This is a genomic window from Streptomyces erythrochromogenes, from assembly GCF_040684695.1.
Taxonomy (GTDB): Bacteria; Actinomycetota; Actinomycetes; order Streptomycetales; family Streptomycetaceae; genus Streptomyces; species Streptomyces erythrochromogenes_C.
The window spans coordinates 1-46,946 of sequence record NZ_JBFBGM010000041.1 but is presented as its reverse complement, the minus strand read 5'-3'; the positions used below and the strand labels follow the sequence as shown (position 1 = coordinate 46,946).

Sequence of the window (46,946 nt, the reverse complement as noted above, 5' to 3'; positions counted from 1 at the left end):
GCCCCCGCCGGGGGGCCGGGGGCGGTGGCCCGGGTTCGGCGGGTGGCTGGGGCGGTGCCTTCCTAACGCGGGCGGGCGCGGCCCGCCCCCCCGGGGGCCCCCCCGGCCCGGACTCACTGATCAGTGATCGGTGATCAGGAGAGGTCGAACCGGTCGAGGTTCATGACCTTGTCCCACGCGGCGACGAAGTCCTTCGCGAACTTCTCCTTCGCGTCGTCGCTCGCGTAGACCTCCGCGAGCGCCCGCAGCTCCGAGTTGGAGCCGAAGACCAGGTCGGCACGGGTGCCCGTCCACTTGACCTCGCCGGTGGCGGTGTCACGGCCCTCGAAGGTGTTCGCGTCCTGCGACGTCGCCGTCCACGCCGTCCCCAGGTCGAGGAGGTTGACGAAGAAGTCGTTGGTCAGCGAACCGGGGGTCGTGGTCAGCACGCCGTGCCGCGACTGCTGGTGGTTGGCACCCAGCACGCGCAGTCCGCCGACGAGGACCGTCAGCTCGGGCGCGCTCAGGTTCAGCAGGTTGGCCCGGTCCAGCAGCAGGTACTCGGCCGGGAGCCGGTTGCCCTTGCCGAGGTAGTTGCGGAAACCGTCGGCGGCGGGCTCCAGCGCGGCGAACGACTCCACGTCGGTCTGCTCCTGCGAGGCGTCCACACGGCCCGGCGTGAAGGGCACCGCGAGGTCGAACCCGGCGTCCTTGGCGCCCTGTTCGACCGCGGCGGCGCCCGCCAGCACGATCAGGTCGGCCAGCGAGATCCGCTTGCCGCCGTCCTGGGCGGTGTTGAAGGCCTCCTGGATGCCCGTCAGGACGCGCAGCACACCCGCCAGCCGGTCCGGCTCGTTGACCTCCCAGCCGCTCTGCGGCTGCAGGCGGACGCGGGCACCGTTGGCACCGCCGCGCTTGTCGCTGCCGCGGAAGGAGGAGGCCGACGCCCACGCGGCGGACACCAGCTGCGACACCGACAGTTCGGAGGCGAGGACCTGCTCCTTGAGGGCGGCGACATCGGCGGCGTCGACGAGCTCGTGGTCCAGCGCGGGCAGCGGGTCCTGCCACAGCAGCTCCTCGGACGGCACCTCGGGGCCGAGGTAGCGCACGACGGGGCCCATGTCGCGGTGGGTCAGCTTGTACCAGGCGCGCGCGAAGGCGTCCGCGAACGCGGCCGGGTCCTGGAGGAACCGGCGCGAGATCTGCTCGTAGGCCGGGTCGAAGCGCAGCGACAGGTCGGTCGTCAGCATCGTCGGGGCGTGCGTCTTCGACGGGTCGTGGGCGTCGGGCACGGTGCCCGCGCCGCCGCCGTCCTTGGGCCGCCACTGGTGGGCGCCGGCCGGGCTCTTGAACTGCTCCCACTCGTAGCCGAAGAGGATCTCGAAGAAGCTGTTGTCCCAGGTGATCGGGGTGTTGGTCCAGATCCCCTCCAGACCGCTGGTGATCGCGTCCCCGCCCTTGCCGGTGCCGAAGGAGCTGGCCCAGCCCAGGCCCTGCGCCTCGATCGGGGCGGCCTCGGGGTCGGCTCCGACGCTCTCGGCCGGGCCCGCGCCGTGGGTCTTGCCGAAGGTGTGGCCGCCGGCGATCAGGGCCACCGTCTCCTCGTCGTTCATCGCCATCCGGCGGAACGTCTCGCGGATGTCGCGGGCCGCGGCGATCGGGTCCGGGTTGCCGTTCGGGCCCTCAGGGTTGACGTAGATCAGACCCATCTGCACGGCGCCGAGCGGGTTCTCCAGCTCGCGGTCGCCCGTGTAGCGCCGGTCGTCGAGCCAGGTGGTCTCGGGACCCCAGTACACGTCCTCGTCCGGCTCCCAGACGTCGGCGCGGCCGCCGCCGAAGCCGAAGGTCTCGAAGCCCATCTGCTCCAGCGCCACGTTGCCGGTGAGGATCATGAGGTCGGCCCACGAAAGGCTCTGGCCGTACTTCTTCTTGACCGGCCACAGCAGGCGCCGGGCCTTGTCGAGGTTGCCGTTGTCCGGCCAGCTGTTGAGGGGCGCGAAACGCTGCTGGCCGGCTCCGGCGCCGCCGCGGCCGTCACTGATGCGGTAGGTGCCCGCGCTGTGCCAGGCCATCCGGATCATGAACGGGCCGTAGTGGCCGAAGTCGGCGGGCCACCAGTCCTGCGAGGTCGTCAGGACCTCCGCGATGTCCTGCTTCACCGCGGGCAGGTCCAGGCTCAGGAACGCCGCGGCGTAGTCGAACTCCTCGCCCAGCGGGTTCGCCACCGCCGGGTTCTTGGCCAGGATCTTCAGGTTCAGGCGTTCGGGCCACCACTGGCGGTTTCCACCGCCCTGGGTGGGGTGCGCGGCGCGCCCGTGCGCGACGGGACAGCCGCCCCCGCCCTGCGCCTTGTCGTCCGTGACGATTGCATCGTGGTTCTCGGACATGGGAATCCTTCCGTACCAGGGGGATCGCGGTGCTCAGGACCGAATGCGGTCGAACAGGCGGGACACGGGGACCCTGCGCACGGGACCGGGCCTCGTCGGTCGACTCGACGCCGAGCGGTCACCGTCCCGTACTCCCGCCGCTCGGGAGTCTTCCTGCCTCTTGGTTATCAACGGAACCGATCCTACGATGGACACAGTCCAAGTCAAGATGAGTACCAAGCCCATATCCGATCGGATGACACGAGCCGGTCGGGGAACCGTCGGCGCGCGCCGACCCTGATGGGGGGAGCCGAGATGAGTGACCTGCTGGAACGGCTGCGGGGGCGCGGCTGGCGGCTCACGTCCCAGCGGCGGGTCGTCGCCGAGGTCCTCGACGGCGACCACGTGCACCTGACGGCCGACGAGGTGCACGCCCGCGCCGCCCGGCGGCTGCCGGAGATCTCCCGGGCCACCGTCTACAACGCCCTGGGCGAGCTCGTCGCCCTCGGCGAGGTCGCCGAGGTCAGCACCGACGGCCGGGCCAAGCGCTACGACCCCAACGCGCACCACCCGCACCAGCACCTGGTGTGCTCCGGCTGCGGGCTCATCCGCGACGTCCACCCGGACGGCGACCCGCTGGCGGTGCTGCCGGCGGCGGAGCGCTTCGGATTCCGGGTCTCCGACGTCGAGATCACCTACCGGGGCCTGTGTCCGGCCTGCGCCCGGGCCGGAGCGCCCGCCCCCCTCGATTGATGTCCGCGCACCCGGGTAGGTGCCGTGCAGAACCGGCCGGTCGCGTCGAGCGGGGGCCGGCAGGACGATGGCACTGCACGAACCTGCGTACGTGGGAAGAGGTGGCTCCTATGGCCCCGCCGGCGGACGGTGACAGATTCGCCGTGGACGTGCGGTCCGAGGGCGACGTGCTGGTCTTCACGCTCACCGGAGAGCTCGACCACGACACGGCGGAACCCCTGCGCGCCGCCCTCACCGCGGCCGTCGACGACGGCGCGCGCAGGCTGCTCGTGGACTTCTCCGGGGTCCGGTTCTGCGACTCCACGGGGCTGAACGTGCTGCTGCACAGCCGGCTCTCGCTCCGGGAGGAGGGCGGCAGCATCGAGCTGGCGGGGCTGCGCCCGCCCGTCGCCCGCATGTTCCGCATCACCGGTGCGGACGGGATCTTCGCCGTACACCCCGACGTGGCGCACGCGCTGGCCGAGCCGCGCCGCGCGTGAGGGAGGAGCGCGCCATGCAGCCACGGTCCCCCGGCCGGCGGCGGAGCCTCCTGCTGACGGGCATGACGGACGTCGTCACCCGCTGCCGTGACTTCACCCGCGACGCCCTCGTCGACTGGAAGTGGATGCCGGGCGCCCGCGACGACTCCGAGGACGTCCTGCTGCTGGTGTCCGAGGTCGTCGCCAACGCCTGCCTGCACGCGGGCGGGCCCCGCACCCTGCTGCTGGAGTGCACCGACGAGCTGCTGCGCGTCGAGGTCACCGACGGCAACCCCGTCGCGCCCGCCCCCCGGACCCGCCCGGATCCGGCCCGGCCCGGTGGGTACGGGCTGCTCATTGTGGAGCGGATCGCCCGTCGCTGGGGCACCGTGCCCCTCGTGGACGGCAAGTGCGTGTGGGCGGAAATCGACTCGCCGCTGCGGTCCCCGGACGCCCGGGGACCGCAGCCCGTCGCGTGGTGACCGGCTGCCCTCAGGCCGCGCCGTCGCCCTCCTGCGCCGCCGTTGCCCCGACGGCGCCCTCGCCATGACCCCCGCCCGGCTCCTCCGGGGGGTCTTCCAGCATCCCGGCGCGCAGCCTGGCCATGATCCGGCTCAGCAGCCGGGACACGTGCATCTGCGAGATGCCGAGGCGCTCGCCGATCTGCGACTGGGTGAGTTCCTCGCCGAACCGCAGCTGCAGGACCAGCCGGTCGCGCTCGCCGAGGGCGCCCAGGAGGGGCTTGAGCGTCTCCAGGTCCTCGATGCGCTCGTACGCCTCCTCCTCCGAGCCCAGTGAACGCGGCAGGGCGCCGCCGTCGGACTCCTGGCCGACGGAGGTGCTGAGGGACTCGGCGACGTAGCAGTTGGCGGCCTGGCGGCCCTCCGCCAGGGTGTCGTCACTGACGCCGAGGTGCTCCGCGAGTTCGTGGTCGGTCGGCCGGCGGCCCAGGTCCTGCTCCATCGCGTCGCAGCACTTCGCCATGTCCAGGCGCAGCTCCTGCAGGCGCCGCGGGACCTTCACGGACCAGCTGGTGTCCCGGAAGAAGCGCTTCATCTCGCCCGTGATGGTCGGGACCGCGAAGGTGGCGAACTCGACCCCGCGCCCGACGTCGTACCGGTTGATGGCCTTGATCAGGCCGATCGTGCCGACCTGGACGATGTCCTCGAAGGGTTCGCTGCGGTTGCGGAAGCGCCGGGCCGCGTACTTCACCAGGCTCAGGTTCAGCTCCACCAGCGTGTTGCGGACGTAGGAGTACTCCGGGGTGCCCTCGGGCAGGGAGCGCAGACGGTGGAAGAGCGCGACGGAGAGGCTCCGGGCGTCGTCCGTGCTGACGGCGAGGGGGTGCTCGGGAATCTCGATGGGGTCCGGCGCGGACGCCGTAGGAGCGGGGGCCGCGGTGGCGCGGGGCAGGGGGGTCATGAGTGTCCTCCGACGGGTCGGGGTGCTGCGCCGGGCGCAGCGGGGCCGTCGTGGGTTTCCCGTCGGTTCTTATACCCGATCGCGGCGCCCTGACCCTTCCGGCCCCTCCGGCCCCTCCGGCGGCGGGGACGAGTGGGCGGGGGCGCTGCGGGTAGGCGCCGCACGGGGAGGGGCGCGGCGCCGCGCACGAACCCAGGGAGACGGCATGTCCGACGACACCGGCGAGCGTGACGGAGAACGGCGTGAGCGCGCACGTGAGGGAGGACGGGCCGAGAGCGAGAAGGAGCGCGCGGACCGGCAGTGGCAGGAGCTCATCCAGGAGATACGCGTCGCCCAGACGGGCGTGCAGATCCTCTTCGGTTTCCTCCTGATCGTCGTCTTCACCCCGCTCTTCCACGAGCTGCCCCGGACCGACAGGACGATCTACATCGTCACCATCGTCCTCGGCGCCCTGGCCACGGGGGCGCTCATCGGCCCCGTGGCCTTCCACCGCGTCGTCTCGGGCCGCCGGATCAAGCCCGAGGCCGTCGCCTGGGCCTCCCGCCTGACCTTCGTCGGTCTCGTCCTGCTGCTGGCCACGTGCACGTCGGCGCTCTTCCTCGTCCTGCGGGTGGCCACCCACGACGCCGTCGTGCCGTGGCTGGTGGCCGGAGTGATGGCCTGGTACCTCCTGTGCTGGTTCGGCCTGCCCCTGTGGGCACGGGTCCGCTACACGGTCGAGAAGTGACGGGCGCGGTCCCGAGCGGCCCGCCGACCATCGCTAACCGGCCACACCCGAAGCTTCAACGAGAAAAACCTTGACCGCGCACTAGGCTGGTGGGTTGTTCGGCGACAGACCGGAACAAACAGGGTGAATCAGGTCTCCGCCGATGAACCGGACCAATTGCCGGAACGACACGCGAGGGCCGATGCCAGCCACACCCGAACGCACTGAACTCGCTCTCCTCGACGACCGCGGCCCGTTCGGGGCCACGGACGGAGGTACGGGACCGCACGAGGAACCCGGCAAGTCCGCACGCTTCCGCGCCGGCCCCGCCGCCCCGCCCCGCACCCTCGTCGACATCTTCGAATCATCCGTACGGGCGTACCCCGACGAACCCGCCCTCGACGACGGCGCCACCCGGCTCAGCTACCGGGCCCTGGCCGCCCGGGTCGACCGCGCCCGCCGCGCGCTGGCCGCCGCCGGAGTCGGGGCCGGGGACCGGGTCGGCGTACGCGTCCCGTCCGGCACCAACGAGCTGTACGTGGCGATCCTCGCGGTCCTCGCCGCCGGCGCCGCCTACGTGCCCGTCGACGCCGAGGACCCCGACGAACGGGCCGACCTGGTCTTCGGCGAGGCCGGCGTACGGGCGGTCGTGGGCGCCGGGCGCCGCATCGACATCATCGGGACCGCCCACACCAGCGGCCTCGCCGGCCCCACCGGTCCCGTCACGACCGGCGACCGCTCCGCGCGCCCCGGCCCCGAGCACGACGCCTGGATCATCTTCACCTCCGGCTCCACCGGCAGACCCAAGGGCGTGGCCGTCACCCACCGCAGCGCCGCCGCCTTCGTCGACGCCGAAGCCGCGCTCTTCCTCGCCGAGGAACCGATCGGCCCCGGCGACCGGGTCATGGCCGGACTCTCCGTCGCCTTCGACGCCTCCTGCGAGGAGATGTGGCTGGCCTGGCGCTACGGCGCCTGCCTCGTACCCGTCCCGCGCAGCCAGGTCCGCAGCGGCGCCGACCTCGGCCCCTGGCTGGTGGAACAGGAGATCACCGTGGTCTCCACCGTGCCGACCCTGGCCGCCCTCTGGGAGCCCGAGGCCCTCGGCGAGGTCCGGCTCCTCATCTTCGGCGGCGAGGCCTGCCCGCCCGAACTGGCCCAGCGCCTGGTCACCGAGGGCCGCGAGGTCTGGAACACCTACGGCCCCACCGAGGCCACCGTCGTCGCCTGCGCCGCGCTCCTGACCGGCGCGGAACCCATCCGCATCGGCCTCCCGCTCAACGGCTGGGAACTCGCCGTCGTCGACGGGTCCGGAGACCCGGTGCCCCTGGGCGGCAGCGGCGAACTCGTCATCGGCGGCGTCGGCCTGGCCCGCTACCTCGACCCCGACAAGGACGCCGAGAAGTACGCCCCCCTCCCGTCCCTGGGCTGGCAGCGCGCCTACCGCAGCGGCGACCTCGTCCGCGCGGAACCGGAAGGACTCGTCTTCCTCGGCCGCGCCGACGAGCAGATCAAACTCGGCGGCCGCCGCATCGAACTCGGCGAGGTCGACGCCGCCCTCCAGGCCCTGCCGCACGTGGCCGGCGCCGCGGCCGCCGTCCGCACCGCCCGCAGCGGCAACCAGCTGCTCGTCGGCTACCTCGTCACCCAGGACGGCTGGGACCGGGCGGCGGCCGTCGAACGGCTGCGCGCCGAGCTGCCCGCGGCCCTCGTACCCCTCCTCGCGCCCGTCACCGAACTGCCCACCCGAACCTCCGGAAAGGTGGACCGCGACGCGCTGCCGTGGCCGCTGCCCGACCTGGAGAGCGCCGGCCCCGCCGAAGAGCTCCACGGCACCGAGGCCTGGCTCGCCGAGCAGTGGCGCGAGACGCTCGGAGCGGCCGTCACCGGCGCCGGCGACGACTTCTTCGCGATCGGTGGCAACAGCCTCGCAGCCGCCCAGCTCACCACCCGGCTGCGCACCCGCTACCCGAGCGCGGCCGTGCTCGACATCTACCAGCAGCCCACCCTGCGCAAGCTGGCCCGCCGCCTGGAGAAGACCGTGGCCGACGAGAGCGCGGTCCGCTCCGTCGCACCGGTGCCGCTGCGCTCCCAGGTCCTCCAGTCGCTCCTGCTGATCCCGCTGCTCACCGTGCTCGGCCTGCGCTGGACGGTCGCACTGCTGGCGCTGGGCAACGCACTGCGGTGGTTCGGGCCCTACCCCTGGGCGCCGACCGCCTCCTGGTGGCTCGTCGCCGCCGGCGCCGTCCTGCTCTTCAGCCCCCCGGGCCGCCTCGCCGTCGCCGCCGGCGGCGCACGCCTGCTGCTGCGCGGCGTGAAGGCCGGACGGCACCCGCGGGGCGGCAGCGTGCACCTCAGGCTCTGGACCGCCGAACGACTGGCCGAATACGCGGGTGCGACCTCCCTGACCGGCTCCTGGCTCGAACGCTACGCCCGCGCCCTCGGAGCCAAGGTCGGCCCCGAGGTCGACCTGCACGCACTGCCCCCCGTCACCGGCATGCTCAAGCTCGGCCGCGGCTGCGCCGTCGAGTCCGAGGTCGACCTCTCCGGGCACTGGCTGGACGGGGACCAGCTCGAGATCGGCCCCGTCCGGGTCGGCGCGGGAGCGGTGGTCGGCACCCGCAGCATGCTCTTCCCCGGCGCCCGCATCGGCAAGCGCGCCGAGGTCGCCCCCGGCTCGGCCGTCGTCGGGACCGTCCCGACCGGCCAGCGCTGGGCCGGCGCGCCCGCCGTCAAGCTCGGCAAGGCCAAACGCAACTGGCCCGCCGAGCGTCCGCCGCGTGCCGTCCACTGGCGGGCCATGTACGGGACCACCGGCTTCTGCCTCACGGCGCTGCCCGTCCTGGCCGCCGTGCCCGCCCTGCTCGTGCTCGGCCGGTTCGTCCCCGCCGGCGCCGGGCTCGCCGAGGCCCTGCGCGGAGCCCTGGTGGCCGTGGTGCCCGCAGCCCTCGCCTTCGGCCTCGCCTACGCGCTCCTCCTGCTGGTCGGCGTACGCCTGCTCAGCCTCGGCCTGCGCGTCGGCAACCACCCCACGCACAGCCGCATCGGCTGGCAGGCCTGGACGGTCACCCAGCTGATGGACCTGGCCAGGGAGACCCTCTTCCCGCTCTACGCCGGGCTGATCACCCCGGTCTGGCTGCGCCTGCTCGGCATGAAGATCGGCCGCGGCGCCGAGGTGTCCACCGTGCTGGCGCTGCCCAGCCTCACCACCGTGGGCGAAGGCGCCTTCCTCGCCGACGACACCCTCACCGCCCCCTTCGAGCTGGGCGGCGGCTGGGTGCGGATCGGGCACTCCGCGATCGGCCGCCGGGCCTTCCTCGGCAACTCCGGCATGGCCGCTCCCGGCCGCACCGTGCCCGACGACGGCCTGGTCGGCGTCCTGTCCGCCGCCCCGAAGAAGGCCAAGAAGGGCAGCTCGTACCTGGGCCTGCCCCCGGTCAAGCTGCCCCGGTCCGCGGCCGCCGCCGACCGGAGCCGGACCTACGACCCGCCCGCGCACCTGCTGTGGGCGCGCGGCCTCGTCGAGCTGTGCCGCCTCGTCCCCGTGTTCTGCTCGGCGGCCCTGGCCGTGCTGACCGCGGCCGCCCTGTGCGCCCTGACCGCGAGCGGCCCGGGCCTCTGGGGCGCCGCGCTGCTGTCCGGGGCCGTCCTGCTGGCCGCCGGAGCGGCCGCCTGCTGCCTGGCGGTCACCGCGAAGTGGCTCCTGGTGGGCCGTCACCGGCCCGGCGAGCACCCGTTGTGGAGCGGCTTCGTCTGGCGCAACGAACTCGCCGACACCTTCGTCGAGGTCCTGGCCGTGCCCTGGCCGGCCGGACCGGTGCCCGGGACCCCGCTGATGTCCTTGTGGCTGCGCGGGCTCGGCGCCCGCATCGGCCGCGGCGTGTGGTGCGAGAGCTACTGGCTGCCCGAGACCGACCTGGTCACACTGGGCGACGGCGTCAGCGTGAACCGCGGCTGTGTGTTGCAGACACACCTCTTCCACGACCGGATCTTGAGGACGGATACTGTGATCCTCCGTGAGGGCGCCACCCTGGGCCCGGGCGGAATCGTCCTGCCCGGCAGCACGGTCGGGGCGCGCAGCACCCTGGGCCCCGCCTCCCTCGTGATGGCCGGGGAGTCCGTCCCCGCCGACACCCGCTGGCTGGGCAACCCGATCGAGGCGTGGCGGTCCTGAGGGGCGGTGGCGCCGGCCGGTAGGGAAGGGGCAGCAGGCACGGCAGGGCACACCAGCACGTCGTACGAGCACGGCGCAGGGAGCGGAAGCGGCAGTGAGCGGCCAGACCTCAGCGGTATCGGATCCGTACTTTCCGGCCAACGGCGACTCCCGTTACCGCGTGCACCGGTACGAGATCACCCTGGACTACCGTCCCGGCCCCAACCGGCTGGCCGGAACCGGCCGCCTCAGCGCCATCGCCGGACGGGCACCGCTGACCGAGTTCCACCTGAACCTGGCCGATTTCAAGATAGGCCGCGTCCTGGTCAACGGGCGGGCCCCGCAATACACCCACCGCGGCGGCAGGCTGCGCATCCGGCCGGCCAAGCCGCTGCCCGCCGGAGCCGCCTTCACCGTCGACGTGCACTGGTCGGGCAACCCCAAGCCGGTGCGCAGCCCCTGGGGCGGCCTCGGCTGGGAGGAACTGACCGACGGCGCGCTCGTGGCCAGCCAGCCGGTCGGCGCCCCCTCCTGGTATCCGTGCAACGACCGCCCCGCCGACAAGGCCTCGTACCAGATCTCCGTCAACACGCCGTCCGCCTACACCGTCGTGGCCGGCGGCCGGCTGCTCACCCGTACCACCAGGGCCAGCACCACCACCTGGGTGTACGAGCAGCCCGCGCCGACCTCCAGCTACCTGGTCGGCCTGTCCATCGGCATGTACCAGACGGTGCTCCTGGGCGACCCCGGGCTCGGCGGCGTCACCCAGAGCGCCCACGTGCCCGCCCACCTGCTGTCGCGCTTCGCCCGGGACTTCGCCCGGCAGCCCGCCATGATGCAGCTGTTCGAGGAGCTCTTCGGCCCCTACCCCTTCGGCGAGTACGCGGTGGTCGTCGCCGACGAGGAACTGGACGTTCCGGTGGAGGCCCAGGGGCTCTCCCTCTTCGGGGCCAACCACGTCGACGGCGTCCGCGGGTCGGAGCGCCTCATCGCCCACGAGCTCTCCCACCAGTGGTTCGGCAACAGCGTGACCATCGCCGACTGGCGCCACATCTGGCTCAACGAGGGCTTCGCGAAGTACGCCGAGTGGCTGTGGTCGGAGCGCTCCGGCGGCCGTACCGCGCACGAGCAGGCGGTGGCCGCGCACCGGGCGCTGACCTCGCGGCCGCAGGACCTGCGCCTGGTCGACCCCGGCCGGAAACTGATGTTCGACGACCGTCTCTACCAGCGCGGCGGCCTCGCCGTGCACGCGGTCCGGCGCGCCCTGGGGGAGGAGGCCTTCTTCCGGATGCTGCGCGACTGGACCACCGTGCACCGCCACGGCGTCGTGAGCACCGCCGCCTTCACCGCCCACGCCGCCCGCTACGCGGCCGATCCGCTGGACGACCTGTACTCGGCCTGGCTGTACGAGGCGTCCCTGCCGCCCCTGCCCGTGTAGTTTCCGGACGGGTTGCGGCCGCACCGGTCCACCGCTGCTCGACGATCACGCAGGTCAGGGCCGTGTCCGAGGCGGCCGGAAGTGGGTGGGGAGAGGCAGGGCGGCCCTTGCCCGGGGCCTATGCGGCTGCCAGCATTCCAGCGCGCGCCCCGCGGGGGCCCGGGGCAGGAGCAGATCCCGGCGCCTCCCGCCGCACGGTTCCGTTCCGTGACCAACGAGCCAGGAGTGCATCCCGTGATCCGATCGAAACTGCGTACGCTGCTGCTCGCCGGCGGTGGTGCGGCCGTCATGCTGGCCACCGCCCTCGTCCCCGCCACCGCGTCCGCCTCACCCGCTCCCGGGGCCCGGGACGCGGCGGGCGCGGCCGCCGGCTTCTGGGCCTGTACCGTCCCGCCGGGCTACACCTTCACCTCCACCCAGCAGACCCTCAACTGCGGGGACAGCGGCTTCCGGACCTACTACTTCGTCCAGCCTCCCGCCGACGGGCTGTGGGCCTGCACCGTGGGCGACGGGTTCACCTACTCCTCCACCCAGCAGACCCTCGACTGCTCGACCGGCGGGGGATTCCGCACCAAGTACCTCCTGCGCACCCCGAAGACCGGCCTGTGGGCGTGCACGGTTCCCTCGGGCTTCACCTACACGAGCACCCAGCAGACCCTCGACTGCTCGACCAGCGGCGGCTTCCGCACCAAGTACCTCCTGCGGGCCTTCTGAGCCGCGGCCCGGGCGCCTGCCACGGAGCGGCGGTCGCGCTCCGTCAGGCGCCCGGGCACGGGGGTTCAGGAGGGCGTCGGGGCGGGAGCGGGCGTCGTGGCCGCGGTGGAGCCTCCTCCGTCCACACAGGTCAGGGACACGATCACCAAGGACTCGATGCCCTGCGCGGGCTCCGGGGACGGGACGGCCGTCAGGGCGGTCCAGTTGCCCTTCGTCAGGGTCAGCGTTCCGTTGCCGAGGTCGGGACCGGCCTGCCAGCCGTGCTCGGAACGGGCCCGCCCGACGGCCGCCCTGAGGGCGGAGTCCACCGTCGCGGGCGCGTGCCGGCCCGTCAGCCGTTCGGTGCACCGGCCCAGGACCTCCGAGGGCTGCCTGGCGACCGTGATGCCCTCGGCCGCCAGTACGGAGGTCAGCTCCGACACCACCGCGTCCGCGGGAAGCGGAGGGCCCGAGAAGCGCGGGGGCAGCGGGCCGAGGTCCTGAAAGGGGGCCCCGCAGGCCGTGGCCGTCGCCGTCATCACGGCCGCCACGGCCAGGGACGCCAGGGCTCCGCGCCCTCGTCGCCGTCGCACGATGGTGTCCGTCTTTTCGGTTCGCCGCATGGCCGGCCAGTCTGCCATCCCGCCGATCTTGAGGAAGCACCGGTCATCACAGGCGCGTCGGCAAGATCCGGGAGGGACACCCCTAGCTCTGTTTGGTCCAGCGCTGGGACGCCTCACCGCCGCACGCCCTGGTCACGAGGCCGCTGCTCATGCCGAGGTCGAGGCAGCCGCCGCCGAGGTCGCTGCGCAGGCTGCCGCCCGGCCCCGTGCGCCACACCCGGCCGATGTCCTGGGCGCAGTCGCCGACGAAGACGGCCTGGCCGAGCCCGTTGGAGTACAGGCAGCTGCCGCTCTGCTGGTTGACCAGCTTGAAGCTCCCGTCCGACCGGCTCCGCACGGTCCAGCGGGCGGTCCCGTCCCCGCAGTCGCCGGAGTCCGAGGCCCCGAAGACCTGGGTGATGCACGTGCCGTTGTTGCCGTTGCGGTAGCGGTGGGTCCCGGTGTCGGGGAGCGGGGCCGGCTGCGCGGGGGCCGTGGTGGGCGCCGCGGAGGTGCCCCCGGCGGACGGACGGGATCCGCCGCCGCTGCCGCCCGCGTTCGCCGGGCCCGCGGAGCCGCCCGAGCCGGGCAGGCCGCCCCCGCCGGCCGCCGCACCCGGGCCGGCTCCGGTGCCGCTTCCCGTGCCGCCGGCCGCCGTGACCGGGGGTCCACCCGTCGCGCCCTGTGCCTGCCCCGGGTCCCCGGCCGACGGCTGCGGGGCCGCAACGGACGGGCTGCCGCCCGCCGCCACCGCGTCCGCCGGGGCCGTCACGGGAGCCGACGGGGTGTTCTGCGCCCCGGCCCGCGGTGCGGACACGTGCGGTACGTACTGGAGGGCCAGCGTCGTACCGCCCGAGACGACGACGACGGGCAGGACGGCGAGGAGGACGCGGGTACGGCGCCGACGCCCGGGCCGCTCGGGTCCGTCCGGGCGGGACCCGGCCGCGGGGGCGGCGCCGGACCCGGGAGCCGCGGGCTCCGCCGCCCGCGCCGGTCGCGGCTTCTCGCCGGCGAGCGGGAGCGTGGGTACGTCGAGGTCCTGCACGTCCGCGGCGAAGGCGGCCCGCTCGGTGAGGCGCCCGTCGATCACCGGCGGCCACAGCGGCTGCGTGAACGGCCCCTGCCGGGACGCGCGTGCGAGGAGCTCCGCCGCCGTGGGGCGGTCGTCCGGATCCTTGGCGAGGCAGGCCCCGACGAGCTCGGCGAGCTCCGGTTCCCGTTCCCGCAGCGGCTCCAGATCGGGCTCTTCGTGGACGATGCGGTACAGCACGCCGTGCCCCGACTCGTCCCCGAAGGGCGGCCGGCCGCACGCCGCGTACGCGAGGACCGAACCCAGTGCGAACACGTCCGTGGCACCGCTCAGCCGCCGTTTCCCGGAGGCCTGCTCGGGTGCCATGTAGGCGGGCGTGCCCACGACCATGCCGGTCAGGGTCAGCCGGCTCTGCTCGGCGGCCCGGGCGACACCGAAGTCGATGAGCGTCAGCCCGTCCAGGGTCAGCATGACGTTCGAGGGCTTGAGGTCGCGGTGCACCATGTCCAGCGCGTGTACCGAAGCCAGGCTCGCCGCCGCCTCCCGCAGCAGCAGCCACAGCGCGTCCGCGGGCAGCGGTCCGCCGTGCAGCGTGAGGGCTTCCCGCAGGGTGATCCCGGGGACGTACGCGGTGGCGAACCACGGCGGCCGCGCCGTGCGGTCCCCGGCGAGCAGCGGCGCGGTGGCGCCGGCGGGCAGCCGGGCGAGGTTGTCCAGCTCGTGCCCGAAGCGGCGCAGGAAGTCCTCGTCCTCGCCGACGACGGAGGCCAGCAGCTGCTTGACGGCGACGTACCGGCCCTCCCGGACGCCCAGGTACACCCGCCCCATGCCGCCGGCCCCGAGCCGGCCCGCGAGCGGGATCGGCCCGATCCGGCGCGGATCGTCCGCCTCCAGCGGCTCGGCCCCGCTCCCCGTCAGCTCCGGCACGTCGCCCGCCCCGCTCGAATCGGAAACTCCTTCCGGGAACCTATCCCGATGATCCGTGCGGGGCAACGAGCCTGGTGGAAGGCCGAGTTGATGCCCGAGCGGCGGCCGGCGGACGTGCCGGGCCCGGTCCGCGCGGGGGCGTACGGGCGCCGTGTCGCGATCGTGAGAACCGTTACATTCGCCCCTCAATTGCCCCTTTTGGGGCAATCATGGTTCGCGGTATCTGTCGTCTATGTGCCGCGTGAGCGGCCCGCGCCGCCCTGTGACGGTCGGCGCCACTGGGAGTGACATGGGACGCGTGCGCAGCTGGACGGGCAACCGGCGAACGGCCCTGCCGATGGTGGCGGGCGGAGCCGTCGTCCTCGGGCTGGGCGGCCTCTACGTCACCGGACTCGCGGCCGGCGGCGACGTCGACCAGGGCACGCGCGTGCACGGTGTGGACATCGGCGGCATGACCGCCGCCCAGGCCCGCCGGACGCTGGACCGGGAGCTCGGCCCCACCGCCGCCGCGCCCGTCGCCATGAAGATCGGCGACCGCGTCGAGAAGGCCGATCCCGCCGCCCTGGGACTCTCCCTCGACACCGCCGCGACCGTCGACCGCGCCGTACGCAAGGGCTACGACCCCGTCACCGTCATCGGCGGCCTCTTCGCCTCCGGCCGGCGCGACCTCGAACCCGTGATCCGCGCGGACGAGCAGAAGGGCCGCGCCGCGGTCGGCCGCATCGCCGACACCACCGCCCGCGCACCCCGCGACGGCGCCATCGCCTTCGAGAAGGGCGCGGCGAAGGCCGTCACCCCCCTGACCGGCGTCACCCTCGTACAGGACCGGGCCCTCGACACCCTGCGCGAGGCCTACCTGCGGACGGACGCCGCCCCCGTCGTGCTGCCGGTGGAGCGCACCGAGCCGGCCGTCGGGCCCGAGGAGACCGGACGTGCCCTGAAGCAGTTCGCCCAGCCCGCCATGTCCGGCCCCGTCGCGCTCACCGTCGCCGGGCAGCGCATGTCGATCACCCCCGCCGTGCTCGGCGAGCACCTCAAGATGCGGGCCGACGCCCAGGGCCGCCTCGTCCCCGCCCTCGACTCCAAGGGGCTGCTCGCCGAACCGGCCGTGGCCCGCCCCATCGAGGAGGTCAGCCGTCCGCCGCTCGACGCCGAACCCCGCGTGGGCCCCGACGGCACCGTGGTCATGGCCCAGCAGAGCCGCGCCGGCCGGAAGGTCACCGAGGAGGCGCTCGGCAAGGCCGTGCTGCCGCTCCTGACCCGTACGGGCGCCGCCCGCAGCGGCGAGGTCGCCACCGTGGCCGTCCAGCCGGAGCTCAGCAGCGAGGAGGCGCGACGGATCGGCATCAAGGAGAAGCTCTCCTCCTTCACCGTGGAGTTCCCGGCCGCCCCGTACCGCAGCACGAACATAGGCCGCGCCGTGGAGCTCATCAACGGCTCGCTCGTCCAGCCGGGCAAGGAGTGGAGCTTCAACCGCACGGTCGGTGAGCGCACCAAGGAGAACGGCTTCGTCGACGGCATCATGATCAATGACGGCCAGTACGTGAAGTCGCCGGGCGGCGGCGTCTCCGCGGTCGCCACGACCATGTACAACGCCGTCTTCTTCGCGGGCCTCAAGCCCGTCGAGCACGGCGCCCACTCCTTCTACATCGAGCGCTACCCCGAGGGCCGCGAGGCCACCGTCGCGTGGGGCACCCTCGACCTGCGCTGGATCAACGACTCCGGGCACGCCGTCTACGTACAGGCGGAGTCCACCGACACCTCGCTGACCATCACCCTCCTCGGCACCAAGAAGTACGACGAGATACGCGCGACCAAGGGGCCGCGCACCAACATCACGCAGCCCGAGAAGCGCACCGGGAACGGACCGACCTGCGAGGTCCAGACCCCGCTCGAAGGCTTCGACGTGACGGTCGGCCGGGTCTTCGTCCAGGGCGGCAAGGAAGTCCGCAACGAGGAGTTCCAGACCCACTACACCCCGCGCGACGAGGTCGTCTGCACCCCGGAGGCGCCCGCCGGAGCCAAGACCCCGGCCCCGACGACGCCCGCGTCCCCCACAGCCCCGGCGGCCCCCGAGGCCCCCGCCGGCGCGCGGACGGCCGAAGCCGCGCCCGCCCCCGCCGGCACCTCCGCCGGGCACCTCAGCGCCGCCGCCGCGCCCCGTGCGTCCTGAGCGACGGCACGGGACGAGGTGTGACACTCCCGGCGCGCTTCGTGCATGCCGGGAGCCATGGCGGCCCGGAAGTGCTACAACTGGGTGCGTGACCATTCCTCGTCGCCACCCGTGCCGGGCACGTCGGTGCGGTCACCTCTAGGCAACCGATTCAGAAGCGTCGCCGGCCAGGTATTCGTCCTCCAGGTGGCGATCGTGGTCCTGCTCGCGGCCGGGGCCCTGCTGGCCCTGGTGCTCCAGTCGCGGCACGACATCGACCGCGAGGCACGCAACCGCTCGGTGGCCGTCGCCGAGACCTTCGCGCACCAGCTGGGACTCCAGCCCGCGCTCAAGACGCCCGACCCCTCCCTGCTCCTGCAGCCCCTCGCCGAGCAGACGCGCAAGGCGGCCGGGGTCGACTTCATCGTGGTGATGGACACCAACGGCATCCGCTACAGCCATCCCCAGCCCGACCGCATCGGGAAACGATTCGTCGGAACCATCGAGCCCTCCCTGCAGGGCAAGGTCCACACCGAGAGCGTCGAGGGCCCCCTGGGCAAGGAGATCCAGGCGGTGGTCCCCGTCAAGGACCGCGACGGCAAGGTCGTCGCCCTGGTGTCCGCCGGCCTGACCGTCGAGAACGTCACCGGAGCCCTCGACCGCCAGCTCCCGGTCATCCTCCTGGCCATCGCCACGGGCCTGGCCCTGGCGACCGTCGGCACCTGGCTGATCAGCAGACGTCTGCGCCGCCAGACCCACGGGCTCGGCACGCAGGAGATGACCCGCATGTACGAGCACCACGACGCGGTGCTCCACGCCGTCCGCGAAGGCGTCGTGATCACCGACGGCGACGGACAGCTGGTGCTGGCCAACGACGAGGCCAAACGCCTGCTCGGCCTGCCCGAGGACGCCGAGGGCCGCCCCATCGGGGACGTGCCCGGCCTGGAGCGCCGGATGTCGGACCTGCTGCTCTCCGGCCGCGAGGCCACCGACGAGGTGATCGGCTCCGGCGACCGCCTGCTCGTCGTCAACCAGCGGCCCACCCACCCCCGCGGCCGGCCCGAGGGCGCGGTGGTCACCATCCGCGACTCGACCGAGATGCAGATCCTGACCACCCGGGCCGAGACGGCCCGCAGGCGCCTGAAACTGCTGTACGACGCGGGCGGGGACATCGGCACCACCCTGGACGTGGTCCGCACGGCCGAGGAACTCGCCGCCGTGGCCGTGCCCCGCTTCGCGGACTTCGTCACCGTCGACCTCGCCGACCAGGTCATCGACGGCGACGAGCCCGCCCCGGGCGCCGACATGCGGCGTACGGCGATCAGCGGCATCCGCTCCGACCACCCCCTCTACCCCGTCGGCCGGCTGATCGACTTCCTGCCGTCCACCCCGCAGGCCCGCGGCTACGGCACCGGACGGGCCGAACTGGTGCCCGACCTGTCCGAGGCGCCCGGCTGGCAGGCCCAGGACCCGCCGCGCGCCCGCGCCATCGTCGACTACGGCATCCACTCGCTCATCGCGGCCCCGCTCATGGCCCGGGGCGTCGTCCTCGGCGTGGTCAACTTCTGGCGGTCGCAGAAGCACGAGCCCTTCGACGAGGACGAGCTGTCCCTCGCCGAGGAACTCGTCGCCCGCGCCGCCGTCAGCATGGACAACGCCCGCCGCTACACCCGCGAGCACGCCCTCGCCGTGACGCTCCAGCGCAGCCTGCTGCCGCGCGCCCTGCCCGAGCAGAGCGCCATGGACGTCGCGCACTTCTACCTGCCCGCCCAGTCGGGGGTCGGCGGCGACTGGTTCGACGTCATCCCGCTGCCCGGCAGCCGCGTCGCCCTGGTCGTCGGGGACGTCGTCGGCCACGGCCTGCACGCCGCGGCCACCATGGGCCGGCTGCGCACCGCCGTGCACAACTTCTCCTCCCTCGACCTGCCGCCCGACGAGATCCTCGCCCGCCTCGACGACCTCGTACAGCGCATCGACCACGACCACAACGCGGACTCCGAGGACGCGGACGGCGGTGTCCTCGGCGCCACCTGCCTGTACGCCGTCTACGACCCGGTGTCCCAGCGCTGCACGATGGCCCGGGCGGGCCATCTGCCCCCGCTCCTGGTCGCCCCCGACGGCAGCACGCAGATCGTCGAGCTGCCCGCCGGACCCCCGCTGGGCCTGGGCGGCATGCCGTTCGAGACCGCGGAACTGGAGCTGGCCGAAGGCAGCCAGCTGGTCCTCTACACCGACGGCCTGGTGGAGGAGCGGACCCGGGACATCGGCGAGGGCCTGGAGCTGCTCCGGGCGGCACTGAGCCACCCCGACCGGGACCCCCACGACAGCTGCCGCGCCGTGCTCGACATGATGCTCCCCGCCCGCCCCACCGACGACGTGGCCCTGCTCATCGCCCGTACCCGGACCCTCGGCCCCGACCGGGTCGCCCAGTGGGACGTGGCCTTCGAGCCCAGTGCCGTGGGCGCCATGCGCAGCGTCGCCGCCAAGAAGCTCGAGGAATGGGACCTGACCGAACTGGGCTTCGCCGCGGAACTGATCCTCAGCGAGCTGATCACGAACGCCCTGCGGCACGGGAGCGAGCCCGTACGGGTCCGGCTGCTGCGCGACCACAACCTGACCTGCGAGGTGTGGGACGGCAGCAGCACCGCGCCCCACCTGCGCTACGCCGCCACCACGGACGAGGGAGGGCGCGGACTGTTCCTGGTGGCGCAGCTCAGCGAGCACTGGGGCACCCGCTACACCCCCGAGGGCAAGGTCATCTGGGCGGAACTGGCCCTGCCGGGCACCCCGGGCGGCGGCGAGGCCGTCCTCACGGCCTTCCTCGACGTCGACCCCCTCTGACGAGCCCGCGCCGAGGAGCCCCTCCTGCGCGCCCCTCGGTAGGGCGAAAACGACCTGACCGGCACGGTCCGTGATCGCTACCATCGCCCGGTGCACCGTGAAACCGACTGGTCCCCCTACCCCAAGATCCCCGCGAACACCCGGCTGGGAGAGGCCCGCGGCCGGACCTGGGTGGCCCACGAGAAGATCCACGGAGCCAACTTCGCCGTCGTGTGCGACGCGGCGGGCGCACACCCCGCCAAGCGGCGCGAGCTGCTCGGCGACGGCGGACTCGACGACTTCTTCGGCGTCGGCCGGATCTGGCCCGCCCTGGCCGTCGCCGCCACCCGCTGCGCCCGGAACCTCAGGGAGGCCACCGGCGCCGCGCCCACGGCGCCCGTGACCCTCTACGGCGAACTCGCCGGCGGCCGCTACCCCCACCCTGACGTACCTGCCGTGCCGGGCGCGGCGGCCGTCCAGACCGGCGTCTGGTACGCCCCCGACCTGATCTGGCTGCCCTTCGACGCGACCGTCACCGACCAGGACGGCACGCTCTGGGTCGGCGACCGCACCCTGCGCGCCGCGGCGGCCCCGGCAGGACTGCTCTGCGTGCCGCTGCTGGCCGAGGGGCCCCTCTCACGGCTCCAGGAACTGCCGGTGCTCTTCCCGACCCGGCTGCCCGGACTGCTCGCCCTGCCGGCGCTGCCGGACAACCTGGCGGAGGGCCTGGTCGTCAAACCCGCGGGGGAGTCGCGGGGGCCCGCCCGGTCCATGGCGAAGTCCAAGCAGCCCGCCTTCGCCGAGGACGAGCGCTTCGACGGCACACGCCCCTACCAGGCGCCCCCCGAAGGCGCCGCGGGCGTCCCCGGCTGGCTCCTGGCCCACGGAACCGGCCTGCTCACCCCGGCCCGCGCCGCCTCCGCCGTCAGCAAGCTGGGACCCCGTACCCCGCCCGGCGAGGTGGCCGCCGAGATCGCACGGGATGCCACCGAGGAGGTCGCCCTGGGGCTGGGCGGCCTGGACGAGGCCGTGCGGCGGGCCCTGGAGGACTCCCTGCACGCCGGAGCCCTCTCCCTGGCCCGCTTCGACGCCTCCGACCGCCGTACCTGAGGGCCTGCGGCCCCTGAGGTGGGACCCGCAGCGGGGCCGGCTCAGGGGCCGCCCGGGTGGTTCGAGCCGATGCGGGCCGTCAGCAGGGCGATGTCGTCGTCTGCGGACGCCGGAACGAGGTGGGCGATCAGCGAGTCGCACAGGTGGTCGAGCGGCTGGAGGGGTTCGGTGAGCAGGCCCGTGAGCTCGCTCAGGCGCTCGTCGATGTCACGGTTGCGCGCCTCGATCAGGCCGTCCGTGTACAGAACGAGCAGGCTGCCCCTGGGGAGCGTGATGTCGGTGGTGGTGAAGGTGACCCCGCCGACGCCCAGCGGCGCCCCGGGCGGCGTCTTGACCAGGTAGACCGTCCCGTCGGGCTCGGCCACGGCCGGCGGAGGGTGGCCGGCCCGGGTGATCGTGCAGTGGCCGGTGGCCGGGTCGCAGACCACGTACAGGAACGTCGCGAGCATCGGCTCGGCCAGATCGGCGAGGGTCGCCTCCAGCTGGTGCAGCAGCGCCGTCGGCGGCATGTCGAGGCGCGCGAGGGCGCGTACGGTCGCCGACAGGCGCCCCATCACGGCGGCGGCCGCGATGCCGTGCCCCATCACGTCCCCCATGAGCAGGCCCGCCCTGCCCCCGGCGAGGGGGACGACGTCGTACCAGTCCCCGCCGACCTCGTTGACGTCACTGGCCGGCAGGTAGCGGTGGGCGATCTCGATGCCCGGCGGCGGCGTGATGTGCTGCGGCAGCATGCTGCGCTGCAGCACCACGGCGGTCTCGTGCTCGTGGTGGTACAGGCGGGCGTTGTCGATGCTGATGGCGGTCCGGGCGGCGAGTTCGCCGGCGAGGGTGACGTCGTCGGACCCGAAGGGCTCGAAGGGCCGGGTGCGGTAGAAGGAGGCCACACCGAGGACCAGGCCCCGCGCGATCAGCGGGACCATCATGAACGAGTGCACGCCCGTCTCGACCAGCTGCGCGGGCTTGGGGGTGTGCCGGGCGGCCGACACCACGGCCACGGCGTCGAGATGCGCCACGAGGAAGGGCTGGCGGGCCGCGAGGGCCTGGGTGTACGGGGCGGCGGCGGGGAAGGTGAGCGTCCGGCCCAGCGGAGCCAGGATCCGGGTCACCGCGGTCCCCGTCAGCGGGGCCTTGCCCAGACGCCGCAGCGCGACGCCCCCGGTCAGCCCCATGCCCGGCTCGTTGCCCTGTGCGAGCGAATCCAGCACGTCGACGGTGACGGCACTGGCGAGGTGCGGGACGGCGAGGTCGGCCAGCTCCTGCGCGGTGCGCTCCAGGTCGAGGCTGGCGCCGATCCGGGAACTGGCCTCGGTGAGCAGGGCCAGCCGGCGGCGCCCGGCCTCGGCCTCGGTGTGGTCGCGCTGCTGCGTGGTGATGTCGAGCAGGGAGGCGATCACGCCGATCGGCCGGCCGCCGGGATCTTCCACCCGTACGTACGAGCACGCCCACACGTGGTCGTGGTCCGGGTCGGCGGGGGTGCGGCCGCTGCGCCGGCGGTTGAGGACCGGTTCGCCGGTCTCCAACACCTGGCGCATGGCCGCTTCCATCTCGCCGGCGTTCACCTCCGGCAGCACCTCGGCCAGCCGGTGGCCCACGTGGGCGGACTCCGTCAGACCGTTCATCGCCTCGAGCGCGGCGTTGACCTGCAGGAAGCGCAGCTGTGTGTCCAGGACGGCGATCCCGACGGGCGAGCGGGCGAACAGGCCGTCCCACACCGCGGAGGCCCCCCGGATCCGGCGGGCCGCGTGCGCGTCCGCGGCGAACACCAGCACGGCCGAAGTGCCGTGGCGGCGGTCGGGTACGGGGCAGGCCCAGATCTCCAGCTCCAGCGGGTGACCGTCGCGGTGCCAGGCGGTGACCGTGCCCATCACCCCCCGGCCGCTCGCCGCCGTCTCCCACAGGGAACGGCCCAGGCTGCGGTCGGCGCCGGGGTGGAGGAGGTCCGCGATGTGCCGTCCGAGCACCTGGGGCGGGTCGTAGCCCAGCAGCTCCTGCGCGCCCTGGTTCCAGCGCACGACCGTCCCGTCGCCGCCGGTGGCCATGAGGGCCACCGGCAGGGCGCCCAGCCACCCGCCGGCGTCCTGGGCGGCGTTGCTGATCAGGTCCTCCAGCGGCATCTCCTCATGCATCCCGCACCCGCTCCCTCCGGGCGGACCCGGCCCCGCCGCTCGGCGGCCCCGGATCACGGCGCAGCTCCTGCCGGCCGCTCGCCCGGTGCGGTCCGCGGCTGCGCATCATCGCGTTCATCACTTTCATCCTCACTCCGGGCGACCGGCGGCGCTCCCCGGCCGCCGCACTCGGGTGCCCCTCCACGATGCGGCTCGCACCCGGTACGGGACCGGCCGGTCGGCGCCGTCCCGTACCCGCGTTCATCCGGTCGGCCGAGCACAGCAAGCCACCCGGGCCACACCGGGCCACGCTGTGGGCAAGGACCGACACCACCGCACAGACGAGGACCGCACCATGTCCCACAGGCGACGCATCGGCATCATCGCGGGGGCCGCAGCGCTGCTGCTCAGCGCCACCGCTTGCTCCGGTCTGGGTCGGACCACCGTCGGCCAGCTCAGCTTCCGGGGCCACGACTCCCCGGTCGAGATCAACTACAACAACACCCTGGTCACCGGCTGCCACCGGATCGCCATCCCGGACGGGGCCACCCATGTGGAGAACAACACCCTCGTGGACGTGATCCTCTACCAGAACTACGACTGCAAGCAGTCCGACGAGCCCAACAACGAGATCTACGTGGCGACGACCCTCTCGAACGTGACGGCCCCCAGGACCCGCCCCTGGCGGAGCTTCAGCGTCGTCCACTGACGCCCCTGGTCCGGGGGCGGCAGCAGCCTCCGGTCAGAACTCCGCCGCGGCCCGCCGGATCGAGTCCAGCGCGCGCGTCACGTCGTCCTCGGTCGTCGACCAGTTGCTGACCGAGATCCGCATGACGCGCCGGCCGTGCCAGGTGGAGCCGCTGATCCACGTCGTACCGTCGTCGAGCAGCCGGGTGAGTACCCGTTCGGTGCGTCCGTCGTCGCCGAACTCGGCGCACACCTGCGTGAACACCACCTCGTTGAGCACCCGGGCACCGTCGATCGCGGCGATGCCGTCGGCGAACGCGCACGCGTGCCGGCACAGCCGGTCGACGAGTTCGGCGACGCCCGAGCGGCCCAGGGACCGCAGGGCCGCCCACACCGTGAAGGCCCTCCCGCGCCGGGAGAGCTCGGGGACCTTGTCGACGGGGTCCCCGTGCTCGTGCTGGATGAGGTAGTCGCCGCGCTGTCCCATCGCGGCCCGGAGCGCGGAGGGGTCGCGCACGACGGCGAGGCCGCAGTCGTAGGGGACGTTCAGGGTCTTGTGCGCGTCCGTCGCCCAGGAATCGGCGTCCGCGCAGCCCGCGGTCAGGTGCGCGTGCCGCGGTGAGGCGGCCGCCCACAGTCCGAAGGCCCCGTCGACGTGGACCCACGCGTCCGCCGCGCGGGCGGCGCGGACGGTCTCGGTGAAGGGGTCGAAGGCGCCGGAGTGGATGTCCCCGGCCTGCAGGACCACGATGGTCGGGCCCTGCCCGCCCGCCGCCAGGGCGCCCCGCAGCGCGTCCGGCTCCATGCGCCCCTGATCGTCCGCCTCCACCAGGACGGGGGCGCCGAGCCCCAGGTAGCGCAGTGCCAGGTCGACGGCCATGTGGCGGTCCGTGCCGGCGACCGCGCGGACCGGGGGACCGCCGGCGAGCCCGTCACGGGCGAGGTTCCAGCCGGCGCGGCGCAGCAACTCGTCGCGTGCGGCGGCGAGGCAGGTGAAGTTCGCCATCGTGGCGCCGGTGGTGAAGCCGACGGCGCTCTCGTCGGGCAGGCCGAGCAGATCGAGCAGCCACGGGCCGGCGACCTCTTCCGCCGCCGCGTACGCGGGCGAGGCGGCCCGCATCACGGAGTTCTGGTCCCAGGCGCTGACGAGCCAGTCCGCTGCCAGCGCGGCGGGCTCCGTGCCGCCGACCACGAAACCGTAGAAGCGCCCGCTCGGGAACGCGGTCAGCCCCGGTTCGCAGGCGGTGGCCAGCAGGTCGACGACGTCGGCCGGAGCGCTGGGGGCGTCGGGCAGTTCGGTACCGAGCGCGCGCACGATCTCGTCGACCGATGCGCGTGCGGGAACCCGCCGGTCGGACAGGCTCGCGAGCCACCGGACGGCATGCTCGTGCGCCCGCCGGAGCGCGGCCTCGCGCGCGTCCATACCTCGGACTATGGGACAGCGGACGTCGCTGCGCAAGCCGCGGCTCGTACGTTCGTTCCCCCTCGGTGGTGCGTGCGGTCGGTGCGGTCCGCTCGTCAGCGCTGGGCGACGGCGGTGTCCAGCCCGGCCAGGGCGGCGGCCCAGGGGAAGGGTGCCGGGTCGTCCGTGGGCGTGTTGTCGTGGAGGAGGAGCTGTACCCCGGCGTTGCGCAGGGTGGCGAGGGAGATCTCGTACTGGGGGTGCGCGGCGAGGGCACTGTTGGTGCAGGCGACGGTGGTGATGGGAGTGCCGGTGCCGAGGGCTTCGGCGGCGAGGCCGACGGTCAGCCGGTCGGTGAGGCCGAGGGCCCAGGCGTTGACGGTGTTGAAGGTGGCGGGGGCGCAGAGGAGCGCGTCGGGCGCAGGCCACTGCTCCGGTTCGCCGGGGAGCTGGTACTGCCACAGCACGGGACGGCCGGTGAGGGCGGCGAGGCCGTCGAGGCTCCCGGCGAGCCAGTGTGCGGCGGTGGGGGTGAGGCCGAGGCACACGTTCCAGCCGCGGGCCTGGGCGTCTTCGATGACATGGGCGACGTCGAACACGGGTGGGGCGGCGGAGCAGAGCAGATAGAGGGTCTTCGTGGTCATGCGGCCAATATGATCATATCGCTTGACCTCAAGTGTGGTTGAGGGATCAAGATCGAGCCCATGGACATCGAACGCGCGGCTGCGGCCGCTGACATCAAGGCGATCGAAGAGGTCGTCGCCACGGTCGAACGGACGCAGCGGGCCAAGGACGCCGAGGGCTTCCTGGCGCTGTTCCACCCGGACGCGCTCTGGACGACGGCGCACGGAAAGGTGCTCATCGGCCTGGAGGAAATAGCCGAATTCACGCGCGCCGTGCTGCCCGGGGCGGCCTGGGACGGCGACGTCACCTACGAGGTCGTCCACGTGCAGTTCCTGCGGCCGGACGTCGCGGCGGTGAAGGTGCGACAGGTCTACCACGCGGCCGACGGCAGCGAGGGCGCGCCGCTGTACGTGATGACACGGGAGGCCGACGGGCCCTGGCTGCTGACCGCCTGCCAGAACACCCAGGTGGTGAAGGATCCGGCCTGAGCCCTCGCCCCGCGGCAGCGCGGCCGCCGCGGAGGACGCCGACCACCGCCACCGGGAGGCCGCACGGGCGGTGAAGGCGGCCCGGGCGACGGCCCGGCGGGCCGGCCGCGGCTGACCGTGCGCCGGAGGCCACCACCGGACCCCGACGTCAGTGCCGGCGCATAAGGTCATGGGCATGATCATGAAGAACGAATTCAGTGACGCCTTCCTGCTGGAGGCCGAACGCCACGCGGCCTGGGGCGCCGCGCAACTGGAGGCCCTGACCGCGTTCATGCCGGAGGGGCCCTGGACCGCCGACCTGGAGGCCTGTCTGTACCGGCAGGGCGGTCTGCAGCTCCGGGTCGCCGTGCTGGGCACGTACGACATGCGGGAGCGGTCCTGGATGTGGGGCTGGGCCAACCCGGGACTGCGCGGCAGCCGGGTCGTGGCCCCGACCGGCGCGATCGAGCGCTACGGACGGGCCCACGGGATCGCCGAGTTCACCGAGGAGGTCCTGGACCTGTCCGGCTTCGACGACCCCCGGCGGGCGGCGGAGACACTGGCCTTCGCGGGCATGGGCGTTGCCGGGGCGCCCGGATACCTGGGCCTCCCGGCGGGGCCGGACAGCCAGGTGTACTTCCTGCCGGACGACCCGCAGGTGCCCCGGGCCGGCCTCGACGCCGTGGCGCTGCCGCGCCACCTCGTCACGGGCGCGGGTCTGATCGGCCGTTCGGCCCGGCGGGTGGTCACCGGCTATCTGGAGCACCACGGCCTGCCGGCCCACGAGGACGGGGACCGGATCCGCGCCGAGCTTCCGGGCGGCAGCGCGGCGGAGATCGACTTCGACGCAGCGGGGCGCATCGCCGCCGTGCGCCTGACCGCGGTCTGACCGCCGCCCGGGAAGCGGGCCCGTCGGCCCGCTTTCCGGACCGCGCCGGCCGCCGCACGCGCCGCGCCGCGCGGCGGCAGGGCCCGTGATCACGCCGGGTCCGGCCAAGTTGCCCACCGGTGCGGTGCGATGGGCCCTCACGGGGCCGGTCGCGGGGTCCCGCCGTCCCACCTGCGTCGCGACGTCCGGGCGCCCGCCCCGGTACCGGATGCCGGTGGCGTCCGGGCGGCAGCCACGGGCCCCGAGGGCAGGGAACGCCCGGGGCTGCTGAGCCCGGTGGGGTCCGCGCCGCCGCCGTCGGCCCCGCCGAAACGGGCCTTTTCCGGTCCATCGGGCCCAATGCCCCCGACCGGCACGGCGTCATGACGGCGGCGGGCCCCGGTGTTTCGCCGCGGTGGCGGAAATCGGCCAGCGAACGGGTCCGCGCACCGCCGGGGGACGGTTGTCCGTATCCCGTCCTTTCCCCGCAGGCCGTCCCGTGGTGGCATGTCCATGCCGAAATTGATCGGCTCCCCCCGATGAATGGAGAAACAAGGATGTTGCTCCGCAGACTGACCGTCGGCGCGGCGGTGGTGGCGTTGTCGACCCTGGCCATGCCGGCACAAGCCCACAACGCCACCTATCCGCCCGGGAGAATCACGGTCGACGTGGTCGGCGTGAACGGTTCGGGATGTCCCCAGGGGACGGCGAGCGTCGCCGCCGCCTCCGACAACACCTCGTTCACGGTCACGTACAGCGACTACCTCGCGCAGACCGGCGCGGGCTCCGGCGGGACCGACTTCCGCAAGAACTGCCAGCTCGCCCTCCAGATCCACGTACCGCAGGGCTTCACGTACGCCATCGCCCGCGCGGACTACCGCGGCTTCGCCCATCTCCAGCGCGGGGCCTACGGCCAGGAGCGCGCCAACTACTACTTCCAGGGCATGGCCCAGACGACCCGCAGGACCCACCAGTTCAACGGCCCGTACTCCGACAACTGGCAGGCGAGCGACCAGACGGAGTACGCCGACCTGGTCTGGGCGCCGTGCGGCGAGGAGCGCAACCTCAACGTCAACAGCGAACTGCGCGTGTACGCGGGAACGTCGAGCCCGCAGACCCTGAGCTTCATGAGCATGGACTCCACGGACGGCAGCGTCAGCACGGTCTACCACTTCGCGTGGAAGGAATGTCCGGCGGTCTGACACGGCGTGAGCCTCGGAACCAGCACATCAAGGTCAGGAGTGACAACGATGTCCCATTCCCTGCCCCGCACACTGTTCACCGGCGCCGCGGCCGCGGCACTGATCGCCACCGCGGCCCCGGCCGGAGCGGCCGGCCCCGCGCCGCAGATCATCACACCGCCCGACAAGATCGTGATCGAACTCGCCACGGTGAACGGTTCCGGCTGTCGGGAGGGCACCGCGGAAGTGGCCGTCGCACCCGACAACACGGCCTTCACCGTCACCTACAGCGACTACCTCGCGCAGGTCGGGCCGGGTGCGCCGCCGACCGGATTCCGCAAGAACTGCCAGCTCAATCTGCGCGTCCACGTTCCTTCGGGATTCACCTACGCCATTGTCCAGGCGGACTACCGGGGATTCGCATTCCTGCAACCGGGAGCCTGGGGCCAGGAGAAGGCGAACTACTACTTCCAGGGAATGCCGCAGACCACCCAGCGCACCCATCAGTTCAACGGCCCGCTGAATGACAACTGGCAGGCGACCGACAGGACGGAGTACGCGGATCTCGTCTGGGCGCCGTGCGGTGAGAAACGCAATTTCAACATCAACACCGAACTGCGCGTGAACGCGGGCACGTCCAATCCGCAGACCGCCACCAGCTTCATGACCATGGACTCCACCGACGCGAGTGTGAGCACGCTCTACCACCTGGCCTGGCAGGCCTGCCCCGCCCCCCGGCCGCGTTCGCACTAGGACGCGCCGGCGGTGCCGACGGTGCCGGAGGTGCCGGGGGTGTCGGAGGTCCCGCGGAGCGGGATGCTGCGGCGCAGACCTCCGACACCTCCGGCGCGCACCCCGCTCAGGCAGCGCGCCGCGCCCTCGACGGGAAGTGGGAACGGGCCTCGGGCAGGTACAGGGGAACGACGGCGGCCGCGGCCAGCAGATCGGGCAGGGCGTTGACGACGGCCCACCAGACGGGATCGATCCCGTCCGTGCCGAGGCCGCTGACCCGGAAGACCAGGAACAGGGCACCGACGACGGTCAGCACCGCACGGGCCCAGCCGCGGCCTGCCCGCATCCGCGCCGCGACGGCCAGCCAGCAGGCCAGGAAGACGGCCAGCGCCCCCGCCGACAGGGCGAGTTGGGTGATCGCGCCGCTCCGCCCCGAGTGCTCGGTCAGCTCGTCCAGGCCGGTGGGCGCCACCACGAACACCCCCAGCACCCAGATCAGGGCCTCCGTCGCGACGGCCGCCAGGGTCAGCGCCCACGCCGCCTCGACCTGCCGAGGGCGCCTCGGGCCCGCGCCGCTGCTACCGGTGTTCATGACAGCCTCCTTCCGGGGTACGTCCGTTGAGAGGGCGAACGGGACCCCGAGGTTGCCTCCTGTCGGACTTTCCGCACCGGTGATCGGTTAGGTTGGCGCGATGTCCGAGATACGAACCGAACGTCTTGTCCTGCGCCAGTGGCGTGAGTCCGACCTGCGGCCCTGGGCGGCGATGAACGCCGATCCCGAAGTCCGCGAGCACTTCGACGGCGTCCTCACCCGGGAACAGAGCGAGGCGTCCGCGGCCCGCTTCCGGGCCGCCATCGAGCAGCGCGGCTGGGGCTGGTGGGCGGTCGAGGTACGGGAGACCGGCGAGTTCATCGGGTTCACCGGGCTGGACCCGGTGGACGAGGACATGCCGTTCACCGGCGTGGAGGCCGGCTGGCGGCTGGCCCGCTCGTCCTGGGGCCACGGCTTCGCCACGGAAGCCGCCCTGGCCGTCGTGGCCTTCGGCTTCGAAACCCTCGCGCTGCCCGAGATCCTCGCGGTGACCACGGCCGGCAATCTCCGCTCCCAGGCGGTGATGCGCCGTATCGGGATGACCCGGGACCCGGCCGACGACTTCGACGACCTCACCGTGCCCGCCGGGCCGCTGCGCCCGAGCGTGGTGTACCGCGTCCGGGCGGGGCTCACGGCTCCCGCCGGGTCGTAGCGCACGGGACCGTCGGCGGCCGGGCCGACGGGGCTGACCTGCGCGGGAGGCGGCGGCGCCGGGCCGGGGCCCGTGCGCGGCCGCCGCCCGCGGCGGGTTACCGTGTCCCTTCATTCGAGGGGGAAACACAGATGTCGCAGAACACGGGATGGGCACAACACCCGGGACAGCCCGTGCCACAGTGGGGAGGCGGCTGGGTGCCGCCGGCGGCGCCGAAACCGGGCGTCATACCCCTCCAACCGCTCAGCCTGGGCGACATACTCAGCGGCGCGCTCGCGTCCTTCCGCCAGTACTGGCAGCCCATGGTCGGCATCATCCTCGCCGTACAGGGCATCGGCATCCTGCTCATGACGCTGGGCATAGGCATCGCCGTCGTGGTCGTGGCCGACCGGATCGCCACCGTCCTCGACCTCCCGCCGGGCGTGGGCGCCTCCGAGGAGGACGTGATGGCCATGCTCCTGGCCTTCGTACCGGCCGCGGTGCTCCTGCTGATCACGGTGACGGTCGGCGCGGCCCTGATCAGCGCGCTGGGTCCGGCCGTGATCCAGGAGGCCGTACTCGGGCGTCGCACCACCTTCGGCGCGATCTGGCGCCGCTGCTGGTCCCGACTGCCCTCGGTGCTCGGCACCGTGCTGCTCACCGGGCTGATCGCGGGCGCGCCGATGCTCCTGGTCTACGCGATCGGCATCCCGCTGGTCATCATGTCCGCCGACGGATCCGGGCCTCCGGCAGGCCTGTTCGTGCTGATCCTGGGCGTCCTGCTCTGCCTGCCCGTCTCGGTCTGGCTCGTGACGCGCCTCAGCCTCGCGCCCGCCGCCGCGGTGTGCGAGGGGCTCGGCCCCGTCGCGGCGCTGCGCCGCTCCGCCCACCTGGTCAAGGACGGCTGGTGGCGCGCGTTCGGCATCACCATGCTCGGCCACTTCATCGCGATGGCCGGGGGCTACGCCATCCAGATGCCCTTCAGCTTCATCGGCATCGCCGCGTTCATGCCGTCCATGATCGACGCGGGCGAGCCGGGCGCGGACCCGAGCGCGGCCATCGCCGGACTCGGCGTGTACGTGGTCTGCCTGATGGTCGGCGGCCTGATCAGCGGTCTCTTCCAGTTCGGCTTCCCGCCGCTGGTCTACGCCGTGCTCTACGTCGACCTGCGGATGCGCAAGGAGAACTTCGCGGAGGCCCTGATCGCCGGCGCGCCCCCGGCCGCACCCGCACCCGCTCCGGCGTCGGCCCCGACCCCCACCACGGCACCGGCCCCGCCTCCGGCGGACACCCCGTCACCCGACCGGACCTGACAGGTCTGCCCGACCCCGCCGCCCCGGAGCGGCGGGGTCGCTTCCGTTCCGGGCCCGGTCAGGTGGTGGCCGTGACCCGCAGGAGGTTGTGGTCCGAGACCGTCGTGTCGAGCGGGAGGGCGTCGGCGGTCGCCGTCAGGACGTGCGGGGCGCTGAGGAAGACGTAGTCGAGCTTCTTCGGGCCGAAGGTCGTCTCGCCCGACCGGCAGGCGGCGGTCGTCGGCGGCGGGCAGACGGCCGGGTCGAAGAACTCCGGGTCGCCTTCGTCGCCCTCGACGAACGCACCGTGGGCGCCGTCACCGCGCTCCGGCAGGTAGAAGCGCGACAGCGTGTCCGTGCGCGGGGAGTGGTTGAAGTCGCCGCCGAGGACGACGGCGTACCCGTCGTCCAGCCACGCGCGGGCCCGTGCCGCCAGCCGGTCCGCCTCCGGCACCGCGAGGGTGCCGTCGTCCCAGTAGAGGTGGACCGAGCAGGACCAGGTGGGCCGGTCCGCGAGGGAGGCCAGGACGCAGGGCACGGTGATCGGCTCGCGTTCGCCGCCCACCGTCAGGTCGAGCTCCGCCGTGTCCGAGACCGGGCCGCGGACGAGGACGGCGTTCCCGTACGCGTACCCCTCGCAGATGGCCGGGTTGCCGCCCGGAAGGGTGGCCGAGTGGAACCCCGTGTAGCCCAGTGGCCCCAGGCGGTCGAGCAGCTCGCGGTACTGGTGTTCGCACACTTCCTGGAGGAAGAGCTGGTCGGCCGCCCAGCCCCCGGGGTCGGCCTCGGCGAGAACGGCCGCGATCCTGCGCGCACGGTCGTACGGGGGAGCGGCGCACATGTTGCCGCAGATGTTGTAGCTCGTCAGCCGGACCGTGCCGGCCGCGGCGGCACGCGGTCCGGGCGGTACGAGGACGCACCACGCGGCGGCGGTGAGCGTGAGGACGGCCAGGGCGGCAGGGGTTCGGCGCACACCCGTGATGCTTCCCGGGCGGATCCCAGGTGCCCCGGCAGTACGCGCGCATGGGCCGGAAGAGCGCAACCGCGTGCCGCCAGCCGGGTTCACGCGGGGCCCGACTCGCATACGCCACATCTCGAATGCACGGTGACGCCGTCTCCCCTCATGGAGTCACTTCCTGAATCGATGAAGGCGACTCCCGATCCCCGCCGGGCTCGCAGGCCCGGGAGACGGCGGGTCCGGACCGGGTCGGGTCTCGGTGGCAAACTCAGTACAGCCACGGAGGATTTTTTCGTCAACACTTTTCACAAGGATTGAAGAAACCCCGAGTTCACAGCCCTGGCACGCATATGACGTCTCGTCCGGTCTTCGTTTCGTGAACGCAGGAGCCCTTGACGGCCTTTCCGGCGGGCAGTTCACTCACGCTTCGATCCCCCCGGATCCACGACGTCAGGAGCACCCCGCATGCCCCTCACCCCCACAGCTCCCCGGCGATCACTGGCGGTGGCCCTGGCCGCCGCGCTGGTCGCCGCCCTCCTTGTGCTGCTGCCCGGCGGCACCCCCGCCCAGGCGGTACCCGTCCTGCTCTCGCAGGGCAAGCCGGCCACCGCCTCCAGCGTCGAGGGCGCCGGCACCCCCGCCCCGGCCGCCGTCGACGGCGACAACGGCACCCGCTGGTCCAGCCAGTTCGCCGACCCCCAGTGGATACAGGTCGACCTCGGCGCCCCCGCCCGGCTGAGCCAGGTGGTGCTGCGCTGGGAGACGGCCCACGCGCGGGCCTACCGGATCGAGTTGTCCACGAACGGCACCGACTGGAGCACCGCCCACTCCACCACCGCCGGCCCCGGGGGCGTCCAGACCCTCGACGTCACCGGCACGGCCCGCTACGTGCGGATGTACGGAACCCAGCGCGCCACCGCATGGGGCTACTCCCTCTGGGAGTTCCAGGTCTACGGCACCACCGACACCGGGCCCACGCTCCCCGGCGGCGGCGACCTCGGCCCGAACGTGATCGTCTTCGATCCCTCCACCCCCGGCATCCAGGCCCGGCTCGACGAGGTGTTCCGGCAGCAGGAGTCCGCGCAGTTCGGGTCCGGCCGCTACCAGTTCCTCTTCAAGCCCGGGACCTACCACGGCCTCAACGCCCAGATCGGCTTCTACACCTCCATCTCGGGGCTGGGCCTGAGCCCCGACGACACCACCATCAACGGGGACGTGACCGTCGACGCGGGCTGGTTCAACGGCAACGCCACGCAGAACTTCTGGCGGTCCGCCGAGAACCTGGCCCTCAACCCGGTGAGCGGTACCGACCGCTGGGCCGTCTCCCAGGCCGCGCCGTTCCGCCGGATGCACGTCAGGGGCGGACTCAACCTCTCCCCGGACGGCTACGGCTGGGCCTCCGGCGGCTACATCGCCGACTCGAAGATCGACGGGCAGGTCGGCAACTACTCGCAGCAGCAGTGGTACACCCGCGACAGCTCGATCGGCGGCTGGTCCAACGGTGTCTGGAACCAGGTCTTCTCCGGCACCCAGGGCGCACCGGCGCAGGGCTTCCCGAACCCGCCGTACACCACCCTCGACACCACCCCGGTCTCCCGCGAGAAGCCCTTCCTGTACCTCGACGGCGGCGACTACAAGGTGTTCGTGCCCGCCAAGCGGGTGAACGCGCGCGGCACCTCATGGGGCAACGGGACCGCCCCGCAGGGCAGCTCCGTCCCGCTCAGCCAGTTCTACGTGGTCAAGCCCGGCACGAGCGCCGCGACGATCAACCAGGCGCTCACCCAGGGCCTGCACCTGTTGTTCACCCCGGGCGTCTACCACGTCGACCGGACCATCCAGGTGAACCGGCCCGGCACCGTGGTCCTGGGCCTCGGCCTCGCCACCATCATCCCGGACAACGGGGTGACCGCCATGAAGGTCGGCGACGTCGACGGGGTACGGCTGGCCGGCTTCCTCATCGACGCGGGCCCGGTCAACTCCCCCTCCCTGCTGGAGGTCGGCCCCGCCGGCACCACCACCGACCACGCCGCCGACCCCACCACCGTGCAGGACGTCTTCATCCGCGTCGGCGGGGCCGGTCCCGGCAAGGCCACCGTCGGCATGGTCGTCAACAACCACGACACCATCGTCGACCACACCTGGATCTGGCGGGCCGACCACGGAGACGGCGTCGGCTGGGAGACCAACCGCTCCGACTACGGCTTCCGCGTCAACGGGGACGACGTGCTCGCCACCGGCCTCTTCGTCGAGCACTTCAACAAGTACGACGTGCAGTGGAACGGCGAACGCGGCCGGACGATCTTCTTCCAGAACGAGAAGGCGTACGACGCCCCCAACCAGGCGGCGATCCAGAACGGCTCGATCAAGGGGTACGCCGCCTACCGGGTGGCGGACTCGGTCTCCGTCCACGAGGGATGGGGGCTGGGCAGCTACTGCTACTACAACGTCGACCCGACGATCCGTCAGGAGCACGGCTTCCAGGCCCCGGTCACACCGGGTGTGAGGTTCCACGACCTGCTGGTGGTCTCGCTCGGCGGCAACGGCCAGTACGAGCACGTCATCAACAGCACGGGCGCCCCCACCTCGGGTACCTCCACCGTCCCCTCCACGATCGTCTCCTTCCCCTGACCCTTCCGGACCGGGCGCGTGCGCCGCGGGGCGGCAGGTGCCGCCCCGGCGCACGGTCACCGGGTCCGCGACCGGTGGGCGGCGATGATGCCGGCGTAGTGGCGTCCGCTGGACTTCACGGTGCGCCGCTGCGTGGCGTAGTCGACGTGGACCAGGCCGAAGCGCTTGTCGTAGCCGTAGGCCCATTCGAAGTTGTCCAGCAGGGACCATGCGTAGTACCCCGCCACGGGCGCGCCCCTGCGGGCGGCGCGGGCGCAGGCGGCGAGGTGGGCGGTGAGGTAGGCGGCCCGCTCCGGGTCGTGGACGGTGCCGTCCGGGGCGACGGTGTCGGGGTAGGCGGAGCCGTTCTCGGTGATGTGGACGGGCCCGGCGCCGTACTCCAGGTGCAGGCGCATGATCAGGGTCTCCAGGCCGCCGGCGTCGACCTCCCAGTCCATGCCGGTACGCCGGACACCGGGACGGGAGATCTGCCGGGCGTACGGAGCGGGACCCTCCGGGTCGGCGGTGACGACCTGCGGGAAGTAGTAGTTCAGCCCGATCCAGTCGAGGGGTGCGGCGATGGCGTCCAGGTCGCCCGCGCGCTCGGGCAGCTCGACCCGGTACACCGCGCGCATGTCGGCGGGGAACCCCCGGCCGTGCACCGGGTCGAGCCACCAGCGGTTGACGTGCCCGTCCATCCTGCGGGCCGCTTCGAGGTCGGCCTCGCGGGGGGTCGCGGGCTCGACGGTCGAGAGGTTGTTGACGATGCCGATCCGGGCGTCCGGGGCGGCCGCCCGGACGGCGGCGGCGGCGAGGCCGTGGCCGAGCAGGAGGTGGTAGGAGGCGCGGACGGCGGCGGTCAGGTCGCGCAGGCCGGGAGCCATCCGGCCCTCCAGGTGGCCGATCCAGGCGGAGCACAGCGGCTCGTTGAGGGTGGCCCACTGGGTGACGCGGTCGCCGAGGCGCGCGGCGACCAGCCCCGCGTACGAGGCGAAGTGCTGCGCGGTGTCCCGTACGGGCCAGCCCCCGCGGTCCTGGAGGGCCTGGGGCAGGTCCCAGTGGTAGAGGGTGACGGAGGGCTGGATGCCGGCGGCGAGGAGGGCGTCGACGAGGCGGTCGTAGAAGTCCAGGCCCTTGGGGTTGGCCGGGCCCGCGCCGTCGGGGACGATGCGCGGCCAGGCGACCGAGAGCCGGTAGGCGTTGGTGCCCAGCTGCCGCATCAGGGCGATGTCCTCGGGCCAGCGGTGGTAGTGGTCGCAGGCCGTGTCGCCGGTGTGCCCGCCGTCGACGGCGCCGGGCACGCGGGAGAAGGTGTCCCAGATGGAGGGCGCCCGGCCGTCCTCGGCGACGGCGCCCTCGATCTGGTAGGCCGACGTGGCGGTGCCCCAGAGGAAGTCGCGGGGCAGCGCACCGACGTCGACGGCGTCCGCGCCGGTCGCGGGAAGGCTTTCGTGGGGGCTCATTTGACGGCTCCTGCCGTGAGTCCGGCCACCAGGTACTTCTGCAGCAGAAGGAATCCGGCGACGACGGGGATGCTGACGACGAGTGAGGCGGCCATGATCTGGTTCCAGTAGACGTCGTTCTGCGTGGAGTAGCCCTGGAGGCCGACGGCCAGGGTGCGGGTGGCGTCGTTGGTCATGACGGACGCGAAGAGGACCTCACCCCACGCGGTCATGAAGGCGTAGACGGCGACGGCGACGATGCCGGGGACCGCGGCGGGCACCACGACGCGGAACAGCGCGCCGAGAGGACCGCAGCCGTCGACCATGGCCGCCTCGTCGAGGTCGCGCGGCACCGAGTCGAAGTAGCCGATCAGCATCCAGATGGAGAAGGGGAGGGAGAAGGTGAGGTACGTGAGGATCAGCGCGCCGCGGGAGCCGTAGAGGGCGATCCCGGTGGCGTTGCCGATGTTCACGAAGATCAGGAACAGGGGGAGCAGGAAGAGGATCCCCGGGAACATCTGGGTGGAGAGCACCGTCAGGGTGAACAGCCGCCTGCCGCGGAAGCGGTGCCGGCTGACGGCGTAGGCCGCGAAGACGGCGATCACGACGGACGCGACGGTGGCGGCGCCCGCCACGATCAGCGAGTTCACCAGGTACTTGGCGAGCGGGACCGTGTGCCAGATGTCGGTGTAGGGGCGCAGGGTGAGCCCGCTCGGGATCCAGCGGAACCGTCCGGCGACGTCCTGGAGCGGTTTGAGGGAGCTGGTGACCATCACGAAGACGGGCAGCAGCGTGAAGGCGGCGAGCAGGGTGAGGAAGACGGCGCGCAGGGCCCGGAACGAGGCCGGCGGATCGAGGGGGCCGCGGGCGCGGCGGCCGCGGCGGGCGCGGACCCCGGGGGAGTGCGTGCTAGCGGGCATCGGCGTCCTTCCGGCCGCGACCGGTCAGCAGGAGGTACGCGGCGGTGACGAGGAGCAGGAAGAGCAGCAGCAGGACGGACATGGCCGAACCGGTGCCGAAGTTCCAGGTGACGAAGCTCGATTGGTAGATGTGGATGGAGACGAGGTCGGCGGCCTCGGGGGCCGATCTGCCGAACAGCAGGAAGGGGGTGTTGAAGTCGTTGAAGGTCCACAGGAACAGGACGAGGACCAGCACCTGGTTGACGGCGCCGAGCGAGGGCAGTGTGATGCGGCGGATCTGCTGCCACACGCCCGCGCCGTCGAGGGCGGCGGCCTCGTACAGGTCCCCCGGGATGTTCTGGAGGGCGGCCGTCACGATGAGGAAGGCGAAGGGCCAGCTCTTCCAGACGGAGACGGTCAGCATCGCCCAGAAGCTGTTGTCGCCGATCAGCCAGAAGGTGTTCTCGGCGCCGCCGAGGCCCAACTGGTCGTGGATGACGTGGTTCACCAGGCCGTTGTCCCGCTGGAACATGAACGCCCAGGTGATGACGGCCGCGTAGGCGGGCAGGGCGTACGGGACGAAGAACAGCGCGCGCAGCAGCCCGCGGCCGCGGAAGGAGTGCTGGGTGAACACCGCCGCGGCGGTGCCCAGCAGCCAGCACAGGGCGACGGACAGGAAGGTGAACAGGCAGGTCGTGACGAAGGAGTCGAGGAGGGCCCGGCCCACGGGCCGGTTGACGTCGACGGCCAGCTCGTAGTTGTCGAAGCCCGTCCACGGCGCCAGGGACCAGTCCCGGATGAAGAACTGGGTGAGCCTGCGGAAGCTCATCAGGATCCCCATCACCATGGGGACGAGGTGGACGAGCAGTTCGAGCAGCAGGGCGGGCAGCAGGAGCAGGTAGGGCAGGGCGCTGCGGCGGACCCGCCCGGGGCGGCGGGCGGGGGCGGGGGCGGGGACGCCGTTCGTCCCCGGCGCGGTGGTCCCGGTGGGCGGGCCGGTCCCGGGCGGGACCGTACGGGGCGCGGTGGTCATGGCCGGCGGCTCAGTTCGCCATCTGCTGCTGGGCCTTGGCGAGCCTGGCCCGGACCGACTCGGTGGTCACCGGCCGGCCCGCCGCGGCGTCGGCGAAGAGTTCCTTGACGGCCGTGCCGACGGTCGTCTCGAACTGCGACTCCTCGGGCACCTGGGGGAGCGGGGCGGCGCTGGTGGCGAGCGTGTCGCGCAGGACGGTGAGGTCCGGGTCCGCGAAGGCCGGGTCGCTCTGCGCCGCCTTGACGGGCGGGATGGAGCCGTAGGTCCTGTTGAGGATCTTCTGCTCCTCGTCGCTCGTCATGAACCCCACGAACTTCAGGGCTCCGTCGAGGTTGTCGGTGTTCTTGAAGACGGCCATGTTGATGCCGGCGACCATCGAGTTGACGCCCGTGCCGGTCCCCGGGGCGGCGCCGGCCGGGACCGGGACGGGGGCCGTGCCCCAGTCGCCCTCCTTCATCCCGTGGGCCTTGAACGAGCCGGCCGCGCTCTGCCACAGCACCATGGCGGTCCGGCCGCCCGCGAAGTCCTGGAGGGACTGGTTCTTGTCGTACTCGGCGTTGCCGGGCGCCACGATCCGGGCCTCGGCCATCAGGTCCACGTACTGCTTGACGGCGGCGACGTTGGCGGGGGTGTCGAAGGTGGGTTTGCCGGCGGCGTCGAAGAAGGACCCGCCGTGCTGCCGCGACAGGACGAAGACCTGGTGGATGTTGTTGGCGAGGTTGGCTCCCTCGGCGCCCAGCGCCCACTTCCCGGACGTGCCGCCGCCGCTGATCCTGCGGCCGGTCTCGACGAGTTCGTCCCAGGTCGCGGGCGGCTTCTCGATGCCCGCCTCCTGGAACATCTTCTTGTTGTAGTAGAGGGCGTAGGCCATGGAGTAGAGGGGGACGGCGGCCGGGTCCTGCCCGGCGGCCCCGGCCGAGCCGATGGCGGACGCCACGAAGCGGTCCCGGCCCCCGACGGCCTCGAAGTTCTCGGCGGTCCAGGGCAGCAGCGCGCCGGTGGCCTGGAGCGAGGCGGACCAGGTGTTGCCGATGTTCAGGACGTCGGGGCCCTGCCCGGAGGCGGTCGCGGCGAGGATCCGGTTCAGCAGGTCGGACCAGGGGATCACCTCCAGCTTGACCTTGATGCCGGTCCGCTCCTCGAACTTCTTCAGCTCCGGGCCGAGGGCAGCCTGGTCGGCCGCGATGTCGGCCCCCTGGTTGGAAGCCCAGTACGTGAGCTCGCCGGGGGCGGAGTTCGAGCCGGCGCCGTCCGTGGTCCCGCCGCCGCACCCGGTGGCGGTGGCGAGCAGGGCGGCGACGGTGACGGCTGCGGCGGTGGCTGTTGCGGTGGATCTGCGCATGACGGCTCGGTCCCTTTCGGCGGGGGCGGGAGGAAGGCCGGTGGGCGGGTCGATCGGGTCGGCGGACGGAGCCGCGGGCGGGATGGGCCCGGGCTTCCGGTGTCGCCGCGGAGTGCCTGCGGTGCTGGACCGACCGCTTGGTCCAGGCCTTAATTTAGGACGTGAGTTAAGCGGCGCGGGAGGGTCGCGTCAAGGGCTCGCGCAAGGGTATGTTGCGACCGGAGTCACGTGGACGTGACGGCGGAAGGGGCCAGATGACGACAGCTCGTGGCGGACGCACCGTACGGGACCTGCGACGCGGCAACCGCGGCGCCGTGCTCCAGCGGCTGTACTTCGGCGGCCCGATGAGCCGCCAGGAACTCGGACCCGCGACCGGGCTGAGCTCCGGCTCCGTCAGCAACGTCGTCGGCGAACTCGTCGCGGACGGGCTCCTGGAGGAGGCCGGCGTCGTCGACTCCGACGGCGGCCGCCCCCGCACCCTGCTGCGCGTCCGCCCCGGCAGCGCGCACATGATCGGCGTCGACGTCGGCGAGACCCGGGTCCGCGTCGAGCTCTTCGACCTGGCCCTGACCGAACTCGCCCGCACCGAGCTGCCGTTGCTGCCCCGCGGCTGCTACGACGTCGCGGCGGTCGTCGATCACGTCGCGGCCGGTATCGCCGCCGTGCTGGCCGACGCCGGCCTCGGCGCCGACCGGCTGCTGGGCGTCGGGGTCGGCGTACCCGGCATCGTGGACCACGACGCACCGGGCGGATCCGTGGTGCACGGCCAGACCATCGGCTGGGACGCCGTCCCGCTGGAGCGGCTGCTGCGCGCCACCGGGGTGCTGCCGGTCGAGGTCCCGTACCTCATCGACAACGGCGCGCGGACCCTCGGGCAGGCGGAGATGTGGTTCGGCGCCGGACGCGGGGCCAAGGACGCGGTCGTCGTGCTCTTCGGCTCGGGCGTCGGCGCGAGCCTGATCACCGACGGGTCGCCGGACGGCGGGACCACCGAGGGCACCCCCCTGGAATGGGGCCACCTCACCGTCTCGGTACGGGGCAGGCGCTGCCGCTGCGGCGCACTGGGCTGCCTGGAGGCCTACACGGGCGCGGAGTCGCTGCTGGCCCGCTGGGCGGAACGAGGCGGCGGCCCCGCACGGTCCGGGGCGGTGGACGAGGAGGAGGCGCTCTCGGAACTCCTCGCGGCGGCGCGCGCGGCGGATCCCGTCGCCGTGGAGCTCCTGGAGGAGACGGCGGAGTACCTGGGCGCGGGCCTGTCGGACCTGGTCAACCTGTTCCAGCCGGAGCGGATCCTGATCGGCGGCTGGGCGGGGCTGCTGCTCGGCCCGTACATCCTGCCCTCGGTGCGGGAGCACGCGACCCGCTACTCCCTGCGCCACCCGGCCGGACGGGTCACGGTGGGCCTCGGCGCGCTCGGGCCGGACGCGGTCACCGTCGGCGCGGCCACGCTCCCGCTGTCGGCCTTCTTCGCCACCGGCGGCCGGCGGTCCGCGCCGGAGCCCGCAGCCGAGCCCCCGGCCTGGCACGTGTCGCTGTCGACCCGGGCCGGCGGAGCCTGACGCCGCAGCCCGACGACGATGTGCGTGCGGGCCGGCCCGCCCGGCCCGACGGCACGCGCGTACGGCCGATCGAGGGGACAATTGCCCCATGGCTGACACCGGACCCGCGCCGGACGGCGCCGGCTCCCCGGGCGCGGGGCGCTACGGCGAACAGGTCTTCCGGCCCGACCAGGGAGGCGAGGGCGACCGCATCGACCTCGGCGCCCTCGCCTACGACGACACCACCATGGCCCGGCTCCGGGCGCTGGGGGCGGGCCCCGGCTGGACCTGCCTGGACGTCGGAGCCGGGACGGGTACGGTGGCCCGCCGCCTGCTGGCCGAAGCGGGGGTCGCCGAGGTCCTTGCCGTGGACCGCGACGTGCGGTTCCTCGCCGCGCACCCCCTGACCGGACTGACCGCGCTCCAGGCCGACGTCACCGCCGACGACTTCGCCCCGGGCCTCTTCCGGCTGGTCCACGCCCGGTTCGTGCTCATGCACCTGCCCTCCCCGCGGCGCATGGTCGCCCGGCTGAGCAGCCTCCTCGCCCCCGGCGGCGTACTCGTCGTCAGCGACGCGGTCGACCTCACCACGGCCTCCGCGCCCCGCACGCCGTACACCCGCGCCATGCGGGCCATGTGGCAGGGGCTGCGCGACAGCATCGGCACGGACGTCTCCCACGTCCCGCGGCACCCCGAGCTGTTGCGGGAGGCCGGGCTGGATTCGGTGGCGGCCGAGATCCACGTACCGCCCCTCCTGCCGGGGAGCCCGATCAGCCGGTTCTGGGCCGACACCTGGGAGCGGGCCCGCGGCGCGATGGTGGGAACGGGTCTCGTCGACGACGCGGGTCTGGACGAAGCCCTGGCCCAGCTGGATTCGCCCCACTGGACCGGGCTGTCCCCCGGCATGCTCACGGCCTGGGGCCGAAAGCCGGCCTGACGGAGGGTTCCCCGGGTGAAACGCCCGGTGCGGTGCCATCGACGCGGTCGCCCCGGACGCCTATGATTCCGACGCCCCATCGCACCTCGAACACACATACCCAGCACGGGTGTCGACGGCGTTCCGGGACTCGTACCGCGGCCGCCGGCGCCACCCGACGAGTTCGGAGGTCCTGTTGAGCACGCACTTACGCACCCCGCGCAGACTCGCCGCCCTGGCCGTCGGCCTGACGGCTCTCCTGGCAGCACCGGCCGGTCCGGCCCTCGCCGCGCCGCAGGCCGCCGCACCCGCGGTCCACGACGTGGCGGCCGCCCCCGTCGTGGCCAACCCCGGCAACCAGGTCGGCTACCAGTGGGACAGCGCCCACCTGCAGATGACGGCCACCGGCGGCGTGAAACCGTACACCTGGTCGGCCTCGAACCTGCACCTCGGTACCTCGATCAACCCTTCGACCGGCCTCATCTCGGGCGTCCTGCGCGGCAGCGGAACCCGTACCGTCACCGTCACCGCCAAGGACGCCACGGGCGCCTCGGCCTCGGTCTCCTTCACCTGGCGCGTCATCCGCGACGCCTGCCCCCGCTGCTGACCGCGTGCCGGCCCGGCCCGCCCCTCCGCACCGCCCGGCCCTCGGGCAGGATACGCACGTGCAGACGACCACGGAGCTGGTGGAGAGGGCGGCCGGGCTGGCCGCACGCGGCGGCCGGCGGATCCTCGGCGTGGCCGGGCCGCCGGGCGCCGGGAAGTCGACGCTGGCCGCCCGGCTGGCCGAAGCGCTCGGCCCGCGGACGGCCGTGGTGGTCCCGATGGACGGATTCCACCTCGCCCGGGCCGAGTTGAACCGCTTGGGGAGGGCCGACCGCAAGGGTGCCCCGGACACCTTCGACGCGGCCGGCTACGTATGCCTGCTGGCCCGGCTGCGCGCGTCCGCGACCGGCAGTGCCACGGTCTACGCCCCCGCCTTCGACCGCTCCCTCGAGGAGCCGATCGCGGGCAGCATTCCCGTGCCCCCGGACGTACCGCTGGTGATCACCGAGGGGAACTACCTGCTGCACGACGCGGGGGAGTGGGCCGCGGTGCGGCCGCTGCTGGACGAGGCCTGGTACTGCGCCCCGGACGAAGGCACTCGGGTACGGCGCCTGGTCGAACGGCACGTCCGCCACGGCAGGGATCCGGCCGGCGCACGCGCATGGGTGGAGCGCTCCGACGAGGCGAACGCCCGCCTCGTCGCCCGGGGTCGGCACCTCGCCGACCTCGTCGTCGACCCCGGTTGAACCCGTCCTGTCCCGTCACCCGAGGGGAGCGGAGCGGGGTGTGGGCGGGGCGTGGGCGTGGCGGAATCGGGATGTCCGAATGCGCTGTTAGGGTGACGTGTGCCCGTCAAGGCGGGCGCATTTCGGTTCCTGACACACCAACGGGGTAGAACGTGAAGTTTCGTCATGTCCGCGCGATAGCCGTGTTCGGCATCGCCATCGTCGCGCTCACCGGTGCCCGCGGTTCCCACGGCGCCAGCTGCGGCGGCGGAAGCAGCCACTCCAGCTCCGGCAGCTCCGGCGGCAGCAGCAGTGGCGGCACCAGCAGCGGCACCAGCGGGAGCGACAGCACCAGCGGCACCAGCGGTACGAGCAGCAGCTCCGGCGGCACCACCACCACGGGCGGTTCCGGCCGGGACAAGGCCGAGCGCGACATCAAGATCGACAGCTGCAAGCTGGACGGCACCGGCAAGAACCTGGTCGCCCGCCTGACCGTCACCAACAGCGGTTCGGTGGACTACACCTACAACGTGACCATGAAGTTCAACCCGGCCGCCGGGTCGAGCGCGGTCGCGGCCACGGCCCGGGTGAACAGCCTCAAGGTCAAGGCCGGCGCGTCCCAGCAGACCGAGGCCACCGCGCCGTACACCGGCAAGGGCGACGGCAGCGAGTACAAGGAGTGCGTGGTCTCCACCGCGTCGAAGAGCGCGCTCTGACAGCCGCCCCGGCACACCGCCGGCGTCCCGGCCGGCCGCTGCGCGCGCCCGGCCGGGACGTCCGCGTCAGACGAGGTCGAACCGGTCGAGGTTCATCACCTTGTCCCAGGCCGCCACGAAGTCGCGGACGAACTTCTCCCGCGCGTCCTTGGCGGCGTAGACCTCCGCGAGGGCCCGCAGCTGGGAGTTCGAACCGAAGACGAGGTCCACGGCGGTCGCGGTCCACCGGGGCTCGCCCTTGCCGCCGGCCCGGCCCTCGAAGACGTTCTCGTCCGTGGCCGACGCCTTCCACTGCGTGCCCATGTCCAGCAGGTTGACGAAGAAGTCGTTCGTCAGGGTCTCCGGCCGGTCGGTGAACACGCCGTGCCGGGACTGCCGGAAGCCCGTGTCCAGGGCCCGCATGCCGCCGATCAGCACCGTCATCTCGGGCGCCGTCAGGTCCAGCATGTTCGCGCGGTCCAGCAGCAGGGTCTCCGGCGCCAGCTTCTCGCCCGCCGGCAGGTAGTTGCGGAACCCGTCCGCCCGCGGTTCGAGCACGGCGAACGACTCCGTGTCCGTCTGCTCCTGCGTGGCGTCGGTGCGCCCGGGCGCGAACGGGACCGTGATGTCGAGCCCCGCGTTCCTGGCCGCCTGCTCGATCGCCGCGCACCCGCCCAGGACGATCAGGTCCGCCAGCGAAACCTTGGTCCCGCCGCCCTGCGAGGCGTTGAAGTCCGCCTGGATCCCTTCGAGGGTCCGCACCACCTGGGCGACCTCGGGCAGGTCGTTGGCCTCCCAGTCCTTCTGCGGCGCGAGCCGGATCCGGGCGCCGTTCGCCCCGCCGCGCTTGTCGGTGCCGCGGAAGCTGGCCGCCGACGCCCACGCCGTGGTGACCAGTTGGGAGACGGACAGCCCGGAGGCCAGGATCCGTCCCTTGAGCGCGGCCACGTCCCCGGCCGAGACCAGCTCGTGGTCGACCGCGGGAACGGGGTCCTGCCACAGCTGCGGTTCGGGGATCCACGGGCCGAGGTAGCGCGAGAGCGGCCCCATGTCGCGGTGCAGCAGCTTGTACCAGGCCTTGGCGAACGCCTCCGCGAGCTTGTCCGGGTTCTCGTGGAAGCTCTTCGAGATCGGCGCGTAGACCGGATCCAGCTTCAGCGCGAGGTCCGTCGTCAGCATCATCGGGGCGTGCTGCTTCGACGGATCGTGCGCGTCCGGAACCGTGCCCTGGGCCTCGGGGTCCGTGGGGGTCCACTGCTGCGCCCCGGCCGGGCTCGTCGTCAACTCCCAGTCGTACGTGAACAGGTTGTCCAGGTACCCGTTGTCCCACGTCGTCGGCCGGGTCGTCCATGCACCCTCGAGGCCGCTGGTGATCGCGTCGACGCCGCTGCCGCTGCCGTAGGAGTTGTGCCAGCCGAGGCCCTGCTGCTCGACCGGGGCGGCCTCCGGCTCCGGGCCGACGTACTCGGGATCGACCGCGCCGTGGCACTTGCCGAAGGTGTGGCCGCCGACGATGAGCGCGACCGTCTCCTCGTCGTTCATCGCCATGCGGGCGAACGTCTCACGAATGTCCCGGGCAGCGGCGATCGGATCCGGATTTCCGTTGGGACCCTCGGGATTGACGTAGATCAGCCCCATCTGCACGGCGCCGAAAGGACCGGTGAGTTCCCGGTCGCCGCGGTAGCGCTCGTCTCCCAGCCATGTGTCCTCGGGTCCCCAGAAGACTTCCTCCGGCTCCCAGATGTCCTCCCGTCCGAAGCCGAATCCGAAAGTCTTGAACCCCATCGACTCCATTGCGCAGTTGCCTGCGAACACCAGCAGGTCGGCCCAGGAAATCTTCCGGCCGTACTTCTGCTTGACCGGCCAGAGCAGACGGCGCGCCTTGTCCAGACTCGCGTTGTCCGGCCAGCTGTTGAGGGGGGCGAAGCGCTGCGCGCCGGAACCGCCGCCGCCGCGGCCGTCGGCGATGCGGTACGTACCCGCGGCGTGCCAGCTCATCCGGATGAAGAGCGGCCCGTAGTGGCCGTAGTCGGCGGGCCACCAGTCCTGCGAGGTGGTCATCACCTCGAAGACGTCGCGCTTCAGCGCGTCGACGTCCAGGGTCGCGAACTCTTCCGCGTAGTCGAAGTCCTCGCCCATCGGATTGGCCTGGGGCGAGTTCTGGTGGAGAACCTGAAGGTCCAGCTGATTCGGCCACCAGTCCCGGTTCGTCCTGGGACGAGTGGGCTCGGGTGTCGGGGAGGGGATTGCGGGGTTCTCGCTTTCACTGCCGGACACGTCCGTCCTTCTTCCTGTCTCGGTGCTTCCATCTGCTGGCTGCTCGCTCTTGACAGCGTCCGTATGGTCGCGCACCGGGGACCGAGCGGCGGAGAGAACACGCAGGGCGCACCCGTCCAACCGGCATTCCCGCTGCCCGGCCCGCACGGGAAAACAGGGAAAAGGAGAGAAGAGGAGAGATCGTAGGATCATCGTTATCGCTTCGCCGGTGGGAAAGCCCCGTCCGCCATTCCCCGCCGGGTAACCTGTAGCTCGCTTTTTCGGGCCCGCGGCAGGGTCCGCCGAAGTCCTTGTGTCCCGCCGAGCGTGAACTGGTGAGCCGAAAATGAGTGACCTGCTGGAGCGGCTGCGGGGGCGCGGCTGGCGCCTGACGTCCCAGCGGCGTGTCGTCGCGGAGGTCCTCGACGGCGAGCACGTGCACCTGACGGCCGACGAGGTGCACGCCCGCGCGGCCGGACGGCTGCCCGAGATCTCCCGGGCCAGCGTCTACAACACGCTGGGCGAGCTGGTCGCCCTCGGTGAGGTCGCGGAGCTCTCCGCGCACGGGCGGGCCAAGCGCTACGACCCCAACGCGCACCACCCGCACCAGCACCTGGTGTGCTCCGGCTGCGGGCTCATCCGCGACGTCCACCCGACCGGCGATCCCCTGGCAGGCCTGCCGGCGCAGGAGCGGTTCGGCTTCGCGGTGCCGAGAACACCCTGGTGTGGGCGGAACTCCACGTACCCGACCCCGTCGCCGACATCGCCTTCTACGCCGGGCTGTTCGGGTGGCGGTACGCCG

At 72.9% G+C, this 46,946-nt stretch carries 38 protein-coding genes; 24 read left to right on the top strand and 14 right to left on the bottom strand.

Translation table 11 applies throughout. The annotated features are described in order from the left end of the window. Positions 1-134: 134 nt before the first annotated feature. Positions 135-2,366, bottom strand: coding sequence for a catalase/peroxidase HPI (katG, locus tag AB0O53_RS36465; RefSeq protein ID WP_365201394.1), 2,232 nt, complete (start codon positions 2,364-2,366; stop codon positions 135-137). Positions 2,367-2,660: 294 nt separating this feature from the next. On the opposite strand from katG (AB0O53_RS36465), the gene AB0O53_RS36460 reads away from it, so the two are divergent. The 3 genes from AB0O53_RS36460 (at position 2,661) to AB0O53_RS36450 (ending at position 4,038) form a co-directional block, all read left to right on the top strand. Beyond that, on the top strand, positions 2,661-3,098 hold the full coding sequence (locus AB0O53_RS36460; RefSeq protein ID WP_350997502.1) for a Fur family transcriptional regulator: 438 nt from the start codon (positions 2,661-2,663) through the stop codon (positions 3,096-3,098). A 110-nt stretch (positions 3,099-3,208) separates the two neighbouring features. After that, complete coding sequence (locus tag AB0O53_RS36455) at positions 3,209-3,577, top strand: STAS domain-containing protein (RefSeq protein WP_350997499.1); 369 nt, start codon at positions 3,209-3,211, stop codon at positions 3,575-3,577. 14 nt (positions 3,578-3,591) lie between these two features. Next, positions 3,592-4,038 carry an ATP-binding protein gene (locus tag AB0O53_RS36450; RefSeq protein WP_350997496.1) on the top strand — a complete coding sequence of 149 codons (447 nt, stop codon included), beginning with the start codon at positions 3,592-3,594 and terminating at the stop codon, positions 4,036-4,038. A 10-nt stretch (positions 4,039-4,048) separates the two neighbouring features. Here AB0O53_RS36450 and AB0O53_RS36445 read toward each other — a convergent pair whose 3' ends face one another. After that, positions 4,049-4,978, bottom strand: coding sequence for a SigB/SigF/SigG family RNA polymerase sigma factor (locus AB0O53_RS36445; RefSeq protein WP_350997493.1), 930 nt, complete (start codon positions 4,976-4,978; stop codon positions 4,049-4,051). Between the two features lie 205 nt (positions 4,979-5,183). On the opposite strand from AB0O53_RS36445, the gene AB0O53_RS36440 reads away from it, so the two are divergent. From AB0O53_RS36440 to AB0O53_RS36425, 4 genes are all read left to right on the top strand, one after another. Further along, a complete protein-coding gene (locus AB0O53_RS36440) occupies positions 5,184-5,705 on the top strand; it encodes a DUF6328 family protein (protein WP_365201389.1) in 522 nt (173 codons plus the stop codon). Between the two features lie 181 nt (positions 5,706-5,886). Then, entirely contained in the window at positions 5,887-9,855 is a 3,969-nt protein-coding gene (locus AB0O53_RS36435) for a Pls/PosA family non-ribosomal peptide synthetase (RefSeq protein ID WP_365201386.1), read from the top strand. Between the two features lie 94 nt (positions 9,856-9,949). After that, on the top strand, positions 9,950-11,272 hold the full coding sequence (locus AB0O53_RS36430) for a M1 family metallopeptidase (protein ID WP_365201383.1): 1,323 nt from the start codon (positions 9,950-9,952) through the stop codon (positions 11,270-11,272). A 234-nt stretch (positions 11,273-11,506) separates the two neighbouring features. Further along, the gene (locus AB0O53_RS36425; RefSeq protein ID WP_350997481.1) at positions 11,507-11,986 is read left to right on the top strand and encodes a hypothetical protein; all 480 of its coding nucleotides are present in this window, start codon (positions 11,507-11,509) and stop codon (positions 11,984-11,986) included. A 65-nt stretch (positions 11,987-12,051) separates the two neighbouring features. Here the strand turns inward: AB0O53_RS36425 and AB0O53_RS36420 are convergent, their stop codons facing one another. Next, a complete protein-coding gene (locus AB0O53_RS36420; protein ID WP_365201380.1) occupies positions 12,052-12,588 on the bottom strand; it encodes a hypothetical protein in 537 nt (178 codons plus the stop codon). A gap of 82 nt (positions 12,589-12,670) precedes the next feature. After that, entirely contained in the window at positions 12,671-14,524 is a 1,854-nt protein-coding gene (locus AB0O53_RS36415; RefSeq protein WP_365201377.1) for a serine/threonine-protein kinase, read from the bottom strand. A gap of 289 nt (positions 14,525-14,813) precedes the next feature. Here AB0O53_RS36415 and AB0O53_RS36410 point away from each other — a divergent pair, with 289 nt between their 5' ends. From AB0O53_RS36410 to AB0O53_RS36400, 3 genes are all read left to right on the top strand, one after another. Then, entirely contained in the window at positions 14,814-16,697 is a 1,884-nt protein-coding gene (locus AB0O53_RS36410) for a VanW family protein (protein ID WP_365201374.1), read from the top strand. Positions 16,698-16,883: 186 nt separating this feature from the next. Next, positions 16,884-19,517: a SpoIIE family protein phosphatase gene (locus AB0O53_RS36405; RefSeq protein ID WP_350997470.1), complete on the top strand. Its 2,634-nt coding sequence runs from the start codon at positions 16,884-16,886 to the stop codon at positions 19,515-19,517. 90 nt (positions 19,518-19,607) lie between these two features. Continuing rightward, positions 19,608-20,606, top strand: a complete 999-nt coding sequence (locus tag AB0O53_RS36400) for an RNA ligase family protein (protein WP_365201371.1) — start codon at positions 19,608-19,610, stop codon at positions 20,604-20,606. 41 nt (positions 20,607-20,647) lie between these two features. Here AB0O53_RS36400 and AB0O53_RS36395 read toward each other — a convergent pair whose 3' ends face one another. Further along, positions 20,648-22,732, bottom strand: a complete 2,085-nt coding sequence (locus AB0O53_RS36395; protein ID WP_350997464.1) for a SpoIIE family protein phosphatase — start codon at positions 22,730-22,732, stop codon at positions 20,648-20,650. A 334-nt stretch (positions 22,733-23,066) separates the two neighbouring features. Between AB0O53_RS36395 and AB0O53_RS36390 the strand changes: the two genes are divergently transcribed. Beyond that, the gene (locus tag AB0O53_RS36390) at positions 23,067-23,420 is read left to right on the top strand and encodes a hypothetical protein (protein ID WP_350997461.1); all 354 of its coding nucleotides are present in this window, start codon (positions 23,067-23,069) and stop codon (positions 23,418-23,420) included. A 33-nt stretch (positions 23,421-23,453) separates the two neighbouring features. On the opposite strand, the gene AB0O53_RS36385 is transcribed toward AB0O53_RS36390, so the two are convergent. Together AB0O53_RS36385 and AB0O53_RS36380 are read right to left on the bottom strand one after the other, a co-directional pair. Continuing rightward, positions 23,454-24,821 carry a pyridoxal phosphate-dependent decarboxylase family protein gene (locus AB0O53_RS36385; RefSeq protein ID WP_350997458.1) on the bottom strand — a complete coding sequence of 456 codons (1,368 nt, stop codon included), beginning with the start codon at positions 24,819-24,821 and terminating at the stop codon, positions 23,454-23,456. A gap of 95 nt (positions 24,822-24,916) precedes the next feature. Continuing rightward, positions 24,917-25,444, bottom strand: coding sequence for a flavoprotein (locus tag AB0O53_RS36380; RefSeq protein ID WP_350997455.1), 528 nt, complete (start codon positions 25,442-25,444; stop codon positions 24,917-24,919). 60 nt (positions 25,445-25,504) lie between these two features. Here AB0O53_RS36380 and AB0O53_RS36375 point away from each other — a divergent pair, with 60 nt between their 5' ends. The 4 genes from AB0O53_RS36375 to AB0O53_RS36360 all read left to right on the top strand — a co-directional run bounded on the left by AB0O53_RS36375 (position 25,505) and on the right by AB0O53_RS36360 (position 28,693). After that, on the top strand, positions 25,505-25,912 hold the full coding sequence (locus tag AB0O53_RS36375) for an SgcJ/EcaC family oxidoreductase (RefSeq protein WP_350997452.1): 408 nt from the start codon (positions 25,505-25,507) through the stop codon (positions 25,910-25,912). Positions 25,913-26,087: 175 nt separating this feature from the next. Next, on the top strand, positions 26,088-26,780 hold the full coding sequence (locus AB0O53_RS36370) for a DUF6882 domain-containing protein (protein WP_350997450.1): 693 nt from the start codon (positions 26,088-26,090) through the stop codon (positions 26,778-26,780). A gap of 536 nt (positions 26,781-27,316) precedes the next feature. Beyond that, positions 27,317-27,961 carry a DUF4360 domain-containing protein gene (locus AB0O53_RS36365; protein WP_350997447.1) on the top strand — a complete coding sequence of 215 codons (645 nt, stop codon included), beginning with the start codon at positions 27,317-27,319 and terminating at the stop codon, positions 27,959-27,961. Positions 27,962-28,009: 48 nt separating this feature from the next. Further along, on the top strand, positions 28,010-28,693 hold the full coding sequence (locus AB0O53_RS36360) for a DUF4360 domain-containing protein (protein ID WP_350997444.1): 684 nt from the start codon (positions 28,010-28,012) through the stop codon (positions 28,691-28,693). Between the two features lie 106 nt (positions 28,694-28,799). On the opposite strand, the gene AB0O53_RS36355 is transcribed toward AB0O53_RS36360, so the two are convergent. Continuing rightward, on the bottom strand, positions 28,800-29,264 hold the full coding sequence (locus AB0O53_RS36355) for a hypothetical protein (protein ID WP_350997441.1): 465 nt from the start codon (positions 29,262-29,264) through the stop codon (positions 28,800-28,802). A gap of 100 nt (positions 29,265-29,364) precedes the next feature. Here AB0O53_RS36355 and AB0O53_RS36350 point away from each other — a divergent pair, with 100 nt between their 5' ends. Both AB0O53_RS36350 and AB0O53_RS36345 read left to right on the top strand, forming a co-directional pair. Then, positions 29,365-29,916, top strand: coding sequence for a GNAT family N-acetyltransferase (locus AB0O53_RS36350; RefSeq protein ID WP_350997439.1), 552 nt, complete (start codon positions 29,365-29,367; stop codon positions 29,914-29,916). Between the two features lie 173 nt (positions 29,917-30,089). Continuing rightward, a complete protein-coding gene (locus AB0O53_RS36345) occupies positions 30,090-31,208 on the top strand; it encodes a hypothetical protein (RefSeq protein ID WP_365201362.1) in 1,119 nt (372 codons plus the stop codon). 58 nt (positions 31,209-31,266) lie between these two features. On the opposite strand, the gene AB0O53_RS36340 is transcribed toward AB0O53_RS36345, so the two are convergent. After that, positions 31,267-32,160, bottom strand: a complete 894-nt coding sequence (locus tag AB0O53_RS36340) for an endonuclease/exonuclease/phosphatase family protein (protein WP_350997433.1) — start codon at positions 32,158-32,160, stop codon at positions 31,267-31,269. A 450-nt stretch (positions 32,161-32,610) separates the two neighbouring features. On the opposite strand from AB0O53_RS36340, the gene AB0O53_RS36335 reads away from it, so the two are divergent. Then, positions 32,611-34,773 carry a pectate lyase-like domain-containing protein gene (locus AB0O53_RS36335; RefSeq protein ID WP_350997430.1) on the top strand — a complete coding sequence of 721 codons (2,163 nt, stop codon included), beginning with the start codon at positions 32,611-32,613 and terminating at the stop codon, positions 34,771-34,773. Between the two features lie 56 nt (positions 34,774-34,829). Here AB0O53_RS36335 and AB0O53_RS36330 read toward each other — a convergent pair whose 3' ends face one another. From AB0O53_RS36330 to AB0O53_RS36315, 4 genes are read right to left on the bottom strand one after another with little or no spacing between them, the layout of a single operon-like run. After that, positions 34,830-36,215, bottom strand: a complete 1,386-nt coding sequence (locus tag AB0O53_RS36330) for a GH1 family beta-glucosidase (protein WP_365201358.1) — start codon at positions 36,213-36,215, stop codon at positions 34,830-34,832. Continuing rightward, positions 36,212-37,114 (bottom strand): carbohydrate ABC transporter permease, encoded by a 903-nt coding sequence (locus AB0O53_RS36325; RefSeq protein ID WP_350997424.1) that lies wholly within the window; start codon positions 37,112-37,114, stop codon positions 36,212-36,214. The genes AB0O53_RS36330 and AB0O53_RS36325 overlap by 4 nt, the downstream gene beginning before the upstream one ends. Further along, positions 37,104-38,126: a carbohydrate ABC transporter permease gene (locus tag AB0O53_RS36320; protein WP_365201354.1), complete on the bottom strand. Its 1,023-nt coding sequence runs from the start codon at positions 38,124-38,126 to the stop codon at positions 37,104-37,106. Before AB0O53_RS36320 ends, AB0O53_RS36325 begins: the two co-directional genes overlap by 11 nt. A 10-nt stretch (positions 38,127-38,136) precedes the next feature. Further along, positions 38,137-39,468, bottom strand: coding sequence for an ABC transporter substrate-binding protein (locus AB0O53_RS36315; protein WP_365201351.1), 1,332 nt, complete (start codon positions 39,466-39,468; stop codon positions 38,137-38,139). Between the two features lie 254 nt (positions 39,469-39,722). Between AB0O53_RS36315 and AB0O53_RS36310 the strand changes: the two genes are divergently transcribed. From AB0O53_RS36310 to AB0O53_RS36290, 5 genes are all read left to right on the top strand, one after another. After that, positions 39,723-41,027 (top strand): ROK family transcriptional regulator, encoded by a 1,305-nt coding sequence (locus AB0O53_RS36310; RefSeq protein ID WP_365201348.1) that lies wholly within the window; start codon positions 39,723-39,725, stop codon positions 41,025-41,027. An 88-nt stretch (positions 41,028-41,115) separates the two neighbouring features. Continuing rightward, a complete protein-coding gene (locus AB0O53_RS36305) occupies positions 41,116-41,943 on the top strand; it encodes a class I SAM-dependent methyltransferase (RefSeq protein ID WP_365201345.1) in 828 nt (275 codons plus the stop codon). A 175-nt stretch (positions 41,944-42,118) separates the two neighbouring features. After that, positions 42,119-42,529: an Ig domain-containing protein gene (locus AB0O53_RS36300; protein WP_350997412.1), complete on the top strand. Its 411-nt coding sequence runs from the start codon at positions 42,119-42,121 to the stop codon at positions 42,527-42,529. 58 nt (positions 42,530-42,587) lie between these two features. Then, positions 42,588-43,214 (top strand): nucleoside/nucleotide kinase family protein, encoded by a 627-nt coding sequence (locus AB0O53_RS36295; RefSeq protein WP_350997410.1) that lies wholly within the window; start codon positions 42,588-42,590, stop codon positions 43,212-43,214. 152 nt (positions 43,215-43,366) lie between these two features. Further along, the gene (locus tag AB0O53_RS36290) at positions 43,367-43,909 is read left to right on the top strand and encodes a hypothetical protein (protein ID WP_350997408.1); all 543 of its coding nucleotides are present in this window, start codon (positions 43,367-43,369) and stop codon (positions 43,907-43,909) included. Between the two features lie 66 nt (positions 43,910-43,975). Here the strand turns inward: AB0O53_RS36290 and katG (AB0O53_RS36285) are convergent, their stop codons facing one another. After that, complete coding sequence (katG, locus tag AB0O53_RS36285; RefSeq protein ID WP_365201340.1) at positions 43,976-46,165, bottom strand: catalase/peroxidase HPI; 2,190 nt, start codon at positions 46,163-46,165, stop codon at positions 43,976-43,978. Positions 46,166-46,490: 325 nt separating this feature from the next. Here katG (AB0O53_RS36285) and AB0O53_RS36280 point away from each other — a divergent pair. Continuing rightward, positions 46,491-46,946 (top strand): Fur family transcriptional regulator (locus AB0O53_RS36280; RefSeq protein ID WP_435886722.1); only part of this gene is annotated, 456 nt, incomplete at its 3' end.

Bases quoted from the DNA above. Each gene is read 5' to 3' on its own strand.
- AB0O53_RS36380 (WP_350997455.1), bottom strand. From the start codon at position 25,444: ATGACCACGAAGACCCTCTATCTGCTCTGCTCCGCCGCCCCACCCGTG.
- AB0O53_RS36445 (WP_350997493.1), bottom strand. From the start codon at position 4,978: ATGACCCCCCTGCCCCGCGCCACCGCGGCCCCCGCTCCTACGGCGTCC.
- AB0O53_RS36365 (WP_350997447.1), top strand. From the start codon at position 27,317: ATGTTGCTCCGCAGACTGACCGTCGGCGCGGCGGTGGTGGCGTTGTCG.
- AB0O53_RS36305 (WP_365201345.1), top strand. From the start codon at position 41,116: ATGGCTGACACCGGACCCGCGCCGGACGGCGCCGGCTCCCCGGGCGCG.
- AB0O53_RS36420 (WP_365201380.1), bottom strand. From the start codon at position 12,588: ATGCGGCGAACCGAAAAGACGGACACCATCGTGCGACGGCGACGAGGG.
- AB0O53_RS36350 (WP_350997439.1), top strand. From the start codon at position 29,365: ATGTCCGAGATACGAACCGAACGTCTTGTCCTGCGCCAGTGGCGTGAG.
- AB0O53_RS36360 (WP_350997444.1), top strand. From the start codon at position 28,010: ATGTCCCATTCCCTGCCCCGCACACTGTTCACCGGCGCCGCGGCCGCG.
- AB0O53_RS36375 (WP_350997452.1), top strand. From the start codon at position 25,505: ATGGACATCGAACGCGCGGCTGCGGCCGCTGACATCAAGGCGATCGAA.
- AB0O53_RS36460 (WP_350997502.1), top strand. From the start codon at position 2,661: ATGAGTGACCTGCTGGAACGGCTGCGGGGGCGCGGCTGGCGGCTCACG.
- AB0O53_RS36325 (WP_350997424.1), bottom strand. From the start codon at position 37,114: ATGCCCGCTAGCACGCACTCCCCCGGGGTCCGCGCCCGCCGCGGCCGC.
- AB0O53_RS36310 (WP_365201348.1), top strand. From the start codon at position 39,723: ATGACGACAGCTCGTGGCGGACGCACCGTACGGGACCTGCGACGCGGC.
- AB0O53_RS36390 (WP_350997461.1), top strand. From the start codon at position 23,067: ATGTCCCACAGGCGACGCATCGGCATCATCGCGGGGGCCGCAGCGCTG.
- AB0O53_RS36455 (WP_350997499.1), top strand. From the start codon at position 3,209: ATGGCCCCGCCGGCGGACGGTGACAGATTCGCCGTGGACGTGCGGTCC.
- AB0O53_RS36320 (WP_365201354.1), bottom strand. From the start codon at position 38,126: ATGACCACCGCGCCCCGTACGGTCCCGCCCGGGACCGGCCCGCCCACC.
- AB0O53_RS36435 (WP_365201386.1), top strand. From the start codon at position 5,887: ATGCCAGCCACACCCGAACGCACTGAACTCGCTCTCCTCGACGACCGC.
- AB0O53_RS36330 (WP_365201358.1), bottom strand. From the start codon at position 36,215: ATGAGCCCCCACGAAAGCCTTCCCGCGACCGGCGCGGACGCCGTCGAC.
- AB0O53_RS36370 (WP_350997450.1), top strand. From the start codon at position 26,088: ATGATCATGAAGAACGAATTCAGTGACGCCTTCCTGCTGGAGGCCGAA.
- katG (WP_365201394.1), bottom strand. From the start codon at position 2,366: ATGTCCGAGAACCACGATGCAATCGTCACGGACGACAAGGCGCAGGGC.
- AB0O53_RS36315 (WP_365201351.1), bottom strand. From the start codon at position 39,468: ATGCGCAGATCCACCGCAACAGCCACCGCCGCAGCCGTCACCGTCGCC.
- AB0O53_RS36385 (WP_350997458.1), bottom strand. From the start codon at position 24,821: ATGGACGCGCGCGAGGCCGCGCTCCGGCGGGCGCACGAGCATGCCGTC.
- AB0O53_RS36335 (WP_350997430.1), top strand. From the start codon at position 32,611: ATGCCCCTCACCCCCACAGCTCCCCGGCGATCACTGGCGGTGGCCCTG.
- AB0O53_RS36410 (WP_365201374.1), top strand. From the start codon at position 14,814: ATGGGACGCGTGCGCAGCTGGACGGGCAACCGGCGAACGGCCCTGCCG.
- AB0O53_RS36450 (WP_350997496.1), top strand. From the start codon at position 3,592: ATGCAGCCACGGTCCCCCGGCCGGCGGCGGAGCCTCCTGCTGACGGGC.
- AB0O53_RS36395 (WP_350997464.1), bottom strand. From the start codon at position 22,732: ATGCATGAGGAGATGCCGCTGGAGGACCTGATCAGCAACGCCGCCCAG.
- AB0O53_RS36440 (WP_365201389.1), top strand. From the start codon at position 5,184: ATGTCCGACGACACCGGCGAGCGTGACGGAGAACGGCGTGAGCGCGCA.
- AB0O53_RS36355 (WP_350997441.1), bottom strand. From the start codon at position 29,264: ATGAACACCGGTAGCAGCGGCGCGGGCCCGAGGCGCCCTCGGCAGGTC.